At 67.7% G+C, this 41028-nt stretch carries 43 protein-coding genes and 2 pseudogenes (1 of these 45 only partly in view); 26 read left to right on the top strand and 19 right to left on the bottom strand.

Annotated features, from left to right (window positions below; translation table 11 throughout):
* The 3 genes from ACFPJ1_RS35470 to ACFPJ1_RS35460 all read right to left on the bottom strand — a co-directional run.
* Positions 1-516, bottom strand: a 516-nt coding sequence (locus ACFPJ1_RS35470; RefSeq protein ID WP_380110674.1) for an acyl-CoA thioesterase/BAAT N-terminal domain-containing protein, incomplete at its 3' end; no start/stop codon positions are given.
* 182 nt (positions 517-698) lie between these two features.
* Positions 699-1571: an aminoglycoside phosphotransferase family protein gene (locus ACFPJ1_RS35465; RefSeq protein WP_380110673.1), complete on the bottom strand. Its 873-nt coding sequence runs from the start codon at positions 1569-1571 to the stop codon at positions 699-701.
* A gap of 22 nt (positions 1572-1593) precedes the next feature.
* Positions 1594-2421 carry an SAM-dependent methyltransferase gene (locus ACFPJ1_RS35460; RefSeq protein WP_380110672.1) on the bottom strand — a complete coding sequence of 276 codons (828 nt, stop codon included), beginning with the start codon at positions 2419-2421 and terminating at the stop codon, positions 1594-1596.
* A gap of 174 nt (positions 2422-2595) precedes the next feature.
* Here ACFPJ1_RS35460 and ACFPJ1_RS35455 point away from each other — a divergent pair, with 174 nt between their 5' ends.
* Positions 2596-3378, top strand: coding sequence for a methyltransferase domain-containing protein (locus tag ACFPJ1_RS35455; RefSeq protein ID WP_380110671.1), 783 nt, complete (start codon positions 2596-2598; stop codon positions 3376-3378).
* Here ACFPJ1_RS35455 and ACFPJ1_RS35450 read toward each other — a convergent pair.
* Positions 3375-3992, bottom strand: coding sequence for a TetR/AcrR family transcriptional regulator (locus ACFPJ1_RS35450; protein WP_380110670.1), 618 nt, complete (start codon positions 3990-3992; stop codon positions 3375-3377). The two genes, ACFPJ1_RS35455 and ACFPJ1_RS35450, sit on opposite strands and share 4 nt — an antisense overlap.
* Positions 3993-4050: 58 nt before the next feature.
* Between ACFPJ1_RS35450 and ACFPJ1_RS35445 the strand changes: the two genes are divergently transcribed.
* Positions 4051-4812 (top strand): oxidoreductase, encoded by a 762-nt coding sequence (locus ACFPJ1_RS35445; RefSeq protein WP_380110669.1) that lies wholly within the window; start codon positions 4051-4053, stop codon positions 4810-4812.
* Between the two features lie 466 nt (positions 4813-5278).
* The gene (locus ACFPJ1_RS35440) at positions 5279-6037 is read left to right on the top strand and encodes a hypothetical protein (RefSeq protein WP_380110668.1); all 759 of its coding nucleotides are present in this window, start codon (positions 5279-5281) and stop codon (positions 6035-6037) included.
* 167 nt (positions 6038-6204) lie between these two features.
* On the opposite strand, the gene ACFPJ1_RS35435 is transcribed toward ACFPJ1_RS35440, so the two are convergent.
* From ACFPJ1_RS35435 to ACFPJ1_RS35420, 4 genes and pseudogenes are all read right to left on the bottom strand, one after another.
* A complete protein-coding gene (locus ACFPJ1_RS35435; RefSeq protein ID WP_132288179.1) occupies positions 6205-6519 on the bottom strand; it encodes a hypothetical protein in 315 nt (104 codons plus the stop codon).
* Positions 6516-6716: a hypothetical protein gene (locus tag ACFPJ1_RS35430; protein WP_380110667.1), complete on the bottom strand. Its 201-nt coding sequence runs from the start codon at positions 6714-6716 to the stop codon at positions 6516-6518. Before ACFPJ1_RS35430 ends, ACFPJ1_RS35435 begins: the two co-directional genes overlap by 4 nt.
* A gap of 401 nt (positions 6717-7117) precedes the next feature.
* Positions 7118-8077, bottom strand: a complete 960-nt coding sequence (locus ACFPJ1_RS35425) for an MFS transporter (protein WP_380110666.1) — start codon at positions 8075-8077, stop codon at positions 7118-7120.
* 100 nt (positions 8078-8177) lie between these two features.
* Positions 8178-8408, bottom strand: a pseudogene (locus tag ACFPJ1_RS35420) (MFS transporter); the annotation flags it as partial.
* Between the two features lie 189 nt (positions 8409-8597).
* Between ACFPJ1_RS35420 and ACFPJ1_RS35415 the strand changes: the two are divergent.
* A complete protein-coding gene (locus tag ACFPJ1_RS35415; RefSeq protein ID WP_380110665.1) occupies positions 8598-9017 on the top strand; it encodes a winged helix-turn-helix transcriptional regulator in 420 nt (139 codons plus the stop codon).
* Positions 9014-9172 carry a hypothetical protein gene (locus tag ACFPJ1_RS35410; protein ID WP_380110664.1) on the top strand — a complete coding sequence of 53 codons (159 nt, stop codon included), beginning with the start codon at positions 9014-9016 and terminating at the stop codon, positions 9170-9172. Before ACFPJ1_RS35415 ends, ACFPJ1_RS35410 begins: the two co-directional genes overlap by 4 nt.
* On the opposite strand, the gene ACFPJ1_RS35405 is transcribed toward ACFPJ1_RS35410, so the two are convergent.
* Complete coding sequence (locus ACFPJ1_RS35405) at positions 9138-10376, bottom strand: MFS transporter (protein ID WP_380110663.1); 1239 nt, start codon at positions 10374-10376, stop codon at positions 9138-9140. The two genes, ACFPJ1_RS35410 and ACFPJ1_RS35405, sit on opposite strands and share 35 nt — an antisense overlap.
* Positions 10377-10441: 65 nt before the next feature.
* Between ACFPJ1_RS35405 and ACFPJ1_RS35400 the strand changes: the two genes are divergently transcribed.
* Together ACFPJ1_RS35400 and ACFPJ1_RS35395 are read left to right on the top strand one after the other, a co-directional pair.
* A complete protein-coding gene (locus ACFPJ1_RS35400) occupies positions 10442-10909 on the top strand; it encodes a helix-turn-helix domain-containing protein (protein WP_380110662.1) in 468 nt (155 codons plus the stop codon).
* Positions 10910-10975: 66 nt separating this feature from the next.
* Positions 10976-11752, top strand: coding sequence for a GNAT family N-acetyltransferase (locus tag ACFPJ1_RS35395; RefSeq protein WP_380110661.1), 777 nt, complete (start codon positions 10976-10978; stop codon positions 11750-11752).
* A gap of 135 nt (positions 11753-11887) precedes the next feature.
* On the opposite strand, the gene ACFPJ1_RS35390 is transcribed toward ACFPJ1_RS35395, so the two are convergent.
* The 3 genes from ACFPJ1_RS35390 to ACFPJ1_RS35380 all read right to left on the bottom strand — a co-directional run bounded on the left by ACFPJ1_RS35390 (position 11888) and on the right by ACFPJ1_RS35380 (position 16736).
* Positions 11888-14365, bottom strand: a complete 2478-nt coding sequence (locus ACFPJ1_RS35390) for a Tex family protein (RefSeq protein ID WP_380110660.1) — start codon at positions 14363-14365, stop codon at positions 11888-11890.
* 181 nt (positions 14366-14546) lie between these two features.
* On the bottom strand, positions 14547-16043 hold the full coding sequence (locus tag ACFPJ1_RS35385) for a DHA2 family efflux MFS transporter permease subunit (protein ID WP_380110659.1): 1497 nt from the start codon (positions 16041-16043) through the stop codon (positions 14547-14549).
* Between the two features lie 57 nt (positions 16044-16100).
* Entirely contained in the window at positions 16101-16736 is a 636-nt protein-coding gene (locus ACFPJ1_RS35380; RefSeq protein ID WP_380110658.1) for a YesL family protein, read from the bottom strand.
* Between the two features lie 94 nt (positions 16737-16830).
* Between ACFPJ1_RS35380 and ACFPJ1_RS35375 the strand changes: the two genes are divergently transcribed.
* From ACFPJ1_RS35375 to ACFPJ1_RS35320, 12 genes are all read left to right on the top strand, one after another.
* On the top strand, positions 16831-17907 hold the full coding sequence (locus ACFPJ1_RS35375; RefSeq protein WP_380110657.1) for a substrate-binding domain-containing protein: 1077 nt from the start codon (positions 16831-16833) through the stop codon (positions 17905-17907).
* A 43-nt stretch (positions 17908-17950) separates the two neighbouring features.
* Positions 17951-18163: a hypothetical protein gene (locus ACFPJ1_RS35370; protein WP_380110656.1), complete on the top strand. Its 213-nt coding sequence runs from the start codon at positions 17951-17953 to the stop codon at positions 18161-18163.
* A complete protein-coding gene (locus ACFPJ1_RS35365; RefSeq protein ID WP_380110655.1) occupies positions 18160-18381 on the top strand; it encodes a hypothetical protein in 222 nt (73 codons plus the stop codon). The genes ACFPJ1_RS35370 and ACFPJ1_RS35365 overlap by 4 nt, the downstream gene beginning before the upstream one ends.
* Positions 18381-18791: a hypothetical protein gene (locus ACFPJ1_RS35360; RefSeq protein ID WP_380110654.1), complete on the top strand. Its 411-nt coding sequence runs from the start codon at positions 18381-18383 to the stop codon at positions 18789-18791. The genes ACFPJ1_RS35365 and ACFPJ1_RS35360 overlap by 1 nt, the downstream gene beginning before the upstream one ends.
* Before the next feature lie 2 nt (positions 18792-18793).
* Positions 18794-19885 (top strand): hypothetical protein, encoded by a 1092-nt coding sequence (locus ACFPJ1_RS35355; RefSeq protein ID WP_380110653.1) that lies wholly within the window; start codon positions 18794-18796, stop codon positions 19883-19885.
* A 17-nt stretch (positions 19886-19902) separates the two neighbouring features.
* Positions 19903-20115, top strand: a complete 213-nt coding sequence (locus tag ACFPJ1_RS35350; protein ID WP_380110652.1) for a hypothetical protein — start codon at positions 19903-19905, stop codon at positions 20113-20115.
* On the top strand, positions 20112-20309 hold the full coding sequence (locus ACFPJ1_RS35345) for a hypothetical protein (RefSeq protein WP_380110651.1): 198 nt from the start codon (positions 20112-20114) through the stop codon (positions 20307-20309). Before ACFPJ1_RS35350 ends, ACFPJ1_RS35345 begins: the two co-directional genes overlap by 4 nt.
* A 195-nt stretch (positions 20310-20504) precedes the next feature.
* A complete protein-coding gene (locus tag ACFPJ1_RS35340; protein WP_380110650.1) occupies positions 20505-21785 on the top strand; it encodes an extracellular solute-binding protein in 1281 nt (426 codons plus the stop codon).
* Positions 21782-22726 (top strand): carbohydrate ABC transporter permease, encoded by a 945-nt coding sequence (locus ACFPJ1_RS35335; protein WP_380110649.1) that lies wholly within the window; start codon positions 21782-21784, stop codon positions 22724-22726. Before ACFPJ1_RS35340 ends, ACFPJ1_RS35335 begins: the two co-directional genes overlap by 4 nt.
* Positions 22719-23624, top strand: a complete 906-nt coding sequence (locus ACFPJ1_RS35330; protein WP_380110648.1) for a carbohydrate ABC transporter permease — start codon at positions 22719-22721, stop codon at positions 23622-23624. The genes ACFPJ1_RS35335 and ACFPJ1_RS35330 overlap by 8 nt, the downstream gene beginning before the upstream one ends.
* A 338-nt stretch (positions 23625-23962) precedes the next feature.
* Positions 23963-24421, top strand: a complete 459-nt coding sequence (locus ACFPJ1_RS35325) for an exonuclease/endonuclease/phosphatase family protein (RefSeq protein WP_380110647.1) — start codon at positions 23963-23965, stop codon at positions 24419-24421.
* A gap of 220 nt (positions 24422-24641) precedes the next feature.
* The gene (locus tag ACFPJ1_RS35320) at positions 24642-25436 is read left to right on the top strand and encodes an MBL fold metallo-hydrolase (RefSeq protein WP_380110646.1); all 795 of its coding nucleotides are present in this window, start codon (positions 24642-24644) and stop codon (positions 25434-25436) included.
* Positions 25437-25564: 128 nt separating this feature from the next.
* On the opposite strand, the gene ACFPJ1_RS35315 is transcribed toward ACFPJ1_RS35320, so the two are convergent.
* Genes ACFPJ1_RS35315 through ACFPJ1_RS35305 form a run of 3 tightly spaced genes read right to left on the bottom strand, consistent with a single transcriptional unit; the run spans position 25565 to position 28845 of the window.
* A complete protein-coding gene (locus tag ACFPJ1_RS35315; protein ID WP_380110645.1) occupies positions 25565-26947 on the bottom strand; it encodes an ABC transporter substrate-binding protein in 1383 nt (460 codons plus the stop codon).
* A 10-nt stretch (positions 26948-26957) separates the two neighbouring features.
* Positions 26958-27914, bottom strand: a complete 957-nt coding sequence (locus ACFPJ1_RS35310) for a carbohydrate ABC transporter permease (RefSeq protein WP_380110644.1) — start codon at positions 27912-27914, stop codon at positions 26958-26960.
* Positions 27915-27924: 10 nt separating this feature from the next.
* Complete coding sequence (locus tag ACFPJ1_RS35305) at positions 27925-28845, bottom strand: carbohydrate ABC transporter permease (protein ID WP_380110643.1); 921 nt, start codon at positions 28843-28845, stop codon at positions 27925-27927.
* Positions 28846-29052: 207 nt separating this feature from the next.
* Between ACFPJ1_RS35305 and ACFPJ1_RS35300 the strand changes: the two genes are divergently transcribed.
* Complete coding sequence (locus ACFPJ1_RS35300) at positions 29053-30213, top strand: ROK family protein (RefSeq protein WP_380110642.1); 1161 nt, start codon at positions 29053-29055, stop codon at positions 30211-30213.
* 85 nt (positions 30214-30298) lie between these two features.
* Here ACFPJ1_RS35300 and ACFPJ1_RS35295 read toward each other — a convergent pair whose 3' ends face one another.
* Both ACFPJ1_RS35295 and ACFPJ1_RS35290 read right to left on the bottom strand, forming a co-directional pair.
* On the bottom strand, positions 30299-31717 hold the full coding sequence (locus ACFPJ1_RS35295; protein ID WP_380110641.1) for an FAD-binding oxidoreductase: 1419 nt from the start codon (positions 31715-31717) through the stop codon (positions 30299-30301).
* A 107-nt stretch (positions 31718-31824) separates the two neighbouring features.
* On the bottom strand, positions 31825-35013 hold the full coding sequence (locus ACFPJ1_RS35290; RefSeq protein WP_380110640.1) for a BTAD domain-containing putative transcriptional regulator: 3189 nt from the start codon (positions 35011-35013) through the stop codon (positions 31825-31827).
* A gap of 160 nt (positions 35014-35173) precedes the next feature.
* On the opposite strand from ACFPJ1_RS35290, the gene ACFPJ1_RS35285 reads away from it, so the two are divergent.
* Positions 35174-36070, top strand: a complete 897-nt coding sequence (locus tag ACFPJ1_RS35285) for a class I SAM-dependent methyltransferase (protein ID WP_380110639.1) — start codon at positions 35174-35176, stop codon at positions 36068-36070.
* A 75-nt stretch (positions 36071-36145) separates the two neighbouring features.
* On the opposite strand, the gene ACFPJ1_RS35280 is transcribed toward ACFPJ1_RS35285, so the two are convergent.
* Entirely contained in the window at positions 36146-36418 is a 273-nt protein-coding gene (locus ACFPJ1_RS35280) for a GlsB/YeaQ/YmgE family stress response membrane protein (protein WP_132288099.1), read from the bottom strand.
* 301 nt (positions 36419-36719) lie between these two features.
* On the opposite strand from ACFPJ1_RS35280, the gene htpX reads away from it, so the two are divergent.
* The 5 genes and pseudogenes from htpX to ACFPJ1_RS35255 all read left to right on the top strand — a co-directional run bounded on the left by htpX (position 36720) and on the right by ACFPJ1_RS35255 (position 40770).
* On the top strand, positions 36720-37616 hold the full coding sequence (htpX, locus tag ACFPJ1_RS35275; RefSeq protein ID WP_380110638.1) for a zinc metalloprotease HtpX: 897 nt from the start codon (positions 36720-36722) through the stop codon (positions 37614-37616).
* A gap of 2 nt (positions 37617-37618) precedes the next feature.
* Positions 37619-38182 (top strand): PspA-associated protein PspAB, encoded by a 564-nt coding sequence (gene pspAB / locus ACFPJ1_RS35270; protein ID WP_380110637.1) that lies wholly within the window; start codon positions 37619-37621, stop codon positions 38180-38182.
* Positions 38183-38204: 22 nt separating this feature from the next.
* Positions 38205-39845, top strand: a complete 1641-nt coding sequence (locus tag ACFPJ1_RS35265; RefSeq protein WP_380110636.1) for a helix-turn-helix transcriptional regulator — start codon at positions 38205-38207, stop codon at positions 39843-39845.
* Positions 39846-40081: 236 nt separating this feature from the next.
* Positions 40082-40174: pseudogene (locus tag ACFPJ1_RS35260) on the top strand (hypothetical protein); the annotation flags it as partial.
* Positions 40175-40368: 194 nt separating this feature from the next.
* Entirely contained in the window at positions 40369-40770 is a 402-nt protein-coding gene (locus tag ACFPJ1_RS35255) for an NAD(P)/FAD-dependent oxidoreductase (RefSeq protein ID WP_380110677.1), read from the top strand.
* 185 nt (positions 40771-40955) lie between these two features.
* Here ACFPJ1_RS35255 and ACFPJ1_RS35250 read toward each other — a convergent pair whose 3' ends face one another.
* A protein-coding gene (locus tag ACFPJ1_RS35250) for a nitroreductase/quinone reductase family protein (protein WP_380110635.1) crosses the window boundary here: on the bottom strand, positions 40956-41028 show its 3' portion. Its footprint extends 371 nt past the window's final position; 73 of the gene's 444 nt are visible here — the last part of the coding sequence; its start codon lies beyond the right edge, outside the window; the stop codon is at positions 40956-40958.

Genomic DNA, 41028 nt, shown 5'->3' with positions numbered 1-41028 from the left:
CCCCCCAACACCTGAACCTCGAGCTGACCGCATCCCACGCCAGCCAACCAAAGAGCAACAGGCTCCCGCGATCCCCACAAGGTGTCCGAGGTCCCCACAACCACACGGCCACCGGCACCACGGCGGCCCGACCCGTCCGATGACGGGTTGTTCGGCCGCTGGCGCCATACAAGCCGCCAGCCGGCGAACGACCCGCCAGCGGTGCTCGCCGCCGCCCGCCCAGCCGCACCCCGCGCGCAAAACGAGAGGGGTTACCCGCTCCAGTTGTGGGTTACCCCTCCAACGCCCGAGGGCGCAACCCACAACAGCAGCAGGTAACCCGGTTGTGAAGAGGCCCATCCCGTCGACGGTCTGGTTGGTGCCGTTCGACGGGGTCGCGTGGTTGAGGTCGATCGCGCCCTGGTCGTCCGCGGTGAAGGTCGCCTGTCCGTGCCACTGCTTGCCGCTGACATCGATCCCCTGCGTTCCGACCTCGACGCTCTCGCCGGCTTTCAGCCCACTGACCTTGAGGTGCACGGCCTAGTCCGCTAGCGAGATCGTCCACCTCGGTGGTCGCGTGGTCGCTCGAGCCGGGGAAACAACCCGCCAGGACAAGGACAAGGGCAACGACGACGACCGGTCCGCGCACAGGCACCAGCACCCCATCGATCGCTTTCCGTTCTACCACCGCGACGGATCAGCGGCCGACGCATCACTGGTCAGTCGAGGAAGGCGGTCAGTACCCGGTGGCAGCGGATCGGATCCTCCGTCAGCCCGACGTTCAGCCCCCACAGCCAGTAGTCCACCGTGCGGAAGACGACCCAGTCGCGGGCGTACTCCCGATCGAGCACGGCCTCCGTCACGACGGTGTCGAAGTGGCCGACGATCTCGGCCGCATCCGCCATCTCGTCGACCCGGGTCCACAGGATCCGGGCCAGGTCGTGCTCGATGTCGCCTCGATAGAGCACTGGGTCGACCGCGAGCCACGCCTCGCGCGTGCCCCGGAGTACCTGGTCTGCGTGCAGGTCTCCGTTCACAGCCGAGTCCGCAGTACTGCGGGCCAGGGCGGGTGCCACCTCGAGTGCGGCGGCCAGGAAGTGCTGGTCGAACGGGCGCCCGAGGGCATTCCATTGGTCCTCGAGTTGGGCGCTCCGATTGGCGGCGATCTGGGCCGTGGAGTGCGCGTCCGCGGGGGCGGGAACGGCAAGCCGGCGCATCAGCCGACCCATCACCGCGACTGCCTCCCCGACGGGACGGGTGCTCAGCGGTTCGCCCAGTCGCTCGAGGAGCATCGCCCCGCGGCCGGCGTCCGCGTCGTACAGGCGGACCATTCCGCGCCCGTCCCACCATCGCAACGCACGGACCTGATCGAGCACCTCGGCACCCGGCGGCGACATGCGCAGGATGAGCGATTCGCCGTCCCGCTCGACCGGTACCGCGATCGCGTTGGAACCGTGTGCGAGCTCGCCGTCGACCTGCAGGTTCCACGCCTCACACTGAGCCTGTACGGCGGCGGGCAGTCCCTCGAGCCAGGCCTTGCCATCGGTCCACCAGCGAGGCATGTCGAGAAACGTCTGCGGCAGTTCGATCATGCCGCAGACGCAAAGGTGAGGATCACGGCTTCTTGGCGACGCCCACCCACAGGCTGCACATCACGTCGGTGAACTCGCCCTTCGCCACCAGGTCCTGGGTCTGCTGGTCCGGGTGCCACTGGAACGGCACGGACACTCCCGGCTCCACCAGCTCGAGACCGTCGAAGAACCTGGTGACTTCTTCCTTGCTCCGGACCTGGGCGTCGCCGCCGTCGGCCTTGTAGACCTGGATCGCTCGCTCCCACAGCTCGGGAGCGAAGTCCGGCGTGCAGTGCGAGAAGATCAGCAACGAGCCCGGAGCCAGCGGCTCGACCAGTTGCCTGACCAGGTCGTACGGCTTCAGCGCGTCGGGCAGGTAGTGGAACACGCCGACCAGGCTCAGCGCGACCGGCTTGCTGAGATCGAGAGTCTCCCGGACCTCGTCCGACTCCATGATCGAGCGCGGGTCGGTGACATCGGCCTCGAGGTATGCGGTCTTGCCCTCCGGGCCGCTGGTCAGCAGCGCCCGCGAGTGGCTCAGCACGATCGGGTCGTTGTCCGCGTAGACGACGCGTGCCTCGGGCGCCACCTCCTGCACGACCTCGTGCAGGTTCGGGCTGGTGGGGATGCCGGTGCCGATGTCGAGGAACTGCGTGATGCCCTGCTCGGCCGCGTACCGCGCGGCGCGGTGCATCCACATCCGGTTGGACAGCGCCGCCGTCCGGAACCCCGGGAAGGCCTCGAGCAGATGCTCGGCCGCCTGCCGGTCGATCGCGAAGTTGTCCTTGCCACCAAGGAAGTAGTCGTACACCCGGGCACCGTGCGGCCGATCCAGTTGCAGGCGTTCACGCGTGGCGGCGTCGTCGGTCATCGATGGCTCCATCCGAAGGGAAAACGGTCAGCGCGGCAGTCGTGATCGTAACCGATCTGCGACGCCAGGTGACGCCTGGTTCGGAGGATTTAACGAACCGGAGTGCCGGGCCTCCCCGTTCGGCGCGGTGCGGACGATGATGTGGTGCATGGGCGGAAAGCGAAGGACCGGGGAATGAGTAACTTGCAGTTCGATCCCGAGGTATCGCGACAGATCGAGTCGGTCTACACAACCCCTGACGTGATCGAACAGCGCCGGGTGGTGCGCACCGCGCTGGCACTCCGGCCCGGGGACCGCGTCCTCGACGTCGGCGTCGGGCCCGGGTTGCTCGCGGCCGAGATGGCGGCCGAGGTCGGGCCGCAGGGCCGGGTTTGTGGGATCGATATCAGCGACAGCATGCTGACGATCGCCCGCACCCGCGCTCAGGTGCCCGGCGGACCGGCGGTCGAGCTGGAACTGGCCGACGCCGGCCGTATCCCGCATGGCGGCGAGAGCTTCGACGTGGTCGTCTCCACCCAGGTCTTCGAGTACGTCGAGGACGTGGCGGGCGCGCTCGACGAGATCCGCCGCGTACTACGGCCCGCCGGCAGGGTGATCCTGCTGGACACCGACTGGGGGTCGACCGTCTGGCGGTCGAACGACGATGTCCGGATGCGCCGGGTGCTGGCCGCGTTCGAGCAGCACCTCGAGGACCCGCACCTGCCGCGCTCGCTCGGGGACTCGCTGGACAAGGCCGGCTTCACCCTCACCCATCTGCAGGTGGTCCCGATGCTGAACGTGGGGTTCGACCCACGGACGTACAGCGCGGGCCTGATCGACATCGTCGCGGGCTTCGTCCCCGGCCGGGCGGAGTTGACCGAGCAGGATGCCCAGGCCTGGGCGAACGACCTCCGCGGCCTCGGCGCGGGCTACTTCTTCAGCCTCAACCGCTACCTCTTCGTCGCGTCGGCCCTCTAGCTCACCGGAGCAGGCAGCGGCAGCAACCTGTCGACCGTCGCGCGGCCGATCTCCCGCATCGCCTCGGCCGTCATCTCGGTCTTCGTCAGGAACTGCAACCCCTGCTGGATCGTGAGCAGCAGCCGGCCGAGCTCGCGCGGATTCGTGTCCTCGGGCAGATCCCCGTCGGCGACCGCCTGCGCCACCGCGTGGGTGAAGCAGTCCTCCACCGCCTGGTACGTCGCCCGCGCGTGTCCCGTCACCTCGGGGTCCCGCGCGGCCAGCTCGGTGGAACTGTTCGCGAGGAAGCATCCCCGGCTGGCCGCCACCGGCCCGTGGTGCTCGGCGACTGCGTCCTGCGGACCCGGGACGAAGAAGCTGCGCAACACCTCGATCGCGCGATCGCCGCGGGCCACTGCTCCGCAGACGCCTTCCGCCGTCTCGTTGGCGTAGGAGCTCAGCACCTTGAGGAACAACTGGTGCTTGTCGCCGAACGCGCCGTACAGGCTGCCCTTGCCGAGCCCGGTCGCATTCATCAGGTCGTCCAGCGAGGTGGCCGCGTAGCCCTTCCGCCAGAACTCGTCACGCGCCGCCCGCAGTACCTGCTGCTCGTCGAACTTCCTCGGCCTGCCCATGACGGCCAGCATACCGACTTATTTGACCGATCGGTCCTGAAAGGCTTTACTGGACCGTATGGTCAATAACTCACTGCAAGGCAAGCGCGCACTCGTCACAGGCGGTACCCGCGGGATCGGCGCGGCGATCGTCGCCAAGCTCCTGGCGGGCGGCGCGTCCGTCGCCACCACTTCCCGCACCCCCGTCGACAACCTTCCCGAGGGCGTCCACTACATCCAGGCAGACCTCGGTACTGCGGACGGCGCGACCCGCCTCGCCGCGGAGACACTCCAGTACTTCGACGGCGGGCTCGACATCCTCGTCAACAACGCCGCCTCCGGTCAGGCGCACCCGAAGGGCACCGCCTCGATCCCCGACGAGGAGTGGCAGTCGGCGCTGAACTCGTCGTACCTGAGTGCGGTCTGGGTCACCTCACGGCTGCTGCCCGCGCTGCTCGACAGCAAGGGGGCGATCGTGAACATCTCCTCCGCGGTCACGCTCGACGTGGTTCCCGCGCTGGCGCACTACGCGGGCGCCAAGGCGGCGCTGGAGAAGTACAGCCAGACCCTCGCGGCCGAACTCGCGCCGCAGGGCGTCCGCCTCAACGTCGTCATCCCCGGCAACGTGGCGACCCCAGGGGCTGACAAGATCCGCCAGGACCTGGCCGACGCGGCCGGCATCCCGGTCGAGGCGATCACAGCCGGTACGCCGCTGGGCCGCGCAGGCATCCCCACCGATATCGCGGAAGCAGTCGGCTTCCTCGTCTCCGACCAGGCGCAGTGGATCACCGGCACCCAGCTCCTCGTAGACGGCGGCGCCTCGGTAGGCCTAGCCGCCTGACACTTCTGTCCACAGCCCTGCGGTCCAGTGGTCACGATGGGCGGCCAGGGGGCGGCCAGGGGGCGGGCGTACCGTGGGATACGCCCGCCGCCGTCGGTCGTTCTCCCGCCCCTCAGTGGGAGAACTCGCGGCTCGGTGAGCGCCACCCATGCCCGAATGGGGCCGACTGAACCGCGGGACTCTTATGTCGTACCCCACCATCGGGACCTCACACCCGGCCTGGCGAGAAAACTTGACCTTCCTCATACAAGTGCCCACTCTGCGTGGACGGATGAACCCGCAGACCCTACCCTGAAAGGCGATTCCGGTCGCCGGGGGAGGCGGCCGGACGTCAAGGGGGAAGGGGAATGGGCGATGTCGGACGTCTTCGACGAGATCCTCGACGATGAACTGACCGACGACGACCTGGATGAGCTGGAGGCTCTCGGCGCCGCGGAGGACGCGGACTTCCTGCTCGGGAAATCAGATGCCTGAGGCAAGGATCGTCTGGCGCGGGTTCGCGCTGAACAAGCGCACGGTGGCGATGGTCCAGGCGGCGGAGAAGCAGTACCGGTCGAAGTTCAAGATCATGCAGGGCTCCTACAACAAGGGTGGCGTCGAGGCCTCGGCCGGCACCCATGACGGCGGCGGCGCGGTCGACATCGACGTGGCCGAGCTCGCGCCCGCGCAGCGCAAGGCCGTCGTGCTCGCCCTCCGCCAGGTCGGGTTCGCCGCGTGGTTGCGGACACCCGCCCAGGGCCGCTGGCCGTACCACGTGCACGCGATCGCCTGCGGCGACAAGGACTTGTCCCGGGGCGCGGCGATCCAGGTCGCGGAGTACAGGCGCCGCCGGAACGGTCTGGCCAATCGCGGCAAGGACGACGGCCCGCCCGGCTGTTACGGGATGACCTGGGAGCTGTACCTGAAGGCACACCCGGCTCCCGTCCCGGTGGCTGTGCCGGACTCGACGATCTCGCTCGGCGCGATGTCGTACGCGAGCACCCACGACGCGATGAACGGCGTCTGGGGTGCCGACCGCGCCCGGGTGGTCGCCTGGGCCGCGCATCCGAAGGTCGGCGCGATCACCAGGGCCGAGACGATTCCGCCGGCCGGGGTTCCCTGGCACCTGCACTTCCAGCGGGTTCTGCGGAAGGTACAGGTGAAGTTCAAGCTGCCGGAGACCGGGAGCTTCACCGAGGGCGTCGCCGCGGTGATGAAGCGCTACGGCTACAAGATCACCGCCTGACCCGGCTGGTCGCAGTACCGCGAACACAACGACAAGGCCCCACCGGTAGCAGCCGGTGGGGCCTTGATTGGTCCACTACCGCCCGGCTTCCCGGTGCAGCTGTGGAGGTGGAGAGCGGAACCGACGCCGATGCAGGGGTCAAGACGTCAGCTCCGCTTGCTGAGGGGTTATCTCGTGTCGACCGCCCATGCCTGGGCTTGGTGGAACTCGAGGTGCTGCTGCATCGCGGCCGGCGTACCGACCGATCCGAGGTGCTGCAGCGTCGGTACGACGACCGCGCGCACATCCGTCCGCTTCACTTCGTCCAGCAGCGCGTTGAACGCGGCGGACTGGGCGGCGTCACGCTCCGTGTACACCGTGCCGAGGGTGTAGCCCTCGGCGTAGGCGAACTCGACGAGCGAGTCGGTCGCCGCGGCGAGCTCCTCGGCGCAGCTGAGCGCGTCGGCCCGGACGTAGCCGAGCAGCGTCGGGCGGGTGGTCATAGAGCCCGCTCCGGGGCGGTCGTGCTGCCGACGAGAACGGGCTCGCTGGTCACCCGGAGGGAGGCGAACCGGCGGCGCATGGCCTCTTCGTACTGCGCGGCCTGGTCCGCGTCGGCGGTGTGATCCGCGATCGGGTGAGCGCCGAACCAGACCCGCACACGGCGGTGCGAAGCGGTGGTCTCGAACGACTCGGTCATCAGCGGTCCTTCAGCTCTCAAGTAATATCCGGACGGCCCACACGTACGAAGATTCCGGCGGTGAGGTAGCCGGTGATCGATACTCACGGGTCCGCGTTGCTTAAGGAAAGAACACCTCAAAAAGTCGTCCCCCGGAATAGACTGGCAAGGACCTTTACAGAGGCCTTACGCGACCCGGCCGCAGCGGTGAAACCGCTGGTCAGAGCGGCCGGGAGCGGTTTCGGCCCAGCCGTCTGGCGCTGTCAAGAATGTTTGCAGTAATTTGCTCATAACGATTCGGGTAACGCCTTGCCTTATCGGCTCGAGGCGGAAATGTAGGGCTTCCTGCTAACGCTCGGCAGCCGACCGGACACACAAAGACAAATCGGCGCCCCACCGGTTCGGTAGGACGCCGATATTGCTCAGGCTGCCGGCTGTGGAGCGGGCCTTCTGGTCAGCCCTGGCAGTGCGGCGAGCAGGCCGAGAGCGGCAGCGACCAGCGGTACCAGCAGTGCCGAGCGGAAGCCCTCAACCGTCAGGTCGTCCGCCGCCGCGAGCACGGCGGCCACAACTGCCAGCCCCAGAGCCGACCCGAACTGGAAGGACGTCGTCAGCACTCCACTGGCCAGTCCGTGTTCCTCCTCGACGACTCCGTCAGTGGCGGCGATCGTCAGCGGTCCGTAGGCCAGGGAGAAGGCCAGCCCCAGGAGAATCAGCGTCGGCAGCATCGCTGCGTAACTCCAGTCCGCACCCAGCGGCAGGAACAGCGCGTACGCAACCGCGGCGAAGGTGAAGCCACCGAACACGATCCGGCCGTTCCCGAAGCGATTCACCAGCCACGGAGTCAGCGTCGGGGCCAGCACCGAGTCGATCCCGATCACCATCAACGCCAGACCGGTCTCGAGCTCGGACCAGTTCCGCAGTTCCTGCAGGTAGAGCACGGCGATGAACTGGAACCCGACGAACGAGCCGACGAGCAGGACCGCGCCGAGGTTCGCCCGCACCAGTGGGCCACTGCGCAGGATGCCCAGCCGGATCAGCGGCGACGCCACCCGCTGCTCGATCAGCACGAACAGCCCGAGCAACGCCAGGCCGGCCACGAGCGTCACGGCCGTCTGGCCGGCGGCGACGTCGGGTGCTCGTACGACGGTCGACACGAGCAGCAGCATCGACCCGGTCAACGTGAGCGCTCCGCCCAGGTCGAACCCGCCGGCAGTCTTGATGGGCGCGGCCTCCCGTGGGATCAGGGCGATCGCCGCGACGAGAATCACCGCCGCCAGGACCACCGGGGCGAAGAAGACCCAGCGCCAGTCGATGGCCGTGAGGAGACCACCCGCCACCATGCCGAGGGAGAACCCGCCGGCCGCGGTACCGGCGTACACGAGCAGGGCCTTGTTGCGTTGCGGGCCCTCCGGGTAGGTCGTCGGTGATGATGGACAGGCCGGCCGGCGTCATGAAGGCGGCGGCGATGCCGGTGACGAAGCGGGCCAGGATCAATACCCAGCCTTCGGTCGCGAAGCCGCCGAGCCCGGAGAAGGCCAGGAACACGACCAGCCAGCCGATGAACATCCGCCGCCTGCCAAGCAGGTCTGCCGCACGTCCGCCGAGCAGCACGAAGCCGCCGTAGCTGAGCACGTAGCCGCTGACGATCCACTGCAGTTCGCTGGTGGACAGACCGAGCTCGGCCCGGATGGAGGGCAGCGCGACGCCCATCATCGAGACGTCGATGCCCTCCAGGAAGATCGCGCCGCAGAGTACGAACAGGACGGCCCAGGCCCGGCCGGTCAGGCGGTCGTGGGCGGTGGTGGCTGGCACGTGGCTCTCCTCAGATCCTGGCGGTTCTCGCCGGTGTGGTCGGTTACCTCTTGTAACTGATCCCATCCTGAGGAACCATCAGGGATTGTGGAAGAAGGCACTTCAAAGGAACCGAGTCACTCCGAGTGCACCGAGGACGCGTTCCAGTGGGACACCCGCGAGGACTGCGACGTCCGGCAGATCCTGGACCGGATCGGCGACAAGTGGTCCCTGCTGGTGATCGCGCTGCTGGACAACCGCGTGCTGCGCTTCACCGAGTTGAAGAAGACGATCGACGGGATCAGCCAGCGCATGCTGACCGTCACGCTGCGCCAGTTGGAGCGCGACGGCCTGGTCCGGCGCACGGTCCACCCGGTGGTGCCGCCACGGGTGGTCTACGAGCTCACCCCGCTCGGCGTCACGCTGCACGACACGATCCAGGCGCTCGTCACCTGGACCGAGAAGCACCAGAACGAGATCGCCACCGCCCGCGCGACGTACGACTCCCGCGAAGCCTTGATCGGATGAGCGTGGGGTTGACGACCGACCGGCTGGATCTGGTCGCGCTGGACTTGGCGCGGGACCTCGGCGAGCTGCACGCGATGTTCGCCGAGTTCAGTCTGCGCCTATCCGAAGGCCACCTACTGACTACTCTGGTCCGACACTTCCCGATCGGCCCTTAGTCAGCTTCATCCGGGTCAGGTGCGCCGGATGAGACGGTACTGCGAACAGCGTCACAGGCGCGGCCAGTACTGCGAACGCAGCCAGCAGGTTGAGCGTCAGCGGTAGGCCGGCGAGTGTCGTCAGGGCGGGGGCGGCCAGGGCACCGATGACGACGGTGAGGGAATCGACGGCGAAGAAGAGTGCGCCGATCCGTCCGAGCAATTCGGTCGGCGAGATCCGCTGGACGGTGGTCTCGGCGGTGATCAGCAGCACGCTGCCGGGGAGTCCGATCAGAGCCGTGGCCACGATCGCCGACGGCAGGCTGGGCGCGTTCACCAGGGCGAAGAAGGCGCAGCCGGTGGCGATCTGGGTGGCGACCAGGAGGTCGCGGACTCCCAGCCAGGTAAGGGATCTCGAGCTGATCGCCGCGCCGAGGAGATACCCCACGCCTAGTCCCGAGATGAGGTAGCCGACGGCGTAACCCGGTGCGTTGAGGCGGTCGACCGTGAACGGGACGAGGAGCGCGGTCAACCCGGCGTTGGCGGTGAGGAAGACGCCGTTGGCCAGCAGGATTCCGCGGAGCACCTTGCTGCGTCCGACGTACCGGAGTCCTTGCTTGAGTTGGCTGAAGCCGTTGCCTGGTTGGGGTTCTGGCCTGACGCGGCGGCTGATGGTGGCGATGATTGCTGCGGACAACAAATAGCTGGCGATGTCGACTGCTACGACGAATTCGATGCCTGGGCCCGCGAGCAGTAGGGCACCGAGGGGTGGTGCGGTCAGGCGGATCACGCTGCCGGAGACGGCGGTGAGGGCGTTGGCGGCGGCGAGTTCCTTGCCGGTGCCAACGACTATCGGGGTCAGGGCGCGGGCGGCGGGGCGGAATACGGTGATGGCCAGATTCTCTGCCAGCACGGCGATGTAGACGAGCCAGACGCGTTCCGCCGAATCCGCGAACAGGATCAAGGCGACGGCCGCGGCGCTGGCGAGATCCGCGAGCCACATCGCGCGCGAGAGGTTCCAGCGATCGAGCAGTACGCCGGCCCACGGGCCGACGATCAAGGCGGGGAGTGCTTCCAGTGCGAGCGTCAGCCCGGTCGCGACGGCGGAACCGGTCAACTGGAAGACGTGGAACGGGATCGCCACGACCAGCAACCAGGAGCCGATCCCCGACACTCCGTTGCTGATCCAGAGCCGCCGGAAGTCACGATGCGCCAGGGTCCTCACGCGGTGAAACTATCTCCACAGAAGAATTCTTGGCAAGAGTATTTTCTCAGGATAGATTGTCGGCTGTGGACCTGAGCGCTGAACTGAGAGACCGCCGCAAGGCCGCCGGCCGCACGATCGCCTCTGTCGCGGTCGACGCCGGTCTCTCCGTCCCCTACATAGCCAACCTGGAGAACGGCCGCGGCAACCCCACGCTGTCAGCCCTAGCCCGCCTAGCCACAGCCCTAGGCGCCCACCTCCAGGTAACCCTCGAAGACGACCCCCCGCCATTCGTCGCCGCCACAGGAAGCTCAGTCGGAACCCCCGGCGGAGTTCCTGGCGGAACCTCCTCCGCGGCCTCGACTGAACTGCTGGCTGCCTCACCTCGGGCGACCAAGGTGATCGCAACCCTCGCCTCATCCCAGGGCCGCACCCGCCGCTCCGTCGAGCGCCAACTCCTCACCACCCTCGAAGCCCTCACCCCCCTCCTCTCAACCCCACCCACCGAATCCGACCTCAACCGCCTCCTAGACCTACTCCTCCTCGCCGACTGACCACCGCCGTGTGACTACTGCCGGAAAGGGTGCGCAGGTGGTTGGGGGCGCGGTTAGGGTTTTGGGGTGGAGATTGCCGCGCGGATCGCGTCCGCTCAATTGCAAGGGTTGGCTCGTTCGCGGCGGCAGATCGTGGCCGGTCCGCTGGTCGGGTTGCTGCACGACGAGGAGGTCTGGTTCCTCTCCGGCGCGGTGGCTGCCGACCCCGGCACGCCCTTCGACGCGACCGAAGTGCCGTGGGCGGTGGAGACGATCCGCAAGGCCTTCGCCGCGGAAGGACGCTGGTTGCACGTCGAACTGATCGACGAGGCCAACCCCGGCCTGGCAGAAGCCCTCGCAGCTGAAGGCATGACCATCGTGTCGCGTCCACCGCTGCTGGTCGTCGAGCCCGGCGATCTGCAACTGCCCGAGTTCCCCGAAGACGTCACCGCCTCGGTGGTGACCACGGCAGAGGAGCAGGACGCCGCGAACGCAGTAGCCGCAGACGCCTACGAGACGACGGACACCGACGCTCCGTTCCAGCCCGAGCCCGCGAACGGAGCCGCCGTACTCATCCGACTGGACGGCGTACCGGTGGCAACCGCGTCCTGGACGGCCGTCGCGGACGGCGTGACGGAGATCGCCGGCGTCGGCACGCTGCACTCGCACCAGCGGCGCGGCTTCGGCGCGCTGGCGACCGCCTACGCCACCCAGCAGGCGTTCGAGCTCGGCCGCGCGACCCTGGCCTGGCTGACTCCGGGTGACGACGGCGCCGACCGTATCTACCGCCGGATCGGCTACCAGCCCAAGGCCACAGCCGTCCACCTCGGCGACCCCGGCGGTCACCTGGAAGACCTGCGCTAGAACCTTCGTCCCCGGGATGGCGCGTTGTGGCCACTGCGGACACCAGTTGTCCGCAGTGCCCCAAGAGCCGGGGTCGATGACCACGACTGCCGGCCGGCAACCTGGGGGTTGCCGGCCGGGGTGGAGGTTGAGGGGTTAGCGAACGGTGAAGCCGGCTTTGCGGAAGGCGTCGGCTAGGGAGCCTTCGTCCATGGGGGTTTCGGCTTGCTTGCCGCCTTGGTTGCCGGTGTTCTGACCGCCGCGGTTGCCGCCAGAACCACGGCCCTGGCCACCGCTGCCGCCGGGACCACGACCGCCGCCACCGCCGGGGCCGCGACCCTGGCCTCCGCCGGGGACACGGCCCTGGCCTCCGCCCTGGCCTCCGCTCTGACCGCCGCGACCGCCGCCGGAGCGGGCGGAGCGGCCTTCGCCGCCGCGGCCGCCTGAGGTCGGGGCACCGGGCTCGTCGTCGAGCCGGAGGGTGAGGGAGATGCGCTGACGGGGGATGTCGACCTCGAGGACCTTGACCTTGACGATGTCGCCGGGCTTGACGACTTCGCGCGGGTCCTTGACGTAGTTCTTGGACAGCGCGGAGACGTGCGCCAGGCCGTCCTGGTGAACGCCGATGTCGATGAACGCGCCGAAGGCCGCCACGTTGGTGACCTGGCCCTCCAGCCGCATGCCCGGCTTCAGATCGGCGATCTTGTCGACGCCCTCGGCGAAGGTCGCGGTCTTGAACGCGGGCCGCGGGTCACGGCCGGGCTTCTCCAGCTCGGCCAGGATGTCCGTCACGGTCGGCAGACCGAACATGTCGTCCACGAAGTCGGCCGCCTTGAGCGACTTCAGCGCGGAGGACCCGATCAGCGACTTCAGCTCCTGACCCGTGGCGTCGAGCATGCGCCGGACCACCGGATACGCCTCGGGGTGAACGCTGGAGGAGTCCAGCGGGTCGGCGCCGTCGGGGATCCGGAGGAACCCGGCCGCCTGCTCGAACGCCTTCGGGCCGAGCCGCGGCACCTGCTTCAGCGCGGTCCGCGACTTGAACGGCCCGTTCTGGTCGCGGTGGACGACGATGTTCTCCGCCAGGCCCGGGGTGATACCGGAGACCCGGGTGAGCAGCGGCGCGGACGCGGTGTTCAGGTCGACGCCGACCGCGTTCACACAGTCCTCGACCACCGCGTCGAGGGACCGGGACAGCGAGTTCTCCGGGAGATCGTGCTGGTACTGCCCGACGCCGATCGACTTCGGGTCGATCTTCACCAGCTCGGCCAGCGGGTCCTGCAGCCGCCGCGCGATCGACACGGCGCCGCGGAGCGATACGTCCATGCCGGGAAGCTCTTGCGAGGCGAAGGCCGACGCCGAGTACACCGACGCGCCCGCCTCGGAGACGACCGCCTTCGTCAGCTTGAGCTCCGGGTGCTTCGCGATCAGCTCGGCGGCGAGCTTGTCCGTCTCCCGCGACGCCGTCCCGTTGCCGATGGCAATCAAGTCGACCTTGTGCGCGGCGGCCAGCGCGGCCAGCTGGGCGATCGACTTGTCCCACTGGTTCTGCGGGACGTGCGGGTAGATCACGCCGGTCGCGGTGACCTTGCCGGTGGCGTCCACGACCGCCACCTTGACGCCGGTCCGGAAGCCCGGGTCGAGCCCCATCGTGGCGCGTGTGCCGGCCGGGGCGGCGAGCAGGAGATCGCGCAGGTTGGCCGCGAACACCCGGACGGCCTCGTCCTCGGCGGTCTGCCGCAACCGGGTCCGCAGGTCGATGCCGAGATGCACGAGGATCTTCGTCCGCCAGGCCCAGCGGACCGTCTCGACCAGCCACTGGTCGGCCGGACGGCCCTGGTTCTCGACGCCGACCTTGCGCGCGATGGTCGCCTCGTACTCCGTCGGTCCGTCGACCTGCTCCTCGCCGGCCGGAGCGGGCTCCACGGTCAGCGAGAGCACCTCTTCCTTCTCGCCGCGGAACATCGCCAGGATCCGGTGCGACGGCATCTTCGTGAACGGCTCGTCGAAGTCGAAGTAGTCCGAGAACTTCGCGCCGTCGGTCTCCTTGCCGTCGCGGACCTTCGAGGCCAGCCGGCCGCGGGTCCACAGGCGCTCGCGCAGCCCGCCGATCAGGTCGGCGTCCTCGGCGAACCGCTCGACCAGGATCGCCCGGGCGCCGTCGAGGGCGGCCTGCGGGTCGGTCACCTCGTCGTTCACGAACACCGTCGCGGCGGCCAGCGGCGGCACCGACGGGTCGGCCAGCAGCCCGTCCGCCAGCGGCTCCAGCCCGGCCTCGCGGGCGATCATCGCCTTGGTCCGCCGCTTCGGCTTGAACGGCAGGTAGATGTCCTCCAGCCGCGACTTCGTCTCCGCGGCGAGGATCGAGGCCTTCAGCGCGTCGTCCAGCTTGCCCTGGCTCTCGATCGACTCGAGCACGGTCTGGCGGCGCTCCTCAAGCTCACGCAGATAGCGCAGGCGCTCCTCCAGGGTGCGCAGTTGCGCGTCGTCGAGCTCCCCGGTGACCTCTTTGCGGTACCGCGCGATGAACGGAACCGTCGAGCCCTCGTCCAGCAGGCCCACGGCGGCCCGAACCTGTCCCACGCCGACTTCCAGCTCCGCGGCGATCCTCTGCTCGACCGACTGCAACACCACTGTCCCGCATCCCCTCTACGTCCGATGACAGACGAGCATTCTGCCCCGCTCGCCGCACCGCACATCCTTCCCTATCCCCCGGACAGAAGACGACCTCCGCCTCCCACCCTGTGGACAACCATCCCGACACGCCAGTACTGCGGAACTCCCCGCGTGGGGCGTTCCGCAGTACTGGTGTTCGTCAGGCGGCGTCGAGGGTGAGCTCGTCGCCGGACTTCTCGACCGCGGAGGCCGAGGTCTCGGGCGCCGGGCGCATCACGGTGCAGGCGATCACCACGGCGGTCGCGACGATCACCGCGGCCACCGCGAACGAGAGGTGGAAGCCACTGGTCAGGGCCTCCAGCGCGGGCTTGCCGGCGGCCGCGAGGGTCTCGGTGCGAGTCGCGGACAGCGTGGCCAGCACGGCCAGTCCGAGCGCGGCGCCGACCTCGGCGGTGGTACCGACCAGACCGGACGCGAGTCCCGCGTCTTCGGGCTTCACGTCGGCCATCGACAGGCCCATCAGCGCCGGGAAGCAGATGCCGCCGCCCAGACCCAGCAGGACCAGCACCGGCAGCACGTGGACGAAGTAGTTGCCGCCGACGGGAGCCTGGGTGAACAGCGCCAGGCCGACCACGATCAGTGCCAGACCGGCGATCAGCGGGCGGCGTGCGCCGAACCGCATCACCAGCTTCTCCGAGTAGCGGACCGACAGCAGGCCCATCAGCACCGTGGTCGGCAGGAACGCCAGGCCGATCTCCAGGGCGTCGTAGCCGAGCACCCGCTGCAGGTAGAGCGAGCCGAGGAAGAAGATGCCGAACATGCCGGAGGCGGACAGCGCCTGGATCAGGTTGGCGCCGGTCAGGTTGCGGGACTTGAAGATCCGCAGCGGGACCAGCGGGTTGGCCGCGGTCGCCTCGCGGACGATGAAGCAGGCCAGCAGGGTCAGCGTCAGCAGGCCCAGGGCGATCGTCCGCGGTGCGGTCCAGCCGAGCTCGGCGCCCGGCTTGACGATGGTGAACACGCCGACCATCAGCGCGGCGGTGATCAGCACGGCCCCCGGTACGTCGGTGCCGCGGCCCATCCCGAGGCCCTTGTCCTTCTCGATCAGCTTGACCGCCAGGAGGCCGGTGACCAGGCCGATCGGCAGGTTCACGAAGAAGATCCAGTGCCAGTTGATCGCCTGGGTCAGCACGCCGCCGGCGAGCAGACCGATCGAACCGCCGGCGGACGCGACGAACGCGTAGACGCCGATCGCCTTGGCCTGCTCCCGCGGCTCCGGGAACAGCGTCACGATCATGCCGAGGATCACCGCGGAGGTCAGCGCGCCGCCGACGCCCTGGACGAAGCGGGCCGCGACCAGCATCTCCTGGGATCCGGCCAGGCCGCACCACACGGAGGCGACGGTGAAGACGGTCAGGCCGCTGACGAAGATGGTCCGCCGCCCGACCAGGTCGCCGAGCCGGCCGGCCAGCAGGAGCAGGCCGCCGAAGGCGATCAGGTACGCGTTCACCACCCACGCGAGGCTGGAACTGGTGAAGCCGAGGTCGTCCTGGATGGCCGGCAGCGCCACGTTCACCACGGTCACGTCGAGCACGATCATCAACATGCCGGCGCAGAGAACGTAGAGGGCCAGCCAGCGCGAGCGGCCGCCCTGCGCGGCCGGCGTCGTCGCCAGGGTTTCGGTCGTCGCGTACATCGGGGTTTCTCCTTCTGGTCCGGTGGGCCTTTCACTGACACGTCGAACCAGATGGGCTCAGATTGACACGTCCCCCGGATCTTTTTTCGGCCGAGTGGTTGTGGTGCGGGAGATCCAGTACGCGATCAGCGCCGGGACGAGGCCCGAACCGATGACGAACAGGGTCGGCAGTTTGGCCAGCAGCAGGAACCAGGTGGCGAGGCCGATCACGCCGCCCGCGACAGCGAGTGACCGCCTGAGCAGGAAGAGGTTGGCCGCGCGGAACAGGCTCTTCGCAGTACTGTCCTCCGGCTCGTCGGGGAGGACGGCGAGCGCGCTGAGGTAGAGCCCCACGATCATCCCGGTGAGCGGGACGAGCACCGCCAGCGCGAAGATCCGGACCGGGCCGTCCGTGGAGACCCAGAAGAGCAACCCGAACGCCAGGGCGATGCTGCCGACGTACAGGGCGAGGCCGGCCGCCCAGAAGCGGCGGAAGGCCCACTTGAACTCGCTCCAGAACCGCCTCATCAGCGACGGGTGCTCCTGGCCGATCGCGTACGGCAGCACCCGCTGCAGCGCGAAGGCGGCCGGGTAGAGCGTGACCACGCCGACGCTGCAGAGCAGGAACACCAGTTGCAGCATCAGCAGGTCGCCGATCAGCGAGAGCTTCGAGAGCACCGCGTTGGTCCGGCCGCCTCCGGCGGTGTCGCTCACAGGCCATCCCTCACGTCGGCAGTCCTCGCTTCGGCAGTCATGATCGTATGATCACAAACAATCACATCCGGATAACAGTCCCCGGGGGTCCCGCATGCTTGCACCGGAGCGCCACGAGCTGATCCTGCGCAGCCTGCGCCGCCACGGCCGGCTCCGGGTGGCCGAGCTGTCCGCGGAACTCGGCGTTTCCGCGATCACAGTACGCCGGGACCTCGCGGAGCTGGATTCTGCCGGACTGCTGCGCCGGGTGCACGGGGGCGCCATCGGCACGAGTCCCGCCGCCGGACCGAGCCAGGGCAGCCAGCTGACCATCGGCATCGTCGTACCGAGCTCCACGTTCTACTACACCGACGTGATCCGCGGCGCCGAGGCGATGGCCGACCGGTACGGCGCTCGCCTGGTGCTCGGGGTCTCCGGGTACGACGTGGCGGTGGAGCAGGAGCGGCTCGAGAAGGTCCTCGGCATCGGGGTCGCCGGGTTGCTCCTCAGCACGGCCCTCGGGGACGAGCGCGCCGCCGAGGTCGGGTCGAGGCTGGACGGAATCGACGTACCGGTGGTGCTGATGGAACGGGCGTTCGGCTTCCCGCACACGGAGCACGAGTACGACCACGTCCGCACGGATCACGCCTATGGAGCGATGCTCGCGCTGCGGCATTTCCGCTCGCTCGGCCACGCCCGGATCGGCATCAACCTCAACGCCAGCGTCACGGCGTACTGGCTGCGGCAGGGGATCGCGCAGGCGGCGGAAGCGCTCGGCGTCGACCTGCTGATCTCCCCGGTGGTGCTCCCGGCCCGCGGCGAGGACCCGGACACGATCGCGCAACTGGACGCGTTCCTCGACGAGTGCGAGTCGTACGGCGCCCGCGCCATGCTGGTGCACTCCGACGAGCACGCGGCCCGCCTGGTCGAACGCGCGATGGAGCGAGGCCTGCGGATCCCCGAGGACCTCTCGGTGATCGCCTATAACGACGAGACCGCCGCTCTGGCCGCCGTCCCCCTCACCGCCGTCTGCCCACCCAAGTTGATGATCGGCGAAACCGCCTGCGAACTCCTCCTCCGAAAACTCCGAGCCGCCCCCGGCCGTACCCCAGCCACCCAACACCTCTCCCTCCTCCCCACCCTGAAAACCCGAGTCTCCTGCGGCGCCCTCACCATCACAGCCAGGCCCTAGTCACGGGTTAGATTTGGACACCGACGATCACGGGGAGAGTCCGATGGACTACGAACAGTTCAAAGCGGAGTACAGGACGGTCTTCGACGCCTTGGACACCAACAAGCCCTCGGCAGACTTCGCTCCGGATGTAGCCCGCCTTAAAGACCTCGCGGCCGCCATCGAGAGCCCCCGCGACCGCCGCTCCGCCGAAAACCGGATCGCCGACCTCGAAGGCATCCTCGCCGAGGGGGGGCGCCGATCTCTCCGGCGATGATGGAGGCGATCCGGGTCCACGCCGCAGCCCGTGCGGCCGGCGGCACCCCGCAGGAGCGGATCGCGCGGGCGGAGGCTGGGATGGCCGAGATCGGCCGGATCGCGGAGGCGGCCGGACCAAGCGAGGAAGCGGCGATCATGAACCTGAACGAGTCGCTCTACATGCTCAGCACAGCCCTGCAGCCAACGGACGCCACCGCCCCAACCAGGAGCTCCTAATGGACTACGACCAGTTCGATGCGGAGTACCAGCGGGTCGTCGAGGCGGCGCAATCCGATCTGAGTACCGAGGCGCTGAGGGTAGAGGTCCAGCGACTGCGGCAACTATCCGCGCAGGTTGAGGATCCCGACGACCGCGAAGAGGCCGGCCACGCAGTCGCAATGCTCGAGAACGTTCTCTCCACCGACCCCGGCCCGCCGCCGTCCGAGGCGGTCCTCGCGGCCAACCAGGCGTACGCGGACGCCACGTCGAGCGACGGGACGCCGGCCGAACGCATCGCGCGTGCGGAGGCCGGCATCACGGAGATCGCTCGGATCGCACGAACCGCTGACCCCGAGGAAGAAAGCTCGATCCTGCAGTTCAATGAGTCGCTGCACATGTTGATCGGCGCGTTGGAGAACGCAGACTGAGGATGGCCAAGGTCAGCAGCTACAGGGAGCTGATGGCCGAGCAGGCCCGAGCGGCTGTTCGCGTCACCGGAGCCGACCACTCGTCCTGGAACGGAAAGCTCGGCCCTACCAATCCGAGCGAACCTGTCGACGGGTTGGCGGAGTGGGATCACACGATTCGCTACAGCGAAGCGAACGTGTCCGAACCACTGCGGGACATGTTCAGCAACGCGCGCGTCCACAATCAGGACCGAGCAACTCTGCGGAGCTACCGCAAGGCGCTGAAGACAGTCCTGCACGAGAACGTTCATGTGCTTGCAGACCGTGGGACTGATCACTTCCAGGGGCAGCAGGAGTACAACAAGCCGTCCGGTCGGCTGGCGGAGGAGAGCTTCACCGAGCTTTACAGCCTCAAGAAGCTCGATGACTACATCGATGACCTCGGACTGGAGGAGATCGCCCCCGGCATCAAGGACGTGCCGACCGCCGAGATCTACAAGCGCTATCTGCCGGGTGCCCAGGCATTCGCCGATCATGTCGGCAACCGGTCCGGTCTCGGCAGCGACGAAGTAGTCCGCCGGATGGCGGTCGCGAACGCGGAGCAGAAGTTCCCGGTTGCCGCGGCCGCTATCTACGACAACAGCAAGTTGCCGGGTTTGGTGCCTTCTGATCAGCGACAGGCATCGATCCAGCGAATCGCGGAGGCAATGAAACCTGCCTTCGCCGAGATCGAGAACGCGACGTCCAAGGATCCCGACACCCAACGCCGTCAGGCGGCCGTAGCCGGCGGCGCGGCAGCAGAAGCGGGCTATCAGGAAGTCCGCGCGATCCAGAAGGTCTGGGCTCAGCCGGCGCCGGAGACCAATCGCCACCTCGGTCCCGAGAAACAGCAAGCCCAGCAGGCTCAGCCCCAGCAGTCAGCGCAACAGACTGACGCCGGTCCAAGTGGCGCACCAGCCTCGCGGTCGGGGGATTTGCAGCAGGCGATGCGGGCTGGGCTTGGTGGGACGGCTCCGCTGTCTGCGGCCAAGGTGTTGAGTGCCGATCAGCAAGGTTCTCGTCGCTCCGGCCCGCAGGCCGGACAGCAGCGGCAGGGGCCTGAGCGCGAGAGTTGATTGGAACGGGATTGTCGGTGGAGTACCAGGAGTTCGAGATCGAGTTCTCGCGGGTGTTCGATGCTACGGGGAGTGGGCTCAGCACGGACGAGTTGCGGGCGGAGACTGAGAGGTTGCGGACACTGGTCGACAGGGCGGTGGCAGGCGATCGCGAGCGGGCCGGCTGGGATATCGCAATGCTTGACGATCTGCTCGAGCATGAAGACGGCCCCCTCCCTCGGCGGAGATGATCGAGGCCCTCAAGGCGTACTCAGCTGCCGTCTCGGACAAGGGCACCCTGGAGCAGCGGATCGCTCGAGCGGAGAAGGGGATCGAGGAGATCGACCGGATCGCGGACGAGGCAGACCCCGAGGAGCAGTTGTCGATCGGGAGCCTGAACGAGTCCTTGTACATGTTGGTCGGGGCGCTGAAAGGCGGCGGCTGAAACTACGCACGGTGAGGTGTGTGGTGGGTCCGGTGAATGGAACTTTGATCGTCGGAGTTCCGTTGTTGATCGAATTTGATCATTCGAGCGCTGGGGTATTGACGAGGAAAGCCCTTTCCCATACTTTCGCTGCACTCGGTGGTCTGGTCGTCACGATTTAGGCGCCGATCCGCTCGGCAGCGAAGGAGTTCCCCTGTGAGACGTGGCGCCCGGAGTGGACTGGTGGTGCTGGCCGCGATACTCGGCCTGGCCGCCAGCAGTTGTGGCAACGGGGTGATTGACAAGAGCACGGACGGTGTCCCGCCGGCTGAGGCGACCGGGACACTGCGCGTACTGCTCCCGTCGTTCCCGCCCAGTACCAAGGGCCGGGAGGAGTTCGACAAGGTCGTCGCGGACTTCCAGAAGGCCTATCCCAAGATGAAGGTCGAACCCGACTTCGCGACGTACAACAACCTGAACGAGAAGATGTCCACCTCGATCGCCGCGGGCATCCCGTACGACGTGATGGTCACTGGCGTCGGCTGGATCCAGCCGTTCGCGTCGAAGCGGATCTTCGCCGACCTGGCGGCGTACGGCGTGACTCCGGAGGTGATCAAGGAGAAGAGCGTTGAAGCGCTGATCGAGCCGGCGACGTACGAGGGCAAGCTGTACGGGTACCCGCTGGTTGCCGACGCCCGCGCCGTCGCGCTGCGCAAGAGCGCGTTCCGCGAGGCCGGCCTGGATCCGGACAAGCCGCCGACCTCGCTGGCCGAGATCAAGGCCGCGGCCGAGAAGCTGACCAAGCGCGACGAGGGTGGGTCGATCACTCGCAGCGGGTTCGATCTCGCCTCGGCGACCGGTTTCCGGCAGTCGTTCACCACCTTCCTGGCCTCCACTGGTACGCCGCTCTACGTGAACGGCGAGCCGAACTTCAGCAACCAGAAGGGCCTGGAGACGCTGGAGTGGATCAAGTCGATGATCAACAACGTCCAGCCGTACGGTCAGCAGAACGCCGCCCAGCAACCCCTCGTGCTCACTGGTGAGGCCGCGATGGGCATCGTCGGCGGCGCGGTCGACTGCTCGGACAAGGGCATCGGCCAGAAGAACTGTGACGACCTGAAGTTCTTCCGGTTCGACAGCGGCCAGCAGATCGAGTACGTCGGTGGCGACCTGGCGTCGATCGGGTCACGCAGCCGGCACAAGGACGCGGCCTGGGCCTTCATCCAGTCGCTGACCGTGCCGACGACGCTGGACGCGATCGCCAAGCTGAACAAGAAGCTGCCGGCCTACAAGGACGCCGGTAACTCGCCGCAGGCGAAGTCCAACCCGCTGAGCAAGTTCGTGGCCGACGGACTCGTGTACGCGGTGAATGAGAACAGCCCGCCGACCAACTGGCTCGAGATGCGCGGCAACTTCGACATCCAGCTCACCCAGGCGGTCCTCGGTCAGAAGGACCCCGCCAAGGTGCTGGCCAACCTGGCAGGACAGTCCCGATGAGCACCACTCTCGAACACCCCACGAAAACCGCCCCCGCACCGCGCGGTACCGCGCCGGCCAAGGAAAGCCGGGAGCTGATCCGCAGCCAGGTCCGCGCCGGCTGGATTCTGCTCAGCCCGGCTCTGCTGCACTCCGCGATCTTCATCGTGATCCCGGTGCTGGCCGTGCTCGTGCTCAGCCTGACCGACTACAGCTTCGGTGACTCCTGGGCCTGGGTCGGTTTCGGCAACTACGCCGACCTCTTCCGCGACGTCGACTTCCAGGCATCCCTGGTCAACACCGTCCTGTACGCCGTCGTGGTGATCCCGATCTCGATGGCGATCGCGCTGGCGGTCGCGGTCGGGCTGAACCAGAAGATCAAGGGCCTCGGCTTCTTCCGGACCGCTTTCTACATCCCGACGGTGACCGCGACGGTCGCGATCGCCACCATCTGGCTGTGGATCTACAACCCGGGCTCGGGCCTGGCGAACGGCTTCCTCAGCCTGTTCGGCTTCGCGCCGAACCGCTGGCTGGCCGACCCCGCGACCGCTTTGCCGTCGCTGATGGTGGTCGGTATCTGGCAGGGTCTGGGCACCAAGATCATCATCTACCTGGCCGCTTTGCAGGGGGTCTCGCGTGACCTGCTGGAGTCGGCCGACCTGGACGGCGCGAGCCGCTGGCAGAAGTTCGTCAACGTCACCCTGCCGGCCCTCAGCCCGGTGCAGTTCTTCGTCCTGATCACCTCGATCGTCGGGACCTTCCAGGTCTTCGACCTGGTCTACGTGATGACCAGAGGTGGGCCTGGCACCGAAACCCGGGTGCTTGTGCTGGACATCTACCAGAACGCGTTCCAGGACCTGAAACTCGGCTACGCGTCCGCCGAGACCGTGATCATGATGATCGTGATCGCGCTGTTCATCGGCGCCGGACGCCTGCTCCAGAAGGCGGATGTCAATGACTAGCGCAACGATCACCGGCCCCATCGTGAGCCAGAAGCCGTCCGGGTTCCGCATCGGCCGGATCCTCCTGTACGTCGCGCTCTGCGTCGGCGCGGTGCTGATGGTGACGCCGTTCCTGTGGATGGTGCTGACCGCGTTCAAGAACGACCTGGAGATCGCCACGTTCTCCTGGCTGCCGACCGAGCTGCGGTGGCGGAACTTCGTCGAGGCGATGCAGAGCGCGCCGTTCCTGCGGTACTTCCGCAACAGCCTGTTCATCGCCGTCGGCGAGACCGCATTCACCCTGGCGGTCTGTACGACGGCCGGGTACGCGCTGGCGAAGCTGCCGATCCGGGGCTCCAAGGCGCTGCTGAGCTACTTCATCCTGCTCCTGCTGGTGCCCTTCCAGATCATCCTGGTGCCGCTGTTCCTGATCGTGAAGTCGATCCCGCTGTTCGGCGGCAACAACATCCTTGGTCAGGGCGGCATCGGCTGGCTGAACTCCTGGTGGGGCCTGATCATCCCGCTCGGTGCCGCGCCGCTGTTCACCTTCCTGGCCCGGCAGTTCTACGTCTCGATCCCGAACGAGCTGGCGCAGGCGGCCCGAGTCGACGGGCTGGGTGAGTTCGGCATCTTCTGGCGGATCATGACGCCGCTGATCAAGCCGGCCCTGATCACCATCTGCGTGTTCCAGATCGAGGCGGCCTGGAACGGATTCCTCTGGCCGTTGATGATCACCACGTCGGACTCGATGCGTCCGCTGCAGCTCGGGCTGGCGATCTTCGCGCAGAATCCGGCGGAGATCCAGTGGCCCTACCTGATGGCCGGTACGGCGCTGGCGACGTTGCCGATGATCGTGATGTTCGTCTTCGCGCAGAAGCGCTTCGTCGAGGGAATGGCCAACGTCGGGATCAAAGGCTGAACCAGGCCGGTCGGACTCACGGCCGGGGATGTTCCCGTTCGCAGGTGCTCGCCCCGCCCCGGGCGAGCACCTGCTGGGGCCCCCTCCACAATCACCGGTGGTCCCGAAGAAACACCGGAGCGTCCACTTGCCCCCCTCAAGACCAGGCCGCTCGATCCATTTATCGTCACAACCTGAGGGGCGTTACAGCTTTGTGCGGCTTTCCGCCGACTTTCCGGATGATTTCTGCCGGGTCAGCTTTCCAAGCGTAATTCTGCTACCCGACGAGTGCACCTGTTGACTATCCGTAGCAGGAAATAGGGTAAGTCAGCGTTCCGGATTGTGCCGACGGTGGCGACTTGATCGCGGGGACCGGGTTGGCGGCTGCTGTGGAGATTCCCGGCCGTGGCGAGCAGTTGTTCGTAGTACCGACGACGCCGTGGCGGCCGGAACATGAAGCGGCGCGGGAGAAACAGGCACGCGACATCACCGATCTCGATGCGCGCCACCGCACTGCGTTGCCGACGATCGTTGCCGGAGGCTTCGATGCCGGACCTTCTTCGCCGAGCATCCGCTATCTCACCCGGTACTTCGACGACGCGTGGGCTGTGGCGGGCAACGGCCCCGGCTACACGTGGACTGTGGACAATCCAGTCGCCGCGGAGGAGCTCGCGAGGTTGCTGGGAGATCCGGACCGTCGCCGCCGCATCGACTACATCCTCACCCGATGCGCCGTCCGCTCGGTCGAACTCGTCGGCGACGATCCGGTGGAAGGCGTGTGGCTCAGCGACCACTTCGGAGTACTCGCCGAGCTTTAGGACAAGTGCGCGCGGACCAGCTTCGGTACCAGGTGTTCGACGCCGCCGTCCGGGTAGACCAGGTCCAGGGTGTGGGCGGCGCGCAGCGTGGCCAGGCCGTGCAGGTTGGTCCACAGGGCGATGGTCCGCTCGCGGGCGTCCTGCGGCGAGGCTGGATCACCACCAATTGGGCTGATCGTCAGGTAGGAAGGGGGTCTGACGATCAGCTCGAGGAGTTTCGATGCAACTCGGTGCGATGCAGGTGCACGCGATCAGCGACGGCACGTTCAGCGTGCACCCGAAGTACTTCGGTGCGGAGGTGCCGGATGACGCGCGCCCGGAATTCTTCGCGCGGGACGACAAGGCCTGGCTGCCGATCGGGTGCTTCCTGATCCGGTCGGACGACCGGGTGATCCTGGTCGACGCGGGCCTCGGTCCGGACCAGGACGATCTGCCGTACGGCATGCGGCTGGTCGGCGGGCAGCTCTTCGTGGGACTGGGCGGGCTCGGGGTCGGCGCCGGCGACATCACCGACGTCGTCATCACGCACTTCCACACCGACCACGTCGGCTGGCTGTTCGACCTCGCGGCCGAACCCGTCTTCCCGAACGCGATGATCTGGTACGGCGCCGCCGACTGGGACTACTTCGTCAACGGCCCGGGCGACATCCGCCTGCACATCCGCGACGGCTTCCTCACCAACGCCCCGCGCCAGCGCCCGCTGACGCACGACACCACCGTCGCGCCGGGCATCGACGCCATACTCACGCCGGGCCACACCCCAGGCCACCTCAGCGTCTCCCTCACCTCGGGCCCCGCCCGCCTCCTCCTGCTCGGCGACGCCATCACCTGCCCCATCCAACTGGCCGAACCCACCTGGCACTCCTTCGGCGACGTCAATCCCACCCTCGCCCACCAGACCCGCCACCGCCTCTGGTCCACCCTCCAAAACACCCCCGGCCTGGGTGCCCACTTCCCCACCCTCACCCCCGGCCAGGTAACCCCCACTCCCAGCCCTCATTGGACAACCGGCTAGGAGTGCGCCGGGTCGGTTGACGGTGATCCCAGTGGCGGCTGCCCTGCACCGCCACTAGGAGTCTGGTCTAAACCCTTGCCCGGGCGGCGCTCTCCCTCCAACGAGCCGCCCGGGCGTCACGGGTGCACCTATTGGGCGACTTTGAAGAGGTCGTTCAGTTGGCTGTTCAGTTTGGTGAGTGAGCTGACCGGTTCGCTGCCGATGTAGATCGCGTCGAAGCGGGGTGCCATCAGGGCCGCGATGTCGGCGGCGTTCGTCGTCACCGGGAAGAGGAACGTCGTCTTGTCCTTCACCTGCTGCGTGAACGGCGTGACGTCGAGCTTGCGTTCGTTCTTGTTGTAGGCGATGGCCAGGTCGGTACCGGTCGGGCGGGCCGGGAAGACGACGCCGGACTGGCCGATGATGTTCTGGCACTCCTCACCGGACAGGAACTTCACCCACTTCGCAGCGCTCTCGGGCTGCTTCGACAAGGTGGTGACGGAGTCGGCGAGACCGTTGAACATCGACGCCCGCTTGCCGCCCGGACCGATCGGGGTCGGCGCGAGCCCGATCTCGAGTTTCTTGCCGGCGGCATCGGTGAGCTTGGTGAAGGTCGAGATCATCCACGAGCCGCTGAGCCCCATCGCGGCCGTGCCGGACTGGATCTGCTTGTCCGTGCCGATCGCGTTGGCGCCACCGATCTCCTCGTAGCTGGCCATGTACCCCTTCTGCACGAGCCCGAAGTACCAGCTCAACGTGTCCTGCAGTTCGGGCTGGTCCAGGTTGAACTGGGTGCCCCAGGGGTTCTTGTCCGTGGCCTCCCAGCCCGCGCTGCCGGTGAACGCCGACCACTGGGTCTGACCCCAACCGCCGCCGCCCGAGCCTTCGGACGCCAGCCCGTGCGTCTTGACGCTGCTCTTGTCGAAGCCCGGCTCGTCACCGCGAACGCCCTTGGTGTCGATGGTGAGGTGCGCGACGAGTTTCTCGAAGGTGCCGCCGTCCTGGGCGTTCCAGGTCAGGCTCTGCAGGTCGGCGGGATCAACGCCCGCTGCCTTCAGGGCGGCAACGTCGTAGAACATGGCGATCGTGTCCCAGTCCTTCGGAGCGCCGTACCGCTTGCCGTCCTGGCCCTTCCACAGCTCGGCCAGGCCCTCCTGGTAGTCGCCGTCCTTGATGTCGCTGGTCGGCGCGAGGTCGTCGAGCGGCCGGAGCACCTTGAGATCGACGTACTGCGCGAACTTCGACAGGTGATCGGTGAAGACGTCGGGTGCCGTGTCCGCGATGAACCCGGCCGTGAGCTTGCTCCAGTAGGCGTCCCACCCGTACTGCGAGATGTGGATCTTCAGGTCGGGGTTCTGCTTCTCGAAGGCGTCCGCGCACTTCTGGTACCCCGGCTGCTGCGCGGAGTCCCACAGCCAGTACTCGATCGTCCCGTTCGCGCTGCCACCACTCGTACCGCCACAGGCGGCCAGGGCGGTGACGGTCACCAGGGCGACGGCCGCGGTACGGATCCTTTGCCGGAAGGTGATCATCGGTGCCTCCTCACTTGATCCCGCTGAAGCCGATGGAGTTGACGATGCGCTTCGCGAAGAGCATGAACAGCAGCAGCATCGGAATAGCGGCGACCAGGGTGGCCGCCATCAGGCCGGCCCAGTCCGGGCCGGTCTGCGGGGTCTGCGACTTGAACACCCCGAGCGCGACGGTGAGGACGCGAGACCTGTCGGTGTAGCTGACCATCAGCGCCCAGAAGTACTCGTTCCAGGCGGCGATGTAGGTGAGGATCGCCAGCGTCGTGATCGGCGCCACCGACATCGGCAGGATCAGCCGGAAGAACACCCGGACCTTGGAGGCGCCGTCCATCAGCGCGGCCTCCTCCACCTCGCGGGAGATGCCGAGGAAGAACTGGCGCAGGAAGAACACCGCGAACGGCGTCATGAACATCGTCGGCAGTGAGATCCCGAGCAGCGTGTCCACCAGGCCGAGCTGCTTGATCAGCACGAAGTTCGGCAGCAGCGTGAAGATCGCCGGAATCATCAGACCGCCGAGGAAGAAGGCGAAGACCTTCTCCCGGTGTTTCCACTGCAACCGCGCGAACGCGTACGCCGCCATCGCGGAGAAGAACACCTGGCCGACGGTGATGAGGGTGGCGACGACGACCGAGTTGAACAGGTAGCGCCAGAAGTTGATCGCCTGTCCGGCGCCACCGGCATCGATGGCCTCCTGCCCGGTCTGCAGGCCGAAGACCCGCTCGAACCCGCCGGCCGAGGGTTGCACCGGCAGCAGGCTGTCGGACCCGGCGTACAGGGCGTTGTTGCTGGAGAGCGCGGTACGAAGCATCCAGTAGAAGGGGAACAGGCTGACGAGGATCACCAGGATCATGAAGGTCCACGCCAGCGCGCGGCCGAAGTTGAAGCTCCGGCGCTCGGGCGGCGGCGCATCCCGCCGTACTGCGACGTCGGGCGCGACGGTGGCTACTGTCGCAGTGGTGTCGGTGGTCATGGTCGCCTCCTCAGGCCAGGTCGGACGACTCGGCCCGGCTGAGCCGGTACTGGACGAAGGTGATGATCACCAGGACGACGAGCAGCGCCACCGACATGGCCGACGCGTAGCCGAACTGGAAGCGGCTGAACGCGACCTCGTAGATGTAGTACTGCAGGACCCGGGAGGAGTCGACGGGTCCGCCGCGGGTCGCGATCGCGACGGTGTCGAAGACCTGGAACGAGCCGACCACGGTGATGATGAGGACGAGCGAGAGGATCGGCCGCAGCAGCGGGACAGTGATGCTGCGGAACATGCGTACTTCGCTCGCCCCGTCGATCCGCCCGGCCTCGTAGACGGTCTCCGGGATCATCTGGAGACCCGCGAAGATCAGCAGCGCGGTGTAGCCCACGTGCCGCCAGACGTTGATGAACGCGATCGTCGGGATCACCCAGGCTTCGGAGGACAGGAACGGGATCCGTTCCAGGCCGAGTCCGGCGATGATGTTGTTCGCGATGCCCAGCTGGTAGTCGAGAATCCAGAGGAAGACCATCGCGGCCACCACGTTCGAGACGAGGAACGGCGTGAGCACGATGCCGCGCAGCCAGGTCCGCTGGGTCAGCCGCTGCATCATCACGGCGATCACCAGGGCCAGGACGGTCTGGAATCCGATGTTGAGGATGACGTAGTAGAGCGTCACCTTCATCGCGTTCCAGAACACCGGGTCCTGGACCATCCGGATGTAGTTGTCCAGGCCGTTGAACTCCGGTGGAGTCAGCAGGTTGAACTTGGTGAAGCTGAGATAGATCCCGCGCAGCGTCGGCCAGACCAGGAAGACCAGGAAGCCGATGGTGGCCGGAAGGATGAACAGCAGGGCGAGTCGGGTGTCGTCGTGTGGACCGTTGCGGGCGCGGCGGAATCTCGCCGGCCGCGCGGGGATCGTGGTGGCCATCGTGGCTCCTTCACCGGGGAGTGCTGCCTGACAGCAGGTGCCGGTCGCTCACGACGGGGTCCAGTCGGAGTGGGACGGCGGGTGGTCCGAAACGTGGGTTGCTCCGAACCTCAGGTATTTACAGTCAGATTGAAAATAATGCATGCTGGCGAGTGTGACAAGGGTCACGCACGTATCCTTTGGCAGGTGGTAGTGGCGAGCACGTCCGTGAGGAGGGGAACCGGGGGAGAACTGTCCGCCGGCGAGCTCGCCGTGACCCGGCAACTGCTCATCCACGGACCAGCCACCCGCGGTGACCTGGGAGACCGGCTCAATCTGTCCTACGCGTCGATGTCCCGGCTGGCTCGCTCGCTGATCGGCGGGGGCATCGCCTCGGAGGATCTGGAGCCGCCATCCGCCGTCGGCCGGCCGCGGCAGATCCTGGCCGCCATACCCGGTGCTCGCCATGTCGTGGGGTGCAAGCTCACCTCGGACACGGCGTACGCCGTCGTGTGCGACATGTTCGGCGAGGTGAGCGCCACCGCGAGGGCGGCGCTACCGGCGGCGGTGGACGGCGTCGTACCGGTCGAGGCGACGGCCAAGGTCGTCGCGCAGCTCGCGACCAAGCTCGGCCGGAAGGTTCCCTCGCTCGACGGGATCGGGGTGACGGTCGGTGGGGTGGTGGTCGACCGGACCGTGGTGCAGGAGGGGACATTCCTCGGTTGGCGCGACGTCGACCTCGGTACGCCGTTGCGCGAGCGGACCGGGCTGCCGGTGATCGTCGCGAACGACGTGGCTGCGTTGGCTCGCGAGCAACTGTGGTTCGGCGCGGGACGGACTCACTCGACCTTCGGGATCATCACCGTCGGCGCCGGGCTGGGTTTCGGCGTCGTGCGTGAAGGTGTCGCCGTCGAGCAACTCATCGACAACGGCCACCTGCTGGCGCATGCTCCCATCGACACCCGCGGCCCTCGCTGCAGCCTCGGCCACCCTGGTTGCGTCGCCGCCTACTTGAACCGCGAAGACGTCGTGGCACAGGCCTCCGCCGCCGCAGGCCATCCAGTCACCTTCGACGACCTGGTCCGCGCTCGCGCCTCGGGCGATCCGGCGGCCACTGAGCGGCTGAACGCCGCGGCCCGGGCCTTGGGCCACCTGATCGTCACCTTCGCCGGCGCCCTGCAGACCACCTGCATCGTCCTGGCCGGCGAAGACCTGGCCGCCTTCACCGACTCGGCCCCCCTCAAGGAGGTCATCGACGACCGCCTCCGCCCAGGCCCCAACGAGTCCCAGCGCTGCACCCTGGACATCGTCACCACCCCGCTGACCTTCACCGATTGGGCCCGCGGCGCCGCCGTCACCGGCATCCAGAACGCCCTCGGCGCGCATTGACCTTCAACGCTGGACGCCGGGCCGGCTCCCCCCGAGCGGGAGCCGTCCCGGCGTCATAGTTCCTACGGCTGTTGGACCTTCAGGGTCAGTGACCAGGCGCGGCCGACGGGGTGATGTTCTGGTTGAGCCGGAACAGGTTGGTCGGATCGTAGCGGTCCTTCACCGCTACCAGCCGGGCGTAGGTGGACGACGGGTAGGACGCTCGTACGCTTTCCTCGCTTCCCTCCCCGGTGAAGTTCACGTACGACGCCGCGTCCGGTCCGAGCCCGGCGGATGCCGAGCGGGCCCACTGGGCGACCTCGTCGAAGCCGTTCCCATCGGGTGTCCGAGCCACGGCGTTGAGGATGAACTCGTGGTCGCGAGTGCCGAACGCCGTTGCGTCAGCCGGTACGCGGCCCATCGCGCCGCCGAGGTGGTGGACATGGAGCTCGGACACGCCGTTCGGCACCTGGTTGTGTGACGAGACGAGCGCGTCGACGGTCGATTCACCGAGCTCGGTGAAGAACGCCGACCGGAAGTAGTTCCACATGCCCCGCGGGAAGAGCGGATCGAGCAGCGTCTGCATCGCGTTGTACGGCATCGGACCGAACAGATCGGCAACCACCGGCGCCAACGTGCGGAACGGCCGCGTGGCCTCGTCACCGTCCTCGGTCTGCCCCGACCACATGCCCAGTACTGCGACGATCGGCTTCCCGTGCACTTCTTCCGGGAGGAAGGGCAACGGTGGCGCGGTGGTCAGGTTGACCGCCAGCGACAGCTCGTCGGGTGCGTTGGCTGCCGCCTCGCCGAAGCCACGCAGCACGCGGGCCGCATCGTCGCCGGGGTAGAAGACCAGGCCGGCGAAGACGGTGGGACCGACCTCGTGCGCCTGGAACTCGAACGACGTGACGACGCCGAAGTTGCCGCCACCGCCGCGCAGAGCCCAGAGAAGCTCCGGGTTCTCGTCCTCGCTGGCGTGCAGGTACTGCCCGTCCGCGGTGACGATGTCGGCTCCGACGAGGTTGTCGCAGGCGAGCCCGCACCGACGGACAAGCCAGCCGATTCCGCCACCGAGGGTGAAGCCGGCGACACCCGTCGTCGACACCAGGCCACCGGTGACAGCGAGCCCGAACGCCTGCGCCTCGGCGTCGACATCTCCCCAGACACAGCCGCCTTGCGCCACGATGCGCTGACGGTTCGGGTCGACCCGGACCGCGTTCATCGGCGACAGGTCGATCACCAGGCCGCCGTCGACCGTCGAGAAGCCGGGGATGCTGTGGCCGCCGCCCCGTACGGCCAGCGAAAGGCCTTCGCTGCGGGCGAATTCGACCGCCCGGACTACGTCGGCAACTCCGTGGCATCGCACCACGAGAGCCGGCTTCTTGTCATGCGCGGCGTTCCAGATCGACCGGGCTTCGTCGTACGAAGGGTCGGTCGGGCGGATCAACTCACCACGCAGTCCTTCGGCGAACTCGCCGAGCGTGGCCTCCCCCAGAGTGTCCTGCCGCGTTTCCGTCGTTGTCATTGCCTACTCCTACTCGTCGTACCCCCAAGGCGTTTCCTTGACCAGCACGACGCTAGGAAGGCGGCCTTCGCAGCGGCTTAGCGCGACTTAGCCGGTCGTGAGCGCCATCAAGGTTGGAGCTGCAGGGCGGCTGCTCGCGCCGTACCGATGCGGCAGCCGAGCCGGGCGAAGATCTCGGCCGCCGTACGCCCGTGCCTGACCAGTACTTCGTGGTCGCCGTCGTCGCGGGCGAGTTCGGCGGCCAGGAGCAGCGCCCAGGCCTCGAGCCGGACATATCCCTGCGGGTGGAACGCTTCCACCGCTTGCTCGGCAAGCGCACGGGCGGCATGACGCTGGCCGGCGAAGAGCTCGACGATGACGAGATCCAGCAGCGCCCCCGCCACCGCGGGTACGTCGTCGACCGCCTCGCCGCGGTCGAGGGCGATGCGGGTGAACCGTCGTCCCTCGCCAGGATCGCCGGCGGCCGCGGACAGCAGCCCGAGGTTGGCGAGGGTCAGGTTCTCGCCGCGACGATCTCCCAGTTGCTTGCGGATCCGCAGGGCCTCGCGCAGATGCTTCTCGGCCGGTTCGAACAGGCCCCGGTCGCGCTCGATGCACCCCAGATGGTTGAGTGCGTGGCCGAGCCCCACGGTGTCGTCGATGCCGGCGAACCCGTCGACGGAGCGGCGTACGGCCTCGAGGGCACTGTCGAGGTCTCCCGTGAGCCGATGTACGTCAGCGGATGCCGACAAGGCGTAGCCGTGCGCTTGTACTGCGCTGACGCGCCGGCCGAGCAGGAAGGTCTCCTCGAACACCGGAACCAACGTTCCATCCACTGGCATGAGCGGCAGGCAGATCGTCACGGCTGGGAAGAAGGGGACAGCAGCCGCGTCGATCAAACTCAACCGGCGAAGACATTCGTCGAACCGTTGCTGTGCCGGTTCCACATCTTCGCGGAACAACGAGACCATGGCGGCAAGCCCTTGGGCGGCAGCGGCCACCGGCGCCGCTCCGAGCGAGTCCGCATCGGCAATCGCTCCCGTGGCGGTCCGCTCGACCTCGTCGAGGTCTGTGCTGCTCAGCAGCAGGGTGCCGCGAAGTACCCGGGCGGCCACGACGTCGGAGGGGTCATCGGACTGCTCGGCGACAGCGACGCCCTCGTCTCCCAGGCCCGGGAGCCTCTCGCTCAAACCACTCCTCGCGTCCAGGGTCGCCAGCGCGAACACTGCTCGAGCCCGCGACCGTGAGGGCTTGACGGCCACCTCGAGAATGCGTTCGAGCCAGTCCGCTCCTTCGACGAAATGCCCTCGCGCCAGCCAGTACTGCGAAAGGCTCACTCCGAGCACCAACGCCTGGTCGGGGTCGTTCCGCAGCGCCCAGCCGAGGGCGGCGCGGAGGTTGTCGTGGTCGACGTCGAGCAGTTGCGGGCGTTCGAAGACGACGCTGACCCGCTCGGGATCCTGGTCGAGCGCGAGCTCCAGGAAATGCGCGCAGTGTGCGGCCTCCAGTGACTCCGCCTCTCCTGCTGCGACGAGTCGCTCCCGGGCGAACTGCCGGATGGTCTCCAGCAGGCGATAGCGCGAGCGGGGACCATCGTGGTCGACCAGTAAGAGGGACTTGTCGACCAGCCGGCCAAGGCAGTCCAGCACGTCCGGGCCGGGAACCCGCTCGTCCGCGCAGACCTGCTCGGCTGAGGGAAGCGAGAAGCTGCCGGAGAAGACCGCGAGGCGGCGCAACAGCACCTTCTCATCGTCGGAGAGCAAGGCGTGACTCCACTCGAGCGCGGCCCGCAGCGTCGCGTGCCGGGTGAGCTCGCCGCGCCGACCGAGCAGGGGAAGCGCCTCGCTCAGTCGCTCGGCGATCTCCGCCGACTCGAGGTGCGACATACGGGCCGCCGCCAGTTCCAGGGCGAGTGGAATGCCGTCGAGGCGACGGCAGATCTCCACGACGGACGCCGCATTGTCCAGGTCGAGGACGAAGCCGGGCCGCACGTCCTGCGCGCGGTCGACGAAGAGCCGTACCGAGGAGTGAGCCACGAGCCGGTCCGGGTCGCCGGCTTCCTCGGGCTCCGGCAGTTCGAGGGACGGCACCCGGAAGGTCACCTCACCCGGAACATGCAGAGGTTCACGGCTCGTCGCGAGCACGGTGACGCCGGGACAGTTGCGCCGTACGGCGTTGGCGAGTGCGGCACAGGCGGCGAGGAGGTGCTCGCAGCTGTCGAGCACGAGCAGGAGGTTGCGGGTTGTCAGGCGGGTGACCAGCGTTCGCAATGGGTCGGAGCCCGCGCCTGGATCCAGCCCAAGCGCGGCCGCGACGGTGTCGGCGACGAGGTGCGGGTCGGCCACAGGTACCAGGTCCGCGATCCAGACTCCGTCGGGGTAGGCGGGGAGCAACCTGCGAGCCGCCTCCTCGGCGAGCCGCGTCTTGCCAGCGCCGCCGACGCCTGTCAGGGTGACCAGCCCGCCTCGTTCCAGGAGGCGATGGACGTCGCTGATCTCCCGCTCCCGTCCGACGAAGCTGGTCAGCGCGGGGACGAGGTTGTGCCGTAATGGTTGCGTGGGCTCCTCGACCTCGATGCTGTCGGTGAGCAGGTCGTGGTAGACGCGTTGCGTCTCGGGGTCCGGGTCGGTGCCGTACGTCGCGACCAGATCGCCGCGCAGGCGCTCGTACAGGGCCAGGGCTTCCGATCGCCGGCCCATCGCCGCATGGCGGCGCATCAGGCTTCTGACCGCGCGCTCGTGCAGGGGGTCGATCGTCAGCGCGCGCTGCAGCGCTTCGAGCGCCTCGATCTCGTGCCCGGCGTTTGCTTGAGTGGCTGTGTCGGCGAGGTCGACGAGGAGGTCGCAGAAGGCGTGGCGAAGCTCCTCGCGCGGCTGGGTCGCCCAGTCTTCGAAGCGATCCTCGGGGAGCAGGTCGCCCATGTAGGCAGCCACCGCGGCACGGAGATCGGCGAGGTCTCCGGTGGCCCGTCCGTGCGCCGCCAGTTGCACGAAGCGTCGTACGTCGACGTCGACCACACCGTCGGCGGACAGCGCGACGACGTCGTCACGCAGTTCCAGCAACCCGCCGGTCGGCCCGTCGCCCGCGAGCACCCGGCGGGCGACATGCAGCGCCTGATGGAGGTTGTTGACGGCCGACATCGGAGTACGGTCCGGCCACAGCGCGTCGAGGAGGACGTCACGGTGCAAGCGCTGGTCACGCTGCAGTGCCAGCAGTTTGACGAGCGTGCGCGCCTTTCGCAGTCGCCACGCCCGGGCATCGACGGGCCGGCCGTCGTGATCGACGCCGAACCCACCGAGTAGCCGAATCTGCACCATCGAAATCCCCCTGTGGAAGAGTGACACATCGCGCCAGTCTCGGGCGGACCTTTTTCGGCGAGAGGTGCTCCGGGGCGGGGTGCCGCGGTGGGCATAATGACGCGCACTACAGTCGCGGTCTCGCCCTCGTCGGGGTGAGACGAGAGAGCGGGTTTTGTTGATGAGCGATGGACCGGGGTCGGCCAGGGTCGCCTGCATCATGTGTGCGACGAGCGGGCCGTTCCGCCCTCGCGCGGCGAAGGACGGCTACGGGATCGAGGAGTGTCCTGAGTGTGGGCTGGTGCAGCTCGTGCCCACCCCGACTCCCGAGACCTTGCGCGCCCTCTATGAAGAGGAGTCGTACTTCGGCGGAGATGGCGGCTCCGGCTACTCGCAGTACGAGAGTCAGGAGACCGAGTACCTGGCCACGTTCCGCGAGGATGTGCGGCGGATCGCCGAGTTCGTGCCGCAGGGGAGGATCCTCGAGGTCGGCTGCGGGTACGGGTACTTCCTCAAATGCGCGCTCGACGCCGGCTATGACGCCTACGGGATCGACCTCTCACCGGCCGCCGTCGAACGAGCCGCCCAGTTGTACCCCGGCCGCGTGTTCCAGGGGCTGCTCGAGGAGGCGCCCGAGATCGAGGGGCAGACCTTCGACGTCATCTTCGCCTCGCATCTGATCGAGCACATCACCGACCCGGCCGCCTTCCTTCGCACCGCGGCCCGTTTCCTCCGCCCAGGCGGCCTTGTCGTGATGGTCACCCCCAACATCAAGAGCCTCCTGGCCCGCGTCTCCGGCCGCCGCTGGGTCTCCTTCAAGATCCCCGAACACGTCAGCTACTACGACCCTCAAACCATCACCGACCTGCTGTCCCGCACCGGCTTCACGGTCCGCGCCGTCGACCCGGCGTACCAGTACTACGCCGTCCCGTTCGTCACCTCCCGAGTCCGCGAACTCCTCCACCCCGTGTCCCGCTTGGTGCCCCCGGTCGAACGCCTCTCGCTTCTCCGCGAGCGTCGCATCCGGGTCACCAGCGGATCCATGCGCGTCCTGGCGGCCCGCAACGCCGAGGCCTGAGTCTCGCGAGACCCCGAACGAAAGCTGGGCCGGTCGTCTGTGCGACCGGCCCAGCTTGTGTTTCGCGTCGTGCGTTCAGACCCGCCTGGACGTGTTCCTGCCGGTCAGAGTGGATGCGGCGACGACCAGAACGGCCGCGACCAGGATGGCGACGAGCCAGCGCACCCAGTCGATACCGGCGCTGCCGTTGCCCCCGAACGCGGTGTAGATGAACCATCCGATGATCACACCGCCGATGCCGCACAGGATCGTGAGCCAGATCGGGATGTTGTCCTTGTTGCCCGGAGCGACGAACTTGCCGAGCAGTCCGATGATGATGCCCGCGACGATTACACCGATGATCTCCATGTCCCTGTCTTCCTTGTACCTCAGCTGTGCGGCGCTGTGCCTCACAGCACAGCGAGGTACCCATGCCGCGAAACCGACAAACGGGTTGCCCGGGCTGCCGCCTGGGTGGCGGTAACTACTGGTCGGCGTATCGCTTCGAGGAGCGACCTGGACAGGCTTCGTCCTGCTCCTGGCGTCCCCGCTCCTCCTGTAGCGGACCGCGCCGCCAAGGCGAGGCGAGCAACGTTCTCGACCTCCCCTTGGACCCGCGTGGAAGGCTGGACTACGCCTATCAGAGAGCCGTAGATCCAGGGGTGAGCCGATGAGAACCCGCTTCAAGCCCGACCGTGGCCTGACCGGCCGGATGCTGGTCACTACCTTCCTGCTCGGGCTGCTCTATGTCGTCTTCGTCGCCTTGCTCATTGCCCTGACGAAGAGCGCGCTGGTGGCTGTCGTCATCGCCGGCGCGCTGCTGTTCTCGCAGTACTGGTTCTCCGACCGGATCGCGCTTTACGCGATGCACGGCCGCATCGTCACTCCGGAGGAAGCCCCGGAGCTGCACGGCGTGGTCGACCGGCTGTGCGCCCTTGCCGACATGCCCAAACCCACGGTGGCCATCGCCGACGTCGACATGCCCAACGCCTTCGCCACCGGGCGCAGCCCCAACAAGGCGGTCTTGTGCGTGACTACCGGGATCTTGCGTCGGCTGGACCCCAACGAGCTGGAGGGAGTGCTCGCGCACGAGCTGTCCCATATCGCGCATCGTGACGTTGCCGTGATGACCATCGCCTCCTTCCTCGGCGTACTCGCGGGGCTGACCACTCGCATCGGCCTCTGGGGTGGCTTCGGCCGGAGCCGCGACCAGAACGCCACGGTGGTGGTGCTGACCGTCGTGCTCGTGTCCGCGGTCGTCTATGCGCTCTCCTTCTTTCTCACCCGAGCGCTGTCCCGCTACCGGGAACTCTCCGCGGATCGCGCCGCGGCCATCCTGACCGGCCACCCCTCCGCGCTGGCCTCGGCGCTGACCAAGGTCAGTGGCGAGATCGCCCGTATCCCGTCCCGCGACCTGCGGCAGGCTGCGGCGTTCAACGCGTTCTACTTCGCCCCCGCGATCGCGCCGGGCCTCACCCTCTCCTCGCTGTTCGCCACCCACCCGCCGCTGGAGCGGCGTCTCGACCAGCTGGCCGGCATCGCCCGGGAGCTCGGGGAGCAGGGGTAGAGATGGGCCTCCTGGACATCCTGTTCGGCCGGACCAAACCCGTCCCCCCGAATCTCGACCAGCTCTTCGGACTGCCGGCCGCCGCGATCACCCTGCAGACCTCCACCGGGTACCGGCCGACCGGAACCGGCTCGGTGTGTTTCAAGGCCGCCGAGGGCGGCGGATTCGCCGCCCTGCGCGAGGAGGTCGACAGACTGCTCGCCCTGGATGACGGCAAGTACACCAGCCAGACCGACGCCTATGGCTACACGTGGCTGATCCGCCAGGTCGCGGACGACGACCTGGCGGGCCTGGCCACCGATCTGCACGGGGTGAACAGCGCCCTCGTCGACGCCGGCTTCGGGCCCGCGCTGCTCTGCACCCTGGTCGCCTTCACCGACGGCACCCACCCACTCGGGCTCGTCTACCTCTACAAGCAGGGCACCTGGTACCCCTTCGCCCCCACCGGCCCGAACCGCCGCGACAACACCGTCGAACTTCAGATCAGATCGACCCTCGAAACTGACCTGCGGATCGAGCCCGACCTCACCCGCTGGTTCCCGCTGTACGGCGCCCCCGGCCTGTGACCGAAGCTGGCAAACTGGGGCCATGCGTCCAGCCGCAGCACCACCGTCCGCCGGCGAGGCATTGTCACGGCACGCATGGGGGGACGCGTTCGCGATCCTGTCCGAAAGCGATCGGCACCAGCCGCTCGCTCCCGATGACCTGGAGCGGTTCGCGCTTGCCGCACACATGATCGGCAAGGATCCGGAGAGCGACGACCTGTTGACGCGAGCTCATCATGCGTGGCTGAGCGGCGGCGATGTGCCGCGGGCCGTCAGGTGTGCGTTCTGGCTGGGCGTCAACCTCGTGGTCAGTGGCCAGTCGGCGCGGAGCGCTGGCTGGTTGGCAAGAGGACGACGTCTGCTTCATGCCCAGCAACAGAGCCGCGTCGAGGCGGGGTACTTGCTTGCGCTGGAAGGGCTGCAGAGGTATCTCGCGGGGGACGCCGCTGATGCCAAGGCTGCCTCGGAAGAGGCGTTGACGTTCGCCACGCGGTTCAGGGACCACGACCTGCAGACCTTCGCCATGGTCACCGTAGGCGAGAGCCTGATCCGGCTCGGTGAGGCAGGCGAAGGTATCCGGCTCCTCGACGAGTCGATGATCGCGGTGACGGCGGGCGAGGTTTCACCGATCGTGTCCGGGCTCGCGTACTGCGCCGTGATTGCGGCCTGCCATGAAATCTTCGATCTGCGCCGGGCCCGCGAGTGGACCGCCGAGCTGTCGCGGTGGTGTGCAGCGCAGCAGGAGCAGGTGCCGCCATACCGTGGCGTGTGCCTGGCCCACCGCGTCGAGATCATGCGGATGCAAGGCGACTGGGCGGATGCTGTGGACGAGGCGAACCTGGCCTGCCAATGGCTGGGCTCGTTGCCGGTCGTCAGGTCAGCCGATGCCGCCTATTACCAGCTCGCTGAGCTGCACCGGTTGCGCGGGGAGTACAGCGAGGCGGAGCAGGCATACCGTAAGGCCAGCGGGTTTGGTCACACCGCGCAGCCGGGACTTGCGCTGCTGCTCCTGGCCGCCGGAGACACCGGTGCAGCCGAACGCGCGATCCGCACCGCACTCGACGGAGCCCGCGACCAGGGGTCGCGGTGCAGGATTCTGCCGGCATTTGTCGAGGTGATGTTAGCGGCGGGCTCGATCGAGGTCGCTCGGACTGCGGCGATGGAACTGGCCGCGGTCGCCGAGAGGCTGCATGCCCCGTTGCTGATCGCCATCAGCGAACACCTGACGGGGGCAGTGCTCTTGGCCGCGGGTGAAGCGCGCAGCGCCCAGGCGGCGCTCGGCCATGCGGTGGCGACGTTCCGCGACCTCGATGCGCCGTACGACGCCGCCCGCGCCCGTCTGCTGATCGGGCTGGCCTGCAGGGAGACGGGCGACGAGGTCACCGCGAGGCTGGAAATCGAGGCCGCCAAGTCGCTCTTCCGGGAGCTGGGGGCGGCACCGGACCTACTTCGCGCTGAGGAGTTGGCGCTCGAGGCCACGACCAGGACAGCGAGCCTGCTCACGGCCCGCGAGCTCGAGGTGCTGCGGCATGTCGCGGTAGGGAAGTCGAACCGGGCGGTCGCAGACGACCTGTTCCTGAGCGAGAAGACCGTTGCCCGTCACATCAGCAAGATCTTCATCAAGCTCGGCGTCACCTCACGTTCGGCGGCCACTGCGTACGCCCATCAGCACAAGCTGGTCTGACACCTGCGAAGAATTACCCACGTCCAGCTCGGGACATTCTGCCGACGCGGCGAACCCGGTCCGCTGTCTAGCGTTCACCGTACGAGTCACCAATCGATACGGACAGGCGGGAACGCGATGAACAGCACCAATGCGACCATCCCTTCAGCGCTGACTGATCGCGAGGTGACCTCGTGACGGACCAGGTCTACGACGCAATCGTCGTCGGGGCACGGTGCGCGGGCGCGCCAACCGCGATGCTCCTGGCCCGCCTCGGCTACCGGGTGCTGGTGGTCGATCGCGCGACGTTCCCGAGCGACACGATCTCCACGCATCTCATCCACCCGCCCGGCCTTGCCGCTCTGGACAGCTGGGGGCTGCTCTCCGAAGTGGTCGCGAGCGGCTGTCCGGCGATCGACACCTACTCCTTCGATTTCGGAGCCGTCACCATCGAGGGATCACCCGCAGGCGCCGGATTCCGAGTCTCGTACGCGCCACGCCGTACGGTCCTGGACAAGATCCTCATCGACGCGGACTCATTGGAATGGCGGTCCCCAACTTCTTCCGCAAACCGTACGGGCCCGGCTGGGCACTGGTCGGCGACGCCGGCTATCTCAAGGACTTCATCACCGCCCAGGGCATCCAAGACGCCTTCCGGGACGCAGAACTGTGCGTGCAGGCGCTCGACCAGACCTTCACTGGCAGCCGGACGTACGACGCGGCCATGAAGGAGTACCAGGACAATAGGGACGCTCAGGTCATGCCGATGTACGAGTTCACCGCCCAGCTCGCCGCGCTGGAGCCACCGCCCCCGGAGATGCAGCAACTGCTCGGTGCGGTGTCGCGAAGTCCTTCGGCCATGGGCGGCTTCGCGAGGGTGGCGGCGGGGGTCACTTCGCCTGCGGACTTCTTCTCGAGCCCAAGCCTGGTAGGGCCCATCCCTTAGCGTCCCAAGTGATCTACAAACCGCTATCCAGAGATTCTTGACGCCGGGGGGCTGAAAGAGTGAGCGAGTACGTCGAGCTGTCCATGAAGCGGAATCGTGGCTGGCCGTGGCCGGAGAAGTCGTGGGGCCTGATCCGACGTAGCCGCGGGCCAGTGGCCATCCCCTCCCCCCGGGCCCTGGCGGATTCAGTGGCCCGGGTCGAGATCGATCCGGATCGTCAGCGGGTCGGTGCTCATCGCGTACGAGGCGCTCAGACAA

The sequence above is a fragment of the Kribbella qitaiheensis genome (assembly GCF_042657745.1).
GTDB classification, from domain to species: Bacteria; Actinomycetota; Actinomycetes; order Propionibacteriales; family Kribbellaceae; genus Kribbella; species Kribbella qitaiheensis.
This window is presented reverse-complemented; position numbering and strand designations above follow the sequence as displayed.

Bases quoted from the DNA above. Each gene is read 5' to 3' on its own strand.
- ACFPJ1_RS35465 (WP_380110673.1), bottom strand. From the start codon at position 1,571: ATGATCGAACTGCCGCAGACGTTTCTCGACATGCCTCGCTGGTGGACC.
- ACFPJ1_RS35460 (WP_380110672.1), bottom strand. From the start codon at position 2,421: ATGACCGACGACGCCGCCACGCGTGAACGCCTGCAACTGGATCGGCCG.
- ACFPJ1_RS35455 (WP_380110671.1), top strand. From the start codon at position 2,596: ATGAGTAACTTGCAGTTCGATCCCGAGGTATCGCGACAGATCGAGTCG.
- ACFPJ1_RS35450 (WP_380110670.1), bottom strand. From the start codon at position 3,992: ATGGGCAGGCCGAGGAAGTTCGACGAGCAGCAGGTACTGCGGGCGGCG.
- ACFPJ1_RS35445 (WP_380110669.1), top strand. From the start codon at position 4,051: ATGGTCAATAACTCACTGCAAGGCAAGCGCGCACTCGTCACAGGCGGT.
- ACFPJ1_RS35440 (WP_380110668.1), top strand. From the start codon at position 5,279: ATGCCTGAGGCAAGGATCGTCTGGCGCGGGTTCGCGCTGAACAAGCGC.
- ACFPJ1_RS35435 (WP_132288179.1), bottom strand. From the start codon at position 6,519: ATGACCACCCGCCCGACGCTGCTCGGCTACGTCCGGGCCGACGCGCTC.
- ACFPJ1_RS35430 (WP_380110667.1), bottom strand. From the start codon at position 6,716: ATGACCGAGTCGTTCGAGACCACCGCTTCGCACCGCCGTGTGCGGGTC.
- ACFPJ1_RS35410 (WP_380110664.1), top strand. From the start codon at position 9,014: ATGAGCGTGGGGTTGACGACCGACCGGCTGGATCTGGTCGCGCTGGAC.
- ACFPJ1_RS35385 (WP_380110659.1), bottom strand. From the start codon at position 16,043: ATGTACGCGACGACCGAAACCCTGGCGACGACGCCGGCCGCGCAGGGC.
- ACFPJ1_RS35375 (WP_380110657.1), top strand. From the start codon at position 16,831: ATGCTTGCACCGGAGCGCCACGAGCTGATCCTGCGCAGCCTGCGCCGC.
- ACFPJ1_RS35370 (WP_380110656.1), top strand. From the start codon at position 17,951: ATGGACTACGAACAGTTCAAAGCGGAGTACAGGACGGTCTTCGACGCC.
- ACFPJ1_RS35365 (WP_380110655.1), top strand. From the start codon at position 18,160: ATGATGGAGGCGATCCGGGTCCACGCCGCAGCCCGTGCGGCCGGCGGC.
- ACFPJ1_RS35360 (WP_380110654.1), top strand. From the start codon at position 18,381: ATGGACTACGACCAGTTCGATGCGGAGTACCAGCGGGTCGTCGAGGCG.
- ACFPJ1_RS35355 (WP_380110653.1), top strand. From the start codon at position 18,794: ATGGCCAAGGTCAGCAGCTACAGGGAGCTGATGGCCGAGCAGGCCCGA.
- ACFPJ1_RS35345 (WP_380110651.1), top strand. From the start codon at position 20,112: ATGATCGAGGCCCTCAAGGCGTACTCAGCTGCCGTCTCGGACAAGGGC.
- ACFPJ1_RS35335 (WP_380110649.1), top strand. From the start codon at position 21,782: ATGAGCACCACTCTCGAACACCCCACGAAAACCGCCCCCGCACCGCGC.
- ACFPJ1_RS35330 (WP_380110648.1), top strand. From the start codon at position 22,719: ATGACTAGCGCAACGATCACCGGCCCCATCGTGAGCCAGAAGCCGTCC.
- ACFPJ1_RS35320 (WP_380110646.1), top strand. From the start codon at position 24,642: ATGCAACTCGGTGCGATGCAGGTGCACGCGATCAGCGACGGCACGTTC.
- ACFPJ1_RS35315 (WP_380110645.1), bottom strand. From the start codon at position 26,947: ATGATCACCTTCCGGCAAAGGATCCGTACCGCGGCCGTCGCCCTGGTG.
- ACFPJ1_RS35310 (WP_380110644.1), bottom strand. From the start codon at position 27,914: ATGACCACCGACACCACTGCGACAGTAGCCACCGTCGCGCCCGACGTC.
- ACFPJ1_RS35305 (WP_380110643.1), bottom strand. From the start codon at position 28,845: ATGGCCACCACGATCCCCGCGCGGCCGGCGAGATTCCGCCGCGCCCGC.
- ACFPJ1_RS35295 (WP_380110641.1), bottom strand. From the start codon at position 31,717: ATGACAACGACGGAAACGCGGCAGGACACTCTGGGGGAGGCCACGCTC.
- ACFPJ1_RS35290 (WP_380110640.1), bottom strand. From the start codon at position 35,013: ATGGTGCAGATTCGGCTACTCGGTGGGTTCGGCGTCGATCACGACGGC.
- ACFPJ1_RS35285 (WP_380110639.1), top strand. From the start codon at position 35,174: ATGAGCGATGGACCGGGGTCGGCCAGGGTCGCCTGCATCATGTGTGCG.
- ACFPJ1_RS35280 (WP_132288099.1), bottom strand. From the start codon at position 36,418: ATGGAGATCATCGGTGTAATCGTCGCGGGCATCATCATCGGACTGCTC.
- htpX (WP_380110638.1), top strand. From the start codon at position 36,720: ATGAGAACCCGCTTCAAGCCCGACCGTGGCCTGACCGGCCGGATGCTG.
- pspAB (WP_380110637.1), top strand. From the start codon at position 37,619: ATGGGCCTCCTGGACATCCTGTTCGGCCGGACCAAACCCGTCCCCCCG.
- ACFPJ1_RS35265 (WP_380110636.1), top strand. From the start codon at position 38,205: ATGCGTCCAGCCGCAGCACCACCGTCCGCCGGCGAGGCATTGTCACGG.
- ACFPJ1_RS35255 (WP_380110677.1), top strand. From the start codon at position 40,369: ATGGCGGTCCCCAACTTCTTCCGCAAACCGTACGGGCCCGGCTGGGCA.